This is a genomic window from Rubinisphaera margarita (assembly GCF_022267515.1).
GTDB classification, from domain to species: domain Bacteria; phylum Planctomycetota; class Planctomycetia; order Planctomycetales; family Planctomycetaceae; genus Rubinisphaera; species Rubinisphaera margarita.
This window is the reverse complement of the sequence record NZ_JAKFGB010000021.1, coordinates 288358-346028: the sequence shown is the minus strand read 5'-3', so window position 1 is coordinate 346028 and position 57671 is coordinate 288358. Positions and strand designations below refer to the sequence as shown.

The window sequence follows — 57671 nt, the reverse complement described above, 5'->3', positions numbered from 1 at the left end:
GCGTTCCATCTCCCTGAAGCACATGCACGTTGTCGTAGCCCAGTTTTTTCAACCGTCGCCGTGCTGTCTCGGCGAGCAGACCGAAGCGTTCCACGGTATATACGTTCTCGGCTAATTCGGCGAGCACGGCTGCTGCATAGCCAGAACCGGTACCGATCTCCAGCACTCTCCCATTGCCATTCAACTCCAGCGCCTCGGCCATGAGAGCGACGATCAGCGGCTGTGAGATTGTCTGCCCTTCTCCAATCGGCAGCGGAGCGTTGCGATAGGCCACGTCCTGTTGATCGGTCGGAACAAATTTTTCCCGCGGTACCGATCTCATCGCGTTCAGTACCCGTGGATCGTCAATCCCCTGAACGCGAAGTTCACTGTCGACCAGCCGCTGGCGTTTGTGGAAGAAATCGTCTGGCATCTCAGGCCCCTCCTCTCTGCGGTCCTGTCCGACTGTCCCCGCCTTTTGATCAAATCGCAGATCGCTTATCCCTAAGTATAACCGACTTCTGATCGGGATCGTTTTCTCAGATCGGACTTTTCGGATTCGAGAAATTTCGGGTAAGAACCGGCACTTACATCTTTAGAAATCTCCCTGATTCCGTTAGAACGCTTTACAAGTCTCGCCTCGCCTCTGCAGGAGATACGTGCAGAGCCCGTTCCTTCCGCGAAAAATCTCCGGATTCTGCTCTGCAACCAATGTAATTGACTGAAATAGCGATCTTCTGGCCGAGTGACGTGATGATCTCATCATTCCCGGCCGTTGCTTCCTCCCGCTCTTCTGGCGTGGAGTCCCGATAAGGATTCTGCCCGGTCTTACATGCACTCCGAGACGGGGATGGTCCGCATCGAACCACGCGGAGATTCTCGACTCGCTTCTAACTGCCTCTACGGAATACCTGATGATTGGATACTTCACGAAGCACTCCGCTTCGCTTAAAGACGATGTTCTTGCCGCTCTGACCGTGGCTCTGGCTCTTGTTCCGGAAGCTGTCGCCTTCGCATTTGTCGCAGGTGTGCCGCCCACGGTGGGGCTCTATTCCGCCTTCTTCATTGGCTTGATCACCGCGATCGCCGGCGGACGTCCCGGTATGATTTCTGGTGCCACCGGAGCCATGGCGGTCGTCGTCGTCTCACTGGTCGCCCTGCACGGCATTGAATATCTGTTTTATGCGGTGATTCTCTGCGGCCTGCTGCAGATCTTCACTGGTGTACTCAGGCTGGGGAAACTGATCCGGCTGGTGCCTCATTCGGTGATGCTCGGGTTCGTGAACGGACTGGCGATCGTCATTGGTCTGGCCCAGCTCGGCAGCTTCAAGACCTTGGGCACGAACGGCACGATGACGTATCTGCAGGGCCTGCCGCTCGCGATCATGGGGGGGCTCGTCGCCCTCACGATGGCGATCATCATCCTGTTGCCCCGGTTCACTCGCGCCATCCCGAGTTCACTGGCCGCGATCATGGTCGTTTCGGTGATCTCGATCGGAATCAACCAATACGCCCCTCAGACGTGGATTCCAGCGGGCCAGGCGAACGTCGTCCAAACCGTCGATGACCTGGTGGCCAACAATCTGCGAGCCAAAGCCGTTCAGGAAGCCGCCGCGGAAGCCCACGGGGGAATTGCCACCGCTGACGCCCATGGTCATGGCCAGGTCGACATCGCCGTCCTCGAACAAAAGCAGATCGACGAGGCGGTCGCCAGTGTGACTGCCGTTGACGAACCTCTTCCGATGCTGTTTTTCCTCGACTCCCGCTACACGCTCGCTCCGCTGACGTGGGAAACGTTCTTCATCATCCTGCCGTTCTCCCTGATTCTGGCCGGCGTCGGGCTGATCGAATCGCTGATGACGCTCTCGCTGATCGATGAGATCACCGAAACTCGCGGCAACGGAAATCGTGAATGTATCGGACAGGGGGCGGCCAATATCGTTTGCGGCCTCTTCGGCGGGATGGGAGGCTGTGCGATGATCGGTCAGTCGCTGATCAACATCAACTCCGGTGGACGCAGTCGTGTTTCGGGCGTCGTGGCCGCTGTCGGCCTGCTTGTCCTTGTCGTCGTTCTGAAGCCGGTGATTTCGATGGTGCCGATGGCCGCTCTCGTCGGTGTGATGTTCATGGTCGTGATCGGCACGTTCGAATGGAGCACGCTGCACACCTGGAACAAGGTCCCGGCAGGCGATGTGCTTGTGATGGTGCTGGTCGCCGGATACACGGTCCTGTTCCACAATCTCGCCATCGCGGTTCTGCTGGGCATCGTTGTTCAGGCACTCATTTTCGCCTGGAATCATGCCACCCACATGTTGGCCGACATCCACTTCGAAGACGACAAGAAGGTCTACCAGTTACACGGACCGCTATTTTTCGCCTCGATCAGCAGCTTTCGGGACCTGTTCGACCCCGCCAGCGATCCGCCCGTCGTGGCAATCGACTTCTACTTCTCCCGGGTTTACGACCAGTCGGCCATTGAAGCCATCAATCGACTTGCCGAGCGATACCAGCAGGAGGGAAAGACCCTGCATCTGCAGAATCTCAACCCCGATTGCCGCCGCATCTTCGAGCGAGCCGATCATCTGGCCAAGGTCGAGATCTCCTCCGGTCTCCACTACCACATTACGAAGACGATCTAGTCGAACGACGTTCGTGCAACATTGCTCCTTCAGTCGATGCCCGTCTGGGCTTCGACTGAAGTGGGAGACCGTCTGACGGTCGAAGGTGTGAAGGGACCCCGGCACGACGCACGGTGCAGGATCGTGCTTCAGCCTTTGACTGAGTCCTGCTGCTCCTTCAATTCGTTTTCCGCGTTCGCATGTTCTTCAATGGCGGTCGGGCCTGGTGTGATGCGGTCGATCAGTGTCCCGACCGGCCACATCGCGATCGATGCGATCATCCCCGGCAGCATCTTGAAAACGTCGCCGTCGTAACCCGACATATTCCAGGCCGCGACAGTGACAACGCCGGCGAACATCATCAATGTGATGGTCGATGCCGACAGAGGCACGCGGAGCAATCGCAGAATCAGAGCGGGGCCCAGGCCGGCTCCCAGCGCCGACCAGGAAATCAACACAAGTGCGAAGACTCCCTGCCCTGCGTACAACGCCACAAACAAGGCCAGTGCGGTAACGGCCAGTGTCGCGATCTTCGCCGCGATGTAGGAGTCCTTCCAGTTCGGATTGATATCCTGCGTGATCGCTCCGGAACAGACAAGAATCTGCGAATCGGCCGTCGACATCGTTGCGGCGAACAGGCCGGCCAGGACGAGTCCAAGCAGGACATCGGGCAGCAGTCGGCGGGCCATTTCCGGCATCGCCAGTTCCGTGGCCTGCGCAACGGAAAGCCCCTCGGTCAGCGGAATTGAGAGCAGGTCAGGCATGAAGGCTCTGGCATAGAGGCCGACGGCAATACTGGCGACAAAGAACGGCACGAACCACATGAAGTAAATCGTTCGAGCCCGCGAGATTTCATCGACCGACCGCAGCGCCATGAATCGGACGAGAATGTGAGGCTGGCCGACGGCACCGAAGCCGCCAAAGATCATGCCCAAAAGATACATTGTGAACCCGAATGCGAGATTCTGCGGAATCCACTGAACGAGGGTCGGATCCTGTTCGCGAAGATTCGCCCAGACATCGGCTGGAGAACCGACGTGGAAACTCGCGGCGACCAGAAGCACAATCATGGCGATGATCATGACGAACGATTGAGCCGCATCGGTCCAGATTGAGGCTCGAATTCCTCCAGAGAAACAATAGAGAACTACAATAACCGCTCCGATGATGGCACCGATCTGCGGGTCCCATCCGAACAGGGTCTGCAGAGCCGTACTGCCGGCTTTCAATTGAGCTGCTGCATAAACGCCAAGCAGAAGAAAAGTCAGAATGCCGGCCAGTACGATGACGAGCCGTTGCGAGCCCTGCCGCGATTGTCCAAGCAGCGCGGGCAAGGTCGCGACATCGGCTTCTTCCGATTGCCGACGTACACGTGGATGAACGATCATCCAGGCGACAAAGTCTCCGGCAATCCAGCCGATCATCATCCAGATTGATTCGATCCCGACGCGATACGAGTAGGCGATCTGGCCGATGAACATGAAACCGCTGTTGTTTGTCGCGACCGCCGAAAGTGCCGCCAGCCACGGCGGAACCGAACGGCTGGCCAGCAGATAATCTCCCGTGGTGTTCGATTTCTGACGAGCCGAAGCGACCCCGATCAGGACAAACACCAAGAGAAAACAGAGAAAACTAACGATGACCATGCTCATAAAATTCCCATTGATTGTTCACCTAATCCCCGTAATGAGAGGGCAATCTCGGGAAATCGGAAGTTTGCCGACAGTGGTCTGAGAAAAAGCCCTTGACGCATCTGCAGGAGCGTATATTCTTTGCTCAGCAGATAATTGCAACACTAATTATTTCTGACGCACGGAATCAAGCGGGAGCGTGTCCCCGATGTTCACGTGTGGTACATGACAAGCTCAGAATGCCTGACTCTACGGAGCCCGACACTCAGACGCTGTCGATTCGCAAGCCGACCGTCGCCGACGCCTCCCATATCTGGAAGCTCGTCAGCGACTCAGGAGTTCTCGATGAGAATTCCTGCTACCTCTACATGTTGCTTTGCCGCGACTTCGCAGACACCTGCGTCGTGGCTGAAGCGGACTCGCGAATTGTTGGCTTTGTCACCGCTTATCGCCCTCCTGCAACCCCGGATGCTCTATTCGTGTGGCAGGTTGGGGTCTGTCCTTCCATGAGGCGTCGCGGTCTGGGACTACGCATGCTGCAGGATCTCGCTGCACGCTGCCCTGTCAGCCGTCACAGCTATATCGAAGCGACTGTCGCGCCTTCAAACCTCGCCTCTCGCAAACTTTTTCAATCGCTGGCCAAGCACCTTGGTGTTCAACTCAGCGAGTGCGACGGCTTCTCCGCATCAGATTTTCTGTTCGGAGACCACGAATCCGAACCTCTGCTCCGCCTTGGACCTCTCGACGGATCGAAAGCTCCCGCGGACACTCCTTCTTAATAATGAGAATCGTTATGACCGATACATTCGAACGCCTGGAAAGCAACGTGCGCGGTTACTGCCGCATGTTCCCGACCGTATTCAAAACTGCCAGTGGCGCCATTCAAATCGATGAGAACGGAGACGAATTCATCGACTTCTTCTCCGGAGCCGGTGCGCTGAACTACGGGCACAACCCCCCTGCTCTCAAGCGATGGCTCGTCGATTACCTGATGAGCGACGGAGTCACTCACGGCCTCGACATGTCGACTCAGGCCAAGGAGCGCTTCCTGCGAACCTTCGACGAGGTGATCCTGCAGCCGCGTGGTCTTGAGTACAAGATCATGTTCCCCGGTCCCACGGGAACGAACGCGGTCGAAGCCGCGCTCAAGCTGGCTCGCAAGGTGACCGGACGGCACAACATTGTCTCCTTCACCAACGGCTTCCATGGAATGACGCTCGGTTCGCTGGCATTGACCGGCAACGGTGGCAAGCGAGCCGGTGCAGGTGTGCCGCTCGGCAACGTGACCCACATGCCATATTGCGATTATCTCGGCACTGAGGCCGATACCATCGCGGCTCTGGAGCGTTACCTTGAGGATTCCAGCAGCGGGATGGACCTGCCAGCCGCTTTCATTCTGGAGACGGTGCAGGCCGAGGGCGGCATTAATGTCGCTTCCCGAACCTGGCTCAAGGCTCTGGCCCGACTGGCCAAGCGATTCAACGTGCTGCTGATCGTCGATGACATTCAGGTCGGCTGCGGCCGAACCGGTCCGTTCTTCAGCTTCGAGCCTTTCGGCATCGAGCCAGACATCGTCTGCCTGTCGAAATCGCTTTCCGGATATGGACTGCCGCTGGCGGTCACGCTGATGAAGCCGGAACTGGATGTGTTCAATCCCGGCGAGCACAACGGCACATTCCGCGGCCACAATCCTGCATTCGTCACCGCGACGGCTGCACTGGACGAATTCTGGCGGGACGATGCTCTCACCCAGAAAGTGAACCGCGACGCCCGGACAATTCGCAATACGCTGCTCGACCTCGCCGGTCAGGCGGATGGCGAAGTTCGCGGACGTGGCCTGATTCAGGGCGTTCAGTTCGCTGATTCTTCATTGGCCAATCAGATCTCTCATGAAGCATTCAAGCGCGGTCTAATCATCGAAACAGCCGGACCGAGCGATGAAGTGCTGAAAACTTTGCCGCCGCTGACAATTCCTTCCGACGTGCTCGAGAAGGGACTGTCGATTCTGGCCGAGGCCTTCGAGGCGGCTCATACCAAAGATCTCGTTGCGTCCTGACGCAACATCGCTTAAGTACGTCTAAGCAGGCGGGTCGGGAACCTCGATCCGCCTGCTCTTCTTTCACCCCCTCATCGACCGCACTCCAGCGGTTCCAGACGACCAGGGAACCTACACATGATCGTTCGCAAACTCTCCGAAATCATTCAGACCGACCGTGAAACCCGAGCCAAGACCTGGGCCAGCCGTCGCCTTTTGCTCGCCAAGGACAAAATGGGCTTCTCGCTCCATGACACCATCATCTTCGCGGGAACCACCACCGAGATGCACTACCAGAATCACCTGGAAGCAGTCTACTGCATCGAAGGCAAAGGAATCCTCAAAGATCTGGACAACGGCGAGGAACACGAGCTCACCGCTGGCACGATGTATGCACTGGACGGTAACGAGAAGCATATTCTGATTGCCGAGCAGCAGCTGCGGATGATCTGCGTGTTCAACCCGCCTGTGACCGGAGCAGAAACACACGATGCAAACGGAGCTTATCCGTTGCTCACCGAGGCGTAAAAGCGTCGCGTTGACCGTGCCTCCTGATTCCAGACACCTCGTATCAAAAGGCAGGACAAAATGACCGCAACCATTTACAGAACCGACGACCCGTACCATTCACGGACTTCGTCACAGTGGGAACGTGTTTCCCGAATCGATCCCATTGTCAGCGAGGGCATCTCGGGCCCGCTCAGTCCTACTGAAGTTGACCAGTACAAACGAGACGGCTTCCTGTTCGAATCCGGTCTGTTCTCTCAGAACGAAGTGAACGAACTGCTGACGGAAGCCCGTTCTCTGGTCGCGAACTGGCCGGTGAATCGCTCGGGCATCGTCAAGGAGCCGGAGTCTGAGACCGTGAGATCCATCTTTCGGATGCATCGATACAGTCGCGTCTTCCAGCAACTGTTTCAGGACTCGCGTCTGCTCGATCGAGTCCGTCAATTGCTCGGCGAAGATGTTTACGTGCTGCAGTCCCGCGTCAATTACAAGCCGGCATTCGAAGGCAAGGAGTTCTACTGGCACTCCGATTTCGAGACCTGGCACGTCGAAGACGGTATGCCGCGGATGCGGGCGATTAGTGTGTCGCTTCTGTTGACTGAGAGCCACGAGTTCAACGGGCCGCTGATGCTGATTCCGGGTTCTCACAAGGATTACATTCGCTGTATCGGCGAGACTCCCGAGAACCACTACGAGAGTTCACTGCGGCGGCAGGAATACGGCGTTCCGTCGGCGGAAGCTCTTGAAGAGATGATCGCTGAGAACGGAATCGTCGCTCCCAAGGGACCGGCCGGCTCGGTGATCTTCTTCGAATGCAATACGATGCACGGCTCCGCTGGTAATCTCAGTTCCACACCACGCAACAACGTGTTCGCCGTTTACAACGCGGTAAGCAATGGTCTGGTGGATCCGTTTTGTGATTGTCCGCCGCGACCGGATTACCTGGCGGAGCGGAAGATTACGCCACTGAAATCGAATCGAGACTGATTCGTTATTCGGGATAGTTGGACGCGTCGTCATTGCCGTCGATGTCGACATCGACCTGCGGCGTGAGCAATGGCGAGGCGTCAATATCCTCGGCGTCCATCAGCTGAACGATGCGTTCCAGCGAGGTTAACAGTTGCTGAACTTCTTCTCGATCCAGATCGCGTAACCGTTCGAGAAACTGCTCCTGAAGCGGTGTTGGGAGATTCCGCAACTTCTTTCTGCCGAACTCCGTCAAAGTGAGGCAGACTTTCCGTCGATCGTCGGTGCTCCGCTCACGAAGCAGATAGCCATCACGTTCGAGCCGATCGAGAATACGCGAAACCGTCGGTGCGGAGAGTTGGACCATTTCTGCGACGCGTGCCACTGTGGCGTCGGTTGCACAAGGAAGATCCGCAATCGCTTTCAGACAGAGCATCTGAGGCACGCTGACTCCAGAGTCCCGGCCAATACTCCGGGAATGTTCCGATGTTCGGCGAAGGATACGCCGGATGGCCCGGAGAATCTCAAACCCGATCGTCTCGTTTTGGCTCACGTCTGGTCCCTGCAGGTCGTGGCCGGATCCAGCGAGCTTCCGCCCCAGCCCCTGTCGAAAATGTGTATTGACAGTGGAATTATCTCTGGTACGGCCGACTTTCTCAACTGCGTTTGAGCCGGTCAGGAGAGAATCTCCCGGATGAGATGACCGTGCACGTCGGTCAGCCTGCGATCGAGTCCATTGTGATACCAGGTGAGCTGTTCGTGGTCGAACCCGAGCAGATGCAGCACGGTCGCATAGAAATCCCAGACCGTTGTGGGGTTCATCTCTGCTCGTCGGCCAAACTCATCGGTGGCGCCGTAGCTGACGCCCCCCTGCACTCCCGCCCCCATCATCCATGCGGTGAAGCCATCCGGGTTATGATCGCGGCCCGCAGTCCCCTGCTGATGGGTAGGCATCCGTCCAAACTCCGTCGTCCAGAGAACCAGCGTGTCATCGAGCAGCCCCGATCGCTTCAAATCGGAAAGGAGTGCGGCGGTTGGCTGATCGAAGATCGGACAGTGCCGTTCGTAGTCGGACTTCAAGGTCTTATGGGCATCCCAGTTGAGCAGACCATCCACCCCGGACGCCCGGGAGGCACAGTACAGACTCACATGACGGACGTTCCGCTCGAGGAGACGCCGAGCCAGGAGACAGTTCCGCGCATACGCCGCTTTGAGGTGATTGGAATCGTCGGTCCCATACGTGCGATGGACTTCCGCCGATTCCCGCGAGAGATCAGACACTTCAGGAGCGGAGAGCTGCATCTTTGCAGCCAGTTCGTAAGCGGCGATCCGCGCCTGCAAATCGGATTCAGCGGGATGAGCGGCCGCGTACTGTTCGTTCAGCTGATCGAGCAGCCGACGCGAAGCCTCTTCTTTCCGCGGTGCGATCCCCTCTGGAGTTCTCAGATTCCGGATGGGTTGCTGATCGCTCATCATGATCGCCTGATGACGAGCCGGCAGAAATCCGTTCGTCCAGTTGGCTTTCCCGTTGGGAGGCTCGCCACGGAGATCCTGAATCGCGACATACGTCGGCAGGTTGTCATTATCGCTCCCCAGTGCATAGCTGATCCACGCCCCGGCACTCGGGAAACCTTCGGTAGCATGGCCGGTATTCATGAATACACAGCCGGGCCCGTGAGTGTTCGTTTTGCTGTGCAGTGAATGGACGAAGGCAATATCGTCGGCATGCTCCGCCATGTGCGGCAGCATCGAGCTCCACATCTTGCCGCATTCCCCGGCCGGCTTAAAGTCCCAGGGGCTTCGCATGAGATTGCCATTCTTTCCCTGGAAGGAGACCATATTCTCCTCTCCGGGAAGCGGCTTGCCGTGATATTTCTCCAGAGACGGCTTGTGCTCCCAGAGATCCATATGCGAAGCCGCTCCGGGACACATGATCTGCAGAACTCGCTTCGCTTTCGGAGCGAAGTGGGTCTGATTCCGCCCCGGTTGCCAGCCTTCCGGGGCGGCCATGGCTCGTCCGGACAACAACTGAAGCAGACTGACGCCCGTCAATCCTGTCGTCATGTCGCTGAGGAAATGTCGGCGGGTCAGGTTTCGGAGCTGTTGAAGCGGCTGAGGCATCGCGGTCTTACTCCACATAGATCATCTCGCTGGTGTTGAGCAATACGCGGCAGAAAGCCAAGAGGCCGTGCTCAGCAATGAACTCCCGGCACGAAGCGGACTCCGCATCCGACGGCGGCCGGCCGTAACAAAGTCGATACGCCCACTGCACCTGGACTGCGGGTTCATCGCCCACTTCACTCCGCAGGCGCTCCGACAAAGCGTTCGCCATATCCATTGTGAAACTGTGATTGAGCATCGTGAGTGCCTGCAGCGGCGTCGTGGTTTCGGCTCGGCTCGGCGTCGAGAAGGCGCAATCGGGCTGATCGAAATCGGTCATCAGGTCAACCACGGACGCCCGGGCATTCTGGTGATAGACGGCTCGACGATACGTTTCCGGTCCATGCTGGTCGAGAGGCACGTACGTGCAAACGTTGTCCTGCATGAAATGGTAAAGTCGAAATCCCGGACCTCCCATGCGGCGATCCAGCTTGCCGGCAATCTGCAGGATCGAATCACGAATCTCTTCGGCGGAAAGACGACGCGGAGGAAATCTCCAGAGCAACCGAGCGTCGCCATCGACTCGTGCGGATGCGGCATCAAATTCGGAGGACTGTCGGTAGGCCTCCGAAAGCATAATCATCCGATGCATCGGCTTCAGCCGCCAGCCCTGTTCGCGCAGTTGGACCGCGAGGAAGTCGAGCAACTCGGGATGACTCGGGCGTCCTCCCATGTAGCCGAAATCACTCGGGGTATCGACAATGCCGGTTCCGAAGTGATAGTGCCAGATCCGATTGGCCAGCACCCGGAGCGTGAGGGCGTTGTTGGAATCTGTAATCCACTCGGCCAGTTTCCGACGTCGGGTCGACTCGTCGCTTTCCGCGGGCAGTTCGAAGGGGGACACCGTCTGTTCCAGTGAAGTCACACTGGCCGGAACGACCTCGGGACCTTTCTTCTGGGGACTGCCGCCGAGAAAGATATGGAAAGGACCGCTGGCATCACCCGCACTTCGACGCCCAATCCAGACGGAAGGCAACGCCGGGATCGAGGCGATCTCCCGATTCACCTCATTCAACTGCCGATTGCGTTCAGCGAACTCTTTCTGTTCCTCCTCAGACGCTTCAAGCCGCCAGAGCCGGATGTCGAGATGGGCTCCTCGGTTCACAGGCTGACGGTCCCATCCACTGGAGACCACGTGCCATTGCTGGCCGTCGAGTGAGACTTCGATTCGATAGTCGGCCACGAACTCAAACTTGCGATGCTCTGGAGTAGACTCCCCTTTCGCGCTGGAAAAGACGACGCGATCGATTTCCGTCGGTTCGGCCAGTTCGATTGTCAGACTGTTTCCAGCAGAGAGAAATCGAGCCCCGGTTTTTCCGTCGATGGCCAGTTGCGGTCCGTAAGCATTCGGAAAATCTTCGATCTGCCGCGATGCTCCGAGGGCTCGGCTTCCGTTCGCTTCCAGCGCCACATTGCGAGGCTCTGTTTCTGTCGACCAGATTTCAAACTCGTCGATCCCGAAGCCGCTCGAGACAGCGGGATTCCCGTCTCGACCTTCGCAAATCAGACGCACATGCTTTGCCAGGACAGGATCGAAACGATCTTCCGTTCCCGTCCGGTCGACGGGCGGGCGAGTCCAGCGCGCTTCATGATCCGCCAGTCGCGAGCGTCCGCGTTCGAGCACTTTCGCCCGAATCTCCTTCACTTCTCGGTCGAGATCCTGTCGCCGTTTGGTCAATGGCTGCAATCGATTCTGGCGCTCAGCCCGAACTTCTGGAGTGGCCAGTTCAACGGCTCCGTGCCGAACTCCAGAGAAAGTGGCATAGAAGCCGTAATAGTCCCGCTGGGTGATCGGATCGAACTTGTGATTGTGACACCGGGCGCATCCGATCGTGAGTCCCAGAAACGCTTCGCCAGTGGCGCTGATCATCTCATCGAGCGTGTTGGCGCGGATTTGCGCCGCCTGCACGGCATCTTGATTGCCGACATCATCGTAGGGCCCGGCGACCAGAAACGCGGAGCCGACCGCCACATCGGGGTCGTCAGGAGCAAGCACATCTCCGGCGAGATGTTCCTGGATGAACTGATCGAACGGTTTGTCGTCGTTAATCGACTGGATGACATAATCGCGGAACGGCCAGAGCGTATCGATGATCACATTGCGTTCGAAGCCATTGCTCTCTCCGAAACGAACGACATCCAGCCAGTGCCGGCCCCAGCGTTCCCCGTAATGAGGCGAGGCCAGGAGCCGATCGATCAGCTTTTCATAAGCCTGCGGATCGGGATCGTTCACGAACTGCTCGACCTCGTCGGGCGTGGGTGGGAGTCCGATCAGATCGAAGGTGGCTCGACGAATGAGGGTGCCCCGGGCGGCGGGCTCATTGAGTGTTAGCTGGTTCTCGGCAAGTGTCCGGCGGACAAAGTCGTCAATCGTCATTCCGGCTTCGGCTTTGCGAAGCGGCTGAAGAGACCACCAGCTGCTGTCGGCCTTTGATTGTTCCTCGATCACAATCTCGGCTGGCCATTCCGCGCCCGTGTTGATCCACTCTTCGATGAGAGCGATGTCTGCGGCGGACATCGGCGGACTCTCCTGTGGCATCTTCGCTTCGCCGTTGTCGTCCGGCGTGATGAGCTCGATCAGATAGCTTTCGCTCGCATTGCCGGCTTCGAGATAGCCGCTCTCGGACAGATCCGAGATTGTCGCCAGCGAGATCTCCCCCTTTTCATTCCCGGGCGAGTGACAGCGAATGCAGTGCTGTTCGAGCAGAGGAACGATGTCGTGCCTGAAGTTCACCGGGGTATCCGCCGCGGAGGCTGTAGAACTCACCGCGGTAACCACGCCAACCAGGAGCACGATCGTCAGCGGAACTAAACGTCCGAGTCGACGACGGGTCTGGAACTTCGTCAATCTGCCACCTTTTCCTTCACGGGATCTAACATCCCGTGCGTGAAACCAGAACTGCTTTCCTCTCCGGAATGATCATCCGCCGAGAGGTCCAACAGATTCCAAGGTAAGCGATCACGTTTCCGCAGAAAAGCATCAGGCGGAGTTTATAGGTTCCAGGCGGCGATTATTCCCCGTCAATCAGAGAAATCAGTTCTTCAATGGACGCCTTGAGAGGCTCCAGACCGTTCTGCCGAACCATCTCCAGCAGTTCGCGGAACTGCTCTTCGTTGGGGCGAGCCGTTTTCAACGTCTCAAGCCCCATGCCGACGACAAACAGATGATTTTTGACTTCATGTCCGACCGCCCGCGCGCGGGAGAGTTTTTTCTGGTCGTCGTGCTCTTCCTGTGTCATTACGCTTCCTAAACCGCCGAGTCTCACTTGAACCTGTCGCCAATTCGTGCAAACAGATTGCGAAGCAGAGCAGGTTCGACCGGTTTCGTCAAATGTTCGTTGAACCCCGACTCTTCTGAGCGGCGGCGATCCGCATCCTGCCCCCATCCGGTGAGGGCGATGATGGTGATATCGCGGCCCCAGGGCTGCTCCCGCATCCTGCGGCAGGCGGCGTGGCCATCCATCCGCGGCATGCCGATGTCCATCAGCACGATCTGTGGCTCGAACTCAGCCGCGACTTCGAGCGCCTCGACTCCATCCTCGGCAGAGCGGACCTCGTGCCCCAGCATTTGAATCACGATCGTCAACATCATTGCAGCGGACTTGTTGTCGTCAACCACAAGCACTCGCAGTTTTACGGAGCAGTCAGACGGCTGTTCACCATGCGAAGGTACTTCTGTCTCCTCGCCCGAAGCGACTGGCAGGGAGACCCGGAACTCGGTTCCCCGATCTGCTCCAGCGCTGAACACCTCAATGAATCCGCCATGCATCTCCACCAGAGATTTGGCGAGCGTCAGGCCAATTCCCAATCCGGCGTGCAGCTCTTCCCGGGGCATCTCGTGAACCTGAGCGAACATCTCGAAGATGCGTTCCCGCATCTGCGGCTCGATGCCGATCCCGTCGTCTTTGACGGAAATCACGGCGTAGTCCTTGTCCCGGTGAGCGATCAGCGAGATGTGACCGCCGCGGGGGGTGTACTTGGCGGCATTGTTAAGGAGATTGGAAACCACCTGCGACAGGCGGTTCGCGTTGGCGTTCAGGTAAATCGAGTCTGGAGGATAGCTCAGCGTCAGTTCGTGATGCTCATCTTCAATACATGGCATTGAGGTCTCAACCGCGGCTTCCAGAATCTCATTCAGTCGAACCCGTTTTCGAGTCAGCTTCAGATTTCCCCGGGAGATACGGGACACATCGAGCAGGTCATCGACAATGGTGATTAACTGCTGGGTCTGCCGTTCCATCGTCAGTCGGGCACTCTCGACTTTGTCGGTATCGTTCCGGGCGATCTTCATGACTTCCAGACCGGTCCGGATTGGCGCCAGCGGGTTACGAAGCTCGTGCGCCAGCGTAGCCAGGAACTCGTCCTTACGCCGATTCGATTCCGCCAGGTCGGCGGCTGTTCTGCGCAGCTCTTCTTCCAGAAGTTTCTGCTCAGTTTGATCGCGCATGACTTTCATATAGCCGATCAGGCTTCCGTCGGGATCCCGCAGAGCAGTCGTCATTCCGTTGGCGTAAAACGGAGTTCCATCCTGTCGCCTCATCCAGCGATCGTTCAGTGCGCTGCCAGTCCGTCGGGCCTCTTCAAGCTCCGCTTCCGGGATGCCAAGGGCGAGATCCTCCGGCGTGAAGATTTGCTCCGTGACGTTGCACCCGATGAACTCCTTCTCCCGGAAGCCGAGCACACGTTCCACGCCGCCGTTCCAGGTTGTTCCGTTGCCTTCGGGATCCAACATAAAGATGGCATAGTCTTCCACCTGCTCGACGAGATCGCGGAAACGTTGTTCGTGTTTGCGGGCGTTTTCTTCCGCAATACGGCGGGCTGTGATATCCACGAAGTTGATGACGACCCCTTCGATGCGATCTTCTTCGCTGCGATAAGGAAGCACTCGCGTCAGATACCAGCCGCCGGCGTCGTCCTGCACTTCCCGTTCGATGGGAATCAGCTTGCTGAGGACCCGCTGCGCATCTTCCTGAAGTTCGTCGTAGCCGAGCCTGTGAGTAAAGTCGTGCAAGGCCCGACCGCGATCGGTCATCCGCACGTTGAACAACTCGGCGACCTGCGGAGTGAACCGCATGATGCGAAGTTCGCGGTCGAGGAACAGCGTCGCGATTTCCGTCGCTCCCAGCAGATTTTGCAGGTCGCTGGAGAGCTGCCCCAGTTCTTCGACTTTATGACGGTTCTCCTGATTCACCGTCTGCAGTTCCTCGTTCATGCTCTGGAGCTCTTCCTTGGAGGTCTCCAGTTCTTCGAGAGTGGACCGCAGCTCTTCATTGGCCGACTGCAGCTCTTCGTTGGAAGCGCGAAGTTCCTCCTGGCTGGTTTCGTAGTCTTCAATGATCGCCTGGAGCCGCTGTCGGGTCAGAGCCAGTTCTGATCGCAGTTCGTCGGCGAGCCGGGCGTCTTCGGCGCTCTCGACCGCTGGCGGCGGAGAAGTCGTCTCTTCGGCGGTCACTGTTTTCACGCAAAAAGAGGTATGCGTAAGCTGCCGCTCCTCGAAAATGATCAGTACGAAGCCTTCCTGCTGGGGCTCCAGGGCGGGCTGGACGTGCATCACCACGTTCACGATCTCATTGCCGATCCGCACCAGAATCGGCTTGCTGGACACGTGCAGATTCTTGTTACGAGCTTCCGGCACAGCGGCCCGCAGTTCGATTCGCAACTCTTCACGGGCCAGCTTGAAGATGCTCGATGTCAGTTCGCCCCCGGGATGGACCAGATAGCGACCTGCGTGATTCGAAAGATGAACAATCTTGTCATCGGGACTGACAAGCACACTCGGTGGCGCATAGCGTTCCACCATCCTCTGATGCAGCTTTCCGTAATGAATCGGTTCAACGGGCTCGGAGACGACTTCCTGTTCGCCGGTCGGCCGCGTTCGTGTTAGCGGGAACACAGGGAGCCGTGGCTCCGGGGCGGGAACGTTGCGCTTGCGATAGACGCAGCGATTCGAATCCTGAATCCGGAACAGATCTGAAGCATCGATCGTTTCCGACGTCCCCAGAACCAGAACACCATCGGGCTTCAGGGCGTAATGGAACAGCTCGATAACGTCCCGTTGAAGATCCCGTTCCAGATAGATAAAGACGTTCCGACAGGCAATCAGATCGAGCCGGGAAAACGGAGGATCGCCCAGCAGATTATGCGGAGCGAACACCACCAGTTCGCGAACTTCCTTGCGAATGCGGTATCCGCCATCCTCTTTCTGGAAGAACCGTCGGAGCCGTTCCTGACTGACATCGGTTTCGATATCGCCCGGATAGAAGCCTTCACGAGCCTTCTCCAGAGACCGCTCGTGCAAGTCCGATGCGAACACCTGGATTGGCAGCAGGCAGTCGTGGCGAGGGGCATGTTCCAGCAGCAGCATCGCCAGTGAGTAGGCTTCTTCACCGGTCGCACAGCCGACTGACCAGACCCGAATGGGATCGTTTGGTCCCTTGTTGGCGAACAACGCGGGAATGACATGCTCCTCCAGGGCTTTGAACACCTCGGGATCACGGAAGAAGTTGGACACCGTGATCAGCAGGTCGTCAGCCAGAACGCGCACTTCCTCGCCGTTCTTCCGCAACAGGTCGACATAGCCCGACAGCTCTTCGACACGATGAAACTGCATCCGACGGGCAATCCGCCGCAGCAGAGTCGACCGTTTGTAGTGCCGAAAATCACGACCGCTCCGGGCTCGGATCTGACTGAAAATGCTTTGCAGAAGTCGGCGTGTCTCCTCCTGAAGCTGCTCGCCATCTTCCGGCAGAAACACACGGGGGCGCACGCTGCAAAAGCTGACAATCGCATCCGGCATTTTTCGCAACGGGAGAACCAGATCGATCATCCCGGTGGCGATCGCGCTTTGCGGCATCCCATCGTACTCGGCTTCATTAGGGTCCTGCACGACCGTCAGGCCCCCCTGCATTTTGATCTCACGAAGCCCAAGCGTTCCGTCGGAGCCGGTGCCCGTGAGCACGACGCCCACGGAGTGGCCATCATGCGTACTGGCCAGCGTGCGGAAGAAGTGATCGATCGGTGCGCGTTCCTGCCGACGTTCTTCGAGATCGGTCAACCGCAGATGAGTATCGATTGCCGTGAGGTTGGCGTTCGGCGGGATGACATAGACATGATCCGGTTCCAGGGGCACCGTGCTGGTGACCTGCTGGACGGGAATCGGAACGTGAGGCTGCAACAGTTCCGCGAGATGACTCTTATGCTCGGGCGACAGATGCACGACGATGACGTAAGCCAGGCCGCTGCGCTCAGGGAGATGGGAGAAGAACTCCTTGATCGCAGCCAGTCCGCCCGCGGACGCTCCGATTCCAACGACAGACATCTCCGCTTCGCTGCTCGGCTGCGTCATCGCAGTGGTTGTCTGTTCGTTCTCTGCCCGTTCCTTGCCATTGCCATCGGCTCTTCCAACGATCTCCGTCCGGTTTTCTGCATCCGCGGATGATGTTTCTTCCGATGTCGATGAAGGCTCGGTCGTGGATTGCCCTTCGTCCCGAAGTGTGCCCCGCGCCTTCTTATTGGCCATTGTGCACCATTGTCATGAAGTCAACTGTAGTAATTCTCTCTGCGGAACGGACCTGACCGGTCGTCGCGGGCACAATTCCAACATGCTTTTTCCTCACGATGCTCAACGGGTCGGCCTGCTTGATAACCCGATCATACGTCCAACATCTTACTAAACAATAGGCAGCACGTCTCTCGTGGACACGACTGTTCATATTTCTGGCCGTCGTGGTTACTTCTGGTGAAACGGCGTGAACCTGAGCGGCTCGTTATCGTTATTCCCTTCGAATGGATGTCGAAAATCATCGGAACTCGGAATCGCATTCGAGATCACAAATGATTACAGTGCACACACCAGAGGAACATCAGGTACGGCATCAGGAGAAGACCTTTGAGTGAGCGGACAGGCCGAACATTGCAGCCGTCGGGCGATCGCTTCACGACCTGCGGATCTGCCTTGACGGTGGAAAGCGGAGCCGAATGGGTTGTCGATGCGACCGGCTGCTGCTCCGAGCGACTGGCGAGTCTCTCTGCGCTACGCACCGTCTGCGACCAGATCATTGCCGACCTCAAGCTGAAGGTCGTCGGTCAACCGCAGTGGCATCAGTTCCCCGAACCGGGCGGCGTGACCGGACTCTATCTGCTGACCGAATCGCATCTGGCCTGCCACACCTACCCCGAGTACGAACTGGCGACGCTGAATCTTTACTGTTGCCGCCCGCAGGTCCGCTGGCCCTGGCAGCAGGAACTGAAGCGGCACCTGGGAGCCACAGCAGTTCACATCCGCTGTCTGTCCCGGGGCGTCGATGCTTCCGGCCCTCATCACGATGAAGGAGGTCAGGCATGAAGGCAAAGATTGCGAGCTGTCCCTCCTGCGGCAGTCCCGTCGAGTTCCGCGTCAGTTCCTCCCTCGTGACAATCTGCGAGTTCTGCAATTGCGTCGTCGCCCGCACCGACAAAGCGATTGAAGATCACGGCAAGGTCGCCGATCTCGTGCAGACCAACTCGCCGCTGCAACTGGGCGTGACCGGAAAGTATCGCGGTCGTAAGTTCGAACTGATCGGCCGTGTGCAGTACAACCATCCTGCCGGTGGCGTCTGGGATGAATGGTATCTCGCCTTTTCGAGTGGGAAATGGGGCTGGCTGGCCGAGGCCCAGGGCAAGTTCTATCTCACATTCGAAAAGCGAATCTCGAAGTCGATCGAAATTCCTCCGCTCGACAGTCTCGTACCTGGCAAAGAAGTAAAGTTCGGCTCCAATGAACCGGCAACCGTCGCTGAAATCGGTGAAGCGACGACAGGGGCGGCAGCTGGCGAGATCCCCTGGGATTTCGAGCCCGGCATTCCGCATCGGTTCGCGGACCTGCACGGTCCGAAACAGACCTTCATCACACTCGATTACTCCGACAACGAACCGAAGTTCTTCCTCGGGAAGGAAGTCGAGCTCAAGGATCTTGAACTGGCCGAAGGCTGGGGGATGGACGTTTCAGGAACCGGACTCCCCTCCGGGCAGAAGATCAAAGCCTTGTCGCTGAACTGTCCTCAATGCGCTGGTCCACTGTCGTTGCATGCGCCCGATGAGACACAACGAGTCGCCTGTCCGAGCTGCAATTCGTTGCTCGACTGCAATCACGGCAAACTCCAGTATCTGCAGACACTGACCAAAGTCCGCCGAGTTCGACCGCTCATTCCACTCGGCACCGTCGGCAAACTCCACGACAAAGACTATACGGTGATCGGCTTCATGGAGCGTTTCGTCCGGTATCAGGGGCAGACCTATCCCTGGACCGAATATCTGCTCTATAACCCGGACGTCGGATTCCGCTGGCTGACTCACAACGATCGGCACTGGGCGTTCGTGGAACCGGTTTCGGTGGCGGAGGCGAAGAAGGAAGGCCAGTTCGTCACTTACAAAGACGAGACGTATCGGCTGTACGATAAAGCGACGGCCTTCGTTCGTTATGTGATCGGCGAGTTCTACTGGAAGGTGACGACCGGCGAGCAGGTCAACATGTCCGATTTCATCTGTCCGCCGCGGATGTTGTCGTTCGAGCGGACAGACGATGGAACCAACAAAGAAGTGAATGTCTCATTGAGCACCTACCTGACAACCGAAGAGGTTCAGGAGGCATTCAAGGTGGAGAACATCATGCGACCGTTCGGTGTCGGCATGATTCAACCTAAACCGCGACAGAAGGGTGTCTATCAACTGTGGGGACTGTTCCTGCTGGCAATGTTCCTGCTGTTTGCCATCGTTCCGGCGATCACGTCGAAATCGGTCGACGGCGGCTTCTTCGTTGTCATGCTGGTCGTGATGTCGGTGCTGCCAGTCGGGACGTTTTTCTATCAGCACAACTTCGAAGTGCAGCGATGGAGAAACAGCGACTACAGTCCGTACAGTTCTGAGTGAGCCGCGTTTTTCGGTTCCTGACAGATTTCCTTGATCAATTCGTTCGCAGTGACAGTCCAGTGAGGAGGGGGAGCGGGTGTTTCCTGATCTGACAACGTGGCTCGCCAAGTTTTACCTCGCCGTCGGCACCGGTATCTGCATCCTGTTTATCTTTGGCGCATCGTCCGGCTGGAAGCTGCCCGAATCGAGTGGTTCGAGCGCGGGTCGTTCCGGCGGGGGCTTCTGGGGAGTGGGCAAATGAGTGGTATGTGGTCTTTGATGTCTCATGGTCTCGTGCTGGCACAGGACGTCGCAGAGGTCGCCGAAGAGGGCGTGCTGTCGCACCTGCTGCGGCAGATGCTGGCCGTCTTCGTCTTCTCGGTGCTCGGCATCCTCGTGCTCTTCCTGGCCGTCTGGCTGATGGAAAAGCTGACACCGTTCTCGATGGTGAAGGAGATCGAAGAAGATCATAACACCGCCCTGGCGATTCTGGTCGGTGCCCTCGTGATCGGGATCTCGATCATCATTTCCGCCGCGATGGTCGGTTGAGAAAGTCCTGTCACGGAATATGAACCGAGCGCCTCTGTTTCTTCTCTACCTGAACGTCCTCGCGGTTGCCACGTGCGGTTTGATTTACGAGTTGCTGGCCGGAACCCTGGCCAGCTATCTGCTCGGCGATTCGGTCACGCAGTTCTCGCTGGTCATCGGCATTTATCTGTCGGCCCTCGGCGTCGGAGCCTGGCTGTCCAAATTCGTGGAAAGGAAACTGGCCCGCTGCTTCATTGAAGTGGAACTCGGCGTCGCGCTGCTGGGCGGTACCTCGGCTCCGTTTCTGTTCCTCGCGTTCGGGGCCATCGAATGGTTTCAGGTTCTGCTCTATGGCCTGGTCTTTCTGATCGGCACGCTCGTCGGCCTCGAACTGCCGCTACTGATGCGGATTCTCAAAGATCACGTCGACTTCAACGATCTGGTCTCGCGGGTCCTCACCTTCGATTACATCGGCGCCCTGCTTGCCTCGATCATGTTTCCGACGCTGCTCGTTCCTCAACTGGGGTTGCTTCGCACGTCGCTGATCTTTGGCATCCTCAATGCGCTGGTCGGGCTCTGGGGAACATTCCTGCTGCGTCCCTTGTTGACGGATCGCGAACTCGGCGGATTGCGCGGCCGGGCCGTTCTCGTCATCGGTCTGCTGGCAGCTGCCGTCATCAAAGCCGACGACCTGACCACCTATGCCGAAGAATCTCAGCTGAGCTCGGCAATCATCCATGCCGAGAGTTCACCCTATCAGCGGATCCTCATCACAAAGAACGAGACCGGTTTCCAGCTCTTTCTGAACGGCCACCTGCAGTTCAACTCGTTCGATGAATACCGCTACCACGAAGCACTCGTTCATCCGGCGATGTCCGCTCCCACGCCGCGACGGAACATTCTCGTGCTGGGCGGCGGGGATGGGCTGGCCGTCCGCGAGATCCTGCGCTATCCCGAGGTTGAACACATCACGCTGGTCGACCTCGATCCTCAGATGACATCGCTGGCGAAGCGTTTCCCCCCGCTGGCGGAGCTTTCCGAGCACTCCCTCGACGATCCCCGAGTTACCGTCATCAATCAGGATGCCTTCATCTGGATCGATCAGCAGAGCGACCAGTTCGACACCGTGATTGTCGACTTCCCCGATCCCGGGACGTTCTCCGTCGGTAAGCTATACAGCACGTTCTTTTACCGGAAACTCCAGCAGCGGCTGACGGACGATGCTCGAATTGCGATTCAATGCACCTCCCCGCTCGTTGCTCCGCAGTCGTACTGGTGCATTCTCCGGACACTCGAAGCCGCCGGCTTTCATGTGCAGCCGTATCAGGCCGCGGTTCCCACATTCGGCATCTGGGGATACGCCTTCGCCACCCGCGCTCCGGTCGATCCTCCAACTGAGATGGACGCGCAGATTGCGTCGCAGTGCCGGTTTTTGAACTCGCAGATCATGCAGGGACTCTTCGAATCCCCCGCCGATATCCAACCGGTCGAAGCGGAAGTCAATCAGCTCAACAATCAGATTCTCGTCCAGTACTACGAGCGGGAATGGAGTCGATGGGAATGAGCGATGGCTGGCCCGGCGACTGGCGAACGAACAGACGCGAGCTGCTCCACTCCGCTCTGCTGGCTGCAACGACTCCCTGGCTGTCCGGCTGTGGGGAATCGACTCCTCCGCTTGAAGGCGAGTTGCTCAGTCCATCGTTCGATCTGGGGCACCGCATCCGAGACGGTTTCCGTCCTCCTCCGCCGAATGGAGCCCCCGAAGAGGTCGAAGTGCTGATCGTCGGTGGCGGCATCGCCGGACTTTCCGCGGGCTGGCGACTCAAGCGAGCGGGCATCGAGAACTTCCGCATTCTGGAAATGGAACCGGTCCCCGGCGGCACGTCTCGATCCGGCAAGTCGCCGCTCACAGCCTATCCGTGGGGGGCCCATTACGTTCCCTTCCCGAACGAACAGAACCGGGCTCTGCTCCAGTTGCTGGAAGAAATGGGAGCGGTATCGAGACAGTCGGACGGAACCTGGCAACCGGCGGAATCGGTCGCATGCCGGACTCCACAGGAGCGCCTGTTTGCTGGCGGTCGCTGGGTCGAAGGTCTCTTCCCAGGTCAGCTCGCAACCGAAGAAGATGCCCGACAATGGGAACGGTTCGAAGCCGAGATCAATCATTGGATTGACTGGCGCGATGCCGAAGGACGCCCCGCTTTCACGATTCCGGTCGACCGCTGCTCGCCGGCTGAAGAAGTGGCTCAGCTCGATGCTCTCACGATGACCGACTGGCTGAACGGCATCGGCGTGACGTCGAATCTGATTCACTGGTACGTCGACTACTGCTGCCGCGATGACTACGGACTGAACGTCGACCAGACCAGTGCCTGGGCCGGGATCTTCTACTTCGCGTCGCGGAAAGCGAGCGCAGCCGAAGAGGAAGCCCCCCTGCTCACCTGGCCCGCCGGCAACGGAGCGATCGTCGACTTCCTGTCGAACCTCCTCGCTTCACAACTGCGAACCGGTCAGGCTGTGATCGGAATCCGGCCCGGAAACCAACGAACAAAGGTCTCGGCTTTCGATCTGCAGTCGGAAACGGTCAAAGAGTTTTCCGCCGAACGAGTCATCTTCGCCGCGCCGCAGTTCATGGCTCCCTACCTGATTCCCTCGCTGAACGAAGAACGCCGGTCTGCTATCCGCGAGTTCCAGTACGGCTCCTGGGTAGTGGCGAACCTGCATCTTTCCCAAAGGCCGTCTGAAGACAATTACCCACTTAGCTGGGACAACGTGTTATTCGAGAGTCTCTCGCTGGGTTATGTCGTGGCGACCCATCAACTCGGTTCCGACTTCGGTCCCACGGTCTGGACGTGGTATTATCCGCTCTGCGACGAAATCCCGGCTGAGGCTCGCAAGCGATTACTCAACTCAACCTGGGAGGAGTGGACGGCGATCGTGTTCAAGGATCTTGACGCCGCCCATCCGCAACTGACGAAGTATGTGACAAAGATCGACGTCATGCGATGGGGACATGCGATGGTCCAGCCTCGCCCGGGATTTCTCACCAGAGAGGCCCGAAAACAGGCCCGGCAACCACTCGGCCCCATTCACTTCGCCGGGACGGATTTGAGCGGACTGGCTCTCATGGAAGAGGCTTTCTATCACGGATTGCGAGCCGCCGAGGAAGTGCTGGCCGCTGCGAATGTGGAGTTCAACACGTACCTGTAACCATGGCTGCACCTTCTTCCCTGACTCCGACGTCTCAGGGCCAGTCCCTCCCCTGGCTGTTCTCGCCGTTGGTCGATCTCTGCACCTTCCTCGGCAGTGCCGCGATTGCTCTCGGACTGCTTGTCGTCGGTGCACAGTTCGGGTTGTTACACGACGACACGCCGGAGTGGATGTGGGTGCCGGCGATTCTGATGATCGACGTCGCTCACGTATATGCGACCGGGTTCCGCGTTTACTTCGATCGCGCGGAGCTTCGACGGAATCCGTGGCTCTACAGCCTCGCGCCGTTGCTCGGGTTTCTGATCGGGGCGGCCATCTACTCGGAGAGTTCGATCTGGTTCTGGCGGATACTCGCGTATCTGGCGGTCTTCCATTTCGTGCGGCAGCAGTACGGCTGGGTCGCCTTGTATCGAGCCCGTGGTGGCGAGACAGGCCGGGTCGGATATTGGATCGATACATCCGCAATCTATCTGGCCACCGTTTACCCGCTCGTTTACTGGCACGCCGCCTCGCCTCGAAACTTCAACTGGTTTCTTGAAGGCGATTTTCTCTCGCTTCCGGCGATCACGGCCAGTCTGTTTCAGGTCCTCTACTGGATCGCGCTGGGCAGTTACGTTTTCCGGGCGATCTATCGCGGCGTGGTGAAACGCGAATTCAACCCGGGGAAGGACATCGTCGTTGCGACGACTGCTCTATGCTGGTATCTCGGCATTGTCGCGCTCAATTCCGATTACGCCTTCACCGTGACGAACGTCATCATCCACGGCATCCCGTACCTGGTGCTCGTCTTCTGGTATCGCTGGATGAGGCAGCCGGAAGCAGGCAGCAGTCGATGGTCGGCTCTTTTCAGCTTCCTCGGCATCGTCTGGATGCTTGCGTACTTCGAAGAACTGCTCTGGGACACCGGCCTGTGGCACGAGCGTCCCTGGCTGTTCGGCACGGTGCTGAATCTCGAGGCGTGGGAACCGTTCCTGATTCCGCTCCTCGCCGTGCCGCAGATTACGCACTACATCCTCGACGGATTCATCTGGAAGCGACGATCCAACAAAGACCTCGCCAGCATGGTCGACCACTGAAACATTTTCAGGCTTCCGCTGCAGTCGGCTCTTGAATCCACTCCGCTGCGTCAGCTCACCTTGACGGTGCTCCCAGTCTCGGCGGCTTCGTAGATCATCCGCATGTACTTCACATCCTTGAGCCCCTCTTGTCCCGGTGTGCGGACTTCGCTGTTGTTCTTAATCGCCTCGGCGAAATGGTCCATCTCGGCTGCGAAGTGACTGACATGGTCGAGGAATAGCTGCTCTTCCTTCTTCCCCGAGCCGTGGAAGAAACGGTGTCCCGTGTACGTGGTGGCCGGGTCGAGCTTGATCCAGCCATCCTGGAACATCGCACAGTAGCGATTGACCTCAGCCGTACTGTAGCTGGAGGAGCAGTTGGCCATCACGCCGCTCGGGAACTGCAACTGAAACAGAATCGACTGTTCCACTTCTGAGAAGCGGGGATCGTTCTTGTTCTGACGCTTCATCGCATTAATCGCGATCGGTTCTTCCCCGGTGATGTAACGAGTCGCGTTCAAACTGTAGATGCCGATATCCATCAGCGAGCCGCCCCCGGACAGCTTCTTTGAGAGCCGCCACTGATTCGGCCCGCCGATATCGAGCACGGTATCGGAAACGATCATCTGCAGTGGACCGTACTTCTGGCTCCGGGACCACTCAATCACCTTCATGTTGTACGGCTCGTACTGGACGCGGTAAGCAATCATCAGTTTTCGATTCGCCTTCTCGGCGGCGTCAATCATCTGCTGGCAGTCTTCGACCGAGGTTGCCATCGGCTTCTCGCAGAGCACATGCTTTCCGGCCTGGTGAGCGCGGATCGTGAACTCGGCATGCATCGCGTTCGGCAGAATGATGTAGACGATATCGATCTCATCGTTGTCGGCGATGTCATCGAAGTTGTCGTAGTTGTAGATGCTCTTCGGAGAGATATCGTAATGGGCAGCGATCGCCTCGGCTTTGTCCCGATCTCCACTCACCAGAGCAACCGGTTTGGCATGCTCGGCCTGCGAGAACGAGGGGAGGATCTGCTGAACGCCGAATTTTCCAAGGCCGACGATGCAGTAGCCGAGTTTCTTCGGCGGCGGGCCGGGAACGAGTGGCTTCCCATCGCGCGCTTTGGCCGTCTGGCTGACAGGCTGGCCGACCTGCGGATTGTTCAGCTGCACCTGCCGATCGTCCGACGACTTGTCATTCGGTGCGCCGAGCGCATTGCTCGACATTCCGGCGGCGGCCAGTCCTCCCGCTGCAGAGAGGAACTTACGGCGATTCACTTGATGGGGGTCGTGACCGGTCATGGGGCGGCCTCCTGTCTGCGTCGGCCTGAGCGTGACCGACTCTGTTCCGGATCGAGAGTGCGTTTCCGGAGACAGGCCGCAAATGCTATTCCACGGACCTACGGTTTCAGATGCTTCTCGAAGAAGTCCCACATCGCCGTGATTGCTTTCACGCCCGCCTCGCCCTGAAATCCATGCCCCTGCCCTTCAAAGACAATCAATTCGTGGGTCGCGCCGACCGCTTTCATTTTCTCATCCAGCAAGCGAGCCTGTTCAACCGGAACGAGCAGATCGCTGTCCCCCTGCAGCGTGAGCACGGGCGGATCGTCGCTGCTGACATAAGTGATCGGGCTTGCTTTTGTGTAGGTTTCAGACACTTCTTCCGGAGTTCCTCCCATGAACAGACGAAAGATCCAGTCGACCGAACTGGTCTCGTAGCAGCGAGCCATCTCCGTCGGACCGTAGACATTCACCACGGCCTGCACGCGACTCGACTGCTGAGGATTCCCCCCGCTTCCTTCCAGGCCGTCTTTATCGTCGCTGAGACCAACCAGCAGCGAGAGATGTCCTCCCGCCGACCCTCCTGTGACGCCGATGCGGTCTGGATCGACCTGATACTTCTCTGCTTTCGCCCTCACCCACCGCACGGCGGCTTTGGCGTCTTCGATCTGAGCCGGGAAGATAGGGGCAGCCGTCGTCGTTTCCTTCTTCGTCTGATCGAACGTCATCAGCCGGTAAGTGATTGTGACGGCGACATAGCCGCGTCGGGCGGCTTCCTTAATGGCTGGTATGTATCCCTTTCTCGAACCGCCGTGCCAGCCGCCGCCATGGATGAAGACAATCGCTGGGAACGGGCCTTCGCCGTCTGGCCTGGCCAGATCGAGCATCAGTTCCTGACCGCCTCCGGTGCCGTAGATGATGTTCTCTTCGACCGTGATCTCAGCGAGAGTGATTGCGGGCAGGAGGCACAGAGTCAGCAGACCGGCAACAAGCGAGCGGAACGGGGTGCGAAACATGGCGACTCCCTGAACTGATGGAACGAGAAGCGGTGGATGCGGACGCGATTCTATCATGATCAGTGGCAGCGCGATAGAATCGGCAGTCTCCGATCTGATCACTCCTCGCAAAAGGACCTGCCCCATGAAGAAGATTCCACTGCTGTTCTCCACTCTACTCGGGCTGACTCTACTGCTCGCCCCTCAAAACCTGTTCGCCGCCAGGCCGAATCTCATCGTGGTGATGGTCGACGACATGGGTTATGAAGGCGTCAGCTGCTTTGGGAACCCCTACTTCGAGACTCCCGAGATCGACCGTCTGGCAGCCGAGGGCATGAAGCTGACCGACTTCCACTCGTCGGGAACGGTTTGCTCGCCCACGCGAGCCGGTCTGTTGACGGGTCGCTATCAGCAGCGGACCGGCATCGAAGCGGTCATTCATCCCGTTGCCGATCACCCGGAACATCGCAAAGGACTCCAGCTCAGCGAGACGACCTTTGCCGAGGTGCTGAAGGAACAGGGCTACTCCACGGGCCTGATAGGCAAATGGCATCAGGGTTATCCGCACAACTCTTCGGACTATCATCCGCAGCACCACGGATTCGATGAGTTCATCGGCTACCACAGCGGCAATATCGACTTCGTCAGTCACGTCGGCGATCACAACAAACACGACTGGTGGCATGGCAAAGACGAAACCCGCGAGGAAGGCTATTCGACGCATCTGATCAACAAGTACACCCTCGACTTCGTTCGCAGGCACGCCGATGAGGAAAAACCGTTCTGTCTGTACGTGGCTCATGAAGCAATCCATAACCCGGTCCAGGTTCCCGGCGACGCGGTACGCCGCACCGAAGAGCACTGGGATCGCTGGAAGTGGAAGGAAGTCAGCGAGGACGAACGAATTGCCAAGTACAAGGGCATGACGATGCCGATCGACGAAGGGATCGGTCAACTCCGGCAGACTCTGCTCGATCTGGACATCGCGGAGAACACCTTCGTCCTCTTCTTCTCCGACAACGGCCCCTCCTCCGACTTCCCCAGCGGCAGTCCTGAACTGCGTGGCGGCAAGGGGACCGTTTTCGAAGGTGGCCACAAAGTACCCGCGATCGCCTGGTGGCCGGGCACAATCGAAGCTGGGAGCGAAAGCGATCAGCCGATGATCTCCATTGATGTGATGCCGACGCTCCTGTCTCTCGCGGGCGCAGAAAGCTCCGCTCTCGATTTGGACGGCGTCGATCTCTCGCCGGTCCTTCTGCGCGACGAGCAACTGCCGGAACGACCGCTCTACTGGGCTTCGATGGGAAATAACGGGTCGCGTGCCGAAGCAATGCGATCGGGTCCCTGGAAGCTGACCGTGCATCATCCAAAAGCGACCCCGGGGACGTTCGACAATGAAGCCGTGGCTCTTTTCCATCTTGAGAACGACCCGGGCGAGAAGAACAACGTCGTTAAAGAACATCCCGAGACGGCTCGAAAACTGCTCCGCCAGCTCAAGAACTGGTACGACGAAGTCACCTTCGACGCGACGCCCCAGATCGGTGGTTGGATTGCTTCCACGAAGTCTGAGACGCCACTCATCGAGTCGACAAGCAAGGAAACGGTGTGGCGGAATCGCGATGGGAAGAGTCTGACATGGTTCCATCCCCGAGCGTGCATGGTGCCCGAGGATCAGAAGGGCGAATGGACCTGCCTGATGAACCTTCAGGAGATCAGCGGCTCGGACTACTTCGGTCAGATCCACTGGAGTGAATCGAAGGACGCGGGAAAGACCTGGAGCGATCCCGAGCCGATTGAGGCCTTCGGTCGTATCGATGTCCCCGGACATCCCGGTCTGAAAGCCGGGGTGTGCGATGTCACGCCGCAGTATCATCCGCAGACCAAGTCGGTGATTGCCCTGGGACACGTTGTCTTCTATCGCGGCCCGAGATTCGCGCGGGGAGATCAGCTCGCCCGCTATCCTGTCTATGCCGTGCGGCGTCCCGACGGCAGCTGGTCAGAACGGAAGATCCTCGAATGGGACAACCCTGCCGGTTCGACGATATACACCAACGGCTGCGGCCAGCGGATCATCATGCCGAACGGAGATGTGATGCTGACATTCAGCTACGGCGATGATCCCAGCAAGCCGCGAAAGGTCGCTGGTGTTCGCTGCTCCTTCGATGGTGAAGATCTCAAAATTCTTGAAGTCGGACCGCCGCTGGAGAACAGTGCCGGACGTGGCCTTCTCGAACCTTCGATCACTCGCTTCAACGACAAGTTCTACATGACGATTCGAGCGGAAGACGGCCATGGTTATGTCGCCGTGAGCGACGATGGAGTCAACTATCGCAAGCAGAAGGCCTGGGCGTTCGATGATGGTGAGTCGATCGGCATGTCGACGACGCAGCAGCACTGGCTGACGCACTCCGACGGGCTGTTCCTCGTCTATAACCGAGAAGACGAAACCAATAAGAACGTGATGCGGTGGCGCAGTCCACTCTGGGTGGCCCAGGTTGATCCCGAGAAGCTCTGCCTGATTCGCGAAACCGAACAGGTCGTGCTTCCGCTTGTAGGAGATGGCATCGACAACCCGGACGAAGTCGCCCTGATGGGGAACTTCGATGTGACGAACGTTTCTCCGTTTGAGTCGATTGTCACCGTCGGCGAATGGATGCCCCGCCGCAATGCCCGGGGCGATGTGCTGATCGGTCGCATCCGCTGGTCACGTCCGAACAAGTTGTTTGAGACCATGCCGTAAAAATCGATTCCGTACAGGGATCTGTGGAAAACAGAACGCCACTGCCGGAAAGCCCGCAGTGGCGTTTCTATTTTGACGTTCCCTGTTGTTCGACTACGGCTTCTCGAAGCAGAAGAGATGTTTCTCGCCGCGGACAAACATTTGGTTATCGACCGGAGCCGGGGTGGCATCGACGGTCTCGTCGACGGAGTTGGTCGCGACGATCTTCAATTCCGGGCTGTCTTCGATGACCACCGTTTTCCCATCGCGATCGGTCAGATAGATGTGCCCATTGGCCGCGACGGGCGAGGCGTAAATCGTGCCCAGGCCGATTCGTTCCGTCGAATAGTGCGGCTCGCCCGTTTTGGCATCAACGCAGGTCAGCAGACCGGACTTCGCTTTGTAGAAGTAGATCCGTCCCTCCGAGAGCAGGAACGAAGCAATATCGGGGGTGTCCCGTTCGATCGTCCAGACGACATTCGACGAGCCCGCAATATCGCCCTTTCCGTCCGGCTGGAATGCTCCGAGAAATGCGCCGCGAAAACCGCTGCCCACGTAAACAAGGCCATCCGCGGCCACGGGACAGGCGACGGGACGCATGGTCTGACCGCCGCAACGCCACAGCTCCTTGCCCGTTTTGAGGTCGTAAGACCGAGCGTAGTTCTGCCCGTTCATGATGACCTGCTCGTTGCCTGCGTGCTGAACTACAAGCGGCGTCGCCCAGCAGCTCGGTTCGTCGCGTTCGGCTTCCCAGATCGTCTCTCCGGTTCGCTTATCGAGTGCGAAGAGGAACGATTGCCCTTCGTGATCCCAGGGCACGATGATCTTGTCGCCCGCCAGCGTCGGGGAGCTTCCTTCTCCGAAGGTGCCGCGACAGGTCATGTCGCCCAGATCGCGTTTCCAGACCGGCTCCCCTTCCATGGTGTAGCAGTAGAGACCACGCGATCCGAAGTGAGCGTAGACCCGTTCGCCATCGGTACAGGGACTGGCCGATGCAAATCCGTTTGTCGAATGGGTTCCCTCGTGCGGCTGCTCGCGATTGGCCACTCGCTTCCAGTTCAGCTGGCCAGTTGCTCGATCGTAGCAGAGGAGAACGAACTCGTGCTCAGGCGAGCCGCTCGCGGCGTCTGCGTTGTCGACGGGAATGGCCGAGGTCACGAACACCTGATCCTGCCAGATGATTGGCGAGCCGGACCCAAGCCCCGGAAGTTCGACTTTCCACTTCACATTCTCAGTTGCCGACCACTGCACGGGCGGCGTTGCTTCGGGAGCAGTTCCATTGCCGGTCGGACCACGCCAGTGAGTCCAGTTACCTGCCGTGGCACTGGTGGCAGAAAGTGTCAGCATCAGGAGGAAAGGAATCGCTTTCAGCATCACGCGGTCTCCATACAACGGGGAATGGTCAGAAAACTGAGCACGGCAGCGACCTTCTGCGAGACACGAAGCGGACGCTTCCCGCGGCAGCGTGAAGATCGGGCCGCGGTGATCGTCCGGAGCCACGCCGGCGCTCTGCGCAACATGTTAGCAGATGCCGTTGGGGAACAGTACGTTCGGCCACATTCTTCACTCTTCGTCCCGGTCTGAAGCTCCGCGAATCGGGTGCGAAGCCGTCCCGTCCTGCTGGGTGCGACCATTCGCTGCACCACTTGTGCTGGTGTTCTCGACGAAGGCCTTCCATAATCAGAGAACGATGACAGCGCCGCAACTGTGAACTTCGTCTGCACGAAAGGCAATCCGATGAATGCACCCGAGCAGCCCCTTTACGAACGCCTCGGCGGTCCCGACGCGATTCAGGAAGTGGTCGACGCCCTCTATGCGCGGGTTCTGGCCGATCCTTTGCTTAAGCCTTTCTTCGAGAACATCGATCTGGTCAAACTTCGGACCATGCAGTCGGAGTTCATGTGCGCCGCGTTGGGAGGTCCCGAAAAATACAGCGGAATGGATCTGGCCTACGCGCATGCGGGACGAGGGATCAAAGCGATCCATTTCAGTGCCTTCGTCGGTCACCTGCTGGATGTGCTCGAGGACCGAGGTTGCTCCGAAGCGGACATCCAAGACGTTGTCCATCGCATGAATATGTACTCGACCGAAATCACCGGGGCGGTCTCTACAGACGGCTGACCAACGACAGTGGGACATCGATCGAATATGCAGCTCAAACTTACTCCTCTTGCCGCCGTAGCCGTGATCGTTCTGTCCGCTCAGGGAATGCGAGCCGCCCCACCTGAAAGCCCGGCCGATCACGCTCAATCCAACATCACCCGCGTACCCGACTTCGAGGAAGACTGGTCGAGCGGTCAGATCGATCCACAGAAGTGGTATCTCCTTCGCAAGAAATGGGGCCACGGAAACAACGGCGTCGTTCCCGAGAACGTGCGGATTGAGCAGGACCTGGTCGCCGGGGAGTCGCAGAATGTGCTGGTCTGCGAGGGGCACGGCGATCACTACTCGGGCGATGTGATTGGATTCCAGGGGCGTCGCGAGCGGGTCGGCGGAGTGATCGTATCCAAACGGTTCTTCGCTTCAGGCCGGTTCGAAGTCGTGATGAAAGTGGGCGACAGTAAGAGTTTTCGCGGCGGACCACAGAACCCCGCCCATCCTCAGGGAGCCATCCCGGCGATCTGGACGTTCGCCTATCGCTGGGTCGAAGGCGATCCGAACCTCAAGAATGAGTTTATCGCCGGCACGCCGCTTTATAACCCGCACATGCCGGCCTATGGGATCGCCGCCAATGAGTACTGGTCGGAGATCGACTTCCCGGAGTTTGGAAAGGGTGGTGATTTCACCCGGGGCCTCTACAACACGTTCTGCAACAGCAAACACGACCCGAATCTCTTCGACGTCTCAGAGGCCACCGACGGTCAGTATCATGTCTTCACAACGGAGTGGACGACTCAGCTGAACCCCCTCCCCGACCTCACCGACAGACAGGTCGTCGAGCATGAGGGCTATTGGTGGATCCGCGACAAGTCAGTTCCCTTCGAGACCTACCTTGGCAATCCGTTGAAGAAGCTGGGCCCTGACAACTACGCCCTCTACTGTGGAGACAAGGTGTCGCATTGGATCGACGGCCGGTACGTCGCCACGCACACCAGGTACGTTCCCGCGATGGCGGCTCAGCTCAATCTGGGAATTTGGCTTCCCGAATGGGCCGGCCCCGCTCCGTGGGAAACGGCAACTGTTTCCGTGGCCTCGGTCCGCATCTGGCAGTTTGAAAACTCCGGCGATGTGCACGGAGTTCTCGTCGACGACATCGCCAACAACTTCAGGGAAGATGGAAGCCCGCTTCCAAACCCCTGAAATCGGCCATCCAGTTCTGAAGGGCCCCTGCGATTTTCCAGAAACGCACAAACTCGTGTTAGTGCAGTTCACTTAATGGTGTAGCCGTTCCGTCCGCATAAGTTGCCGCGTTTCAGGCGAAAACTCGGTTCTATGCGGACAAACGGTAGAGCGATCCGCTCTACCGTCGCAGAGACTGCCCCGAAGATTCGTCCGGCGATCCCGTGATCGGAATGGGAACGATCTGCAAATTGATCTCGCTATCGTCGGCAATCTTCAGCACATCCCGACAATGCTCGTGGCAGCTGATACAGACATTAAGCATATGCATGTATGTGAAGGCGGCTCCTTCAAGGTTGCGAGTCTCGGCTGTCCGCGCGATCTTCTGCGTCAGACGATGCATTTCCGTCCGATGGTGGGCGTAGACCTGATCGTCGGTCTCAATCCAATGGAGCGTCTGACAGATCCGGTCGAGGTCTTCGGCTCCCTCAGCGATTTTCCCAAAGTCCCGCGAAACCAGGCCTTCGAGCACGGCCTGAGAACTGGCCAGCTTGGCCCGCATTAGCGGGCCTTGACTTTCCTCGCTCCGGGAACTCGACACCTGCTCGATAGGTTCAGAAGAATGGACGACGATCGCCGAAAGCACGGCGAGAAGAATTGAGCAGCTGAACGTCAGACGTTTCATAACAGATCTCCGATCCCGAACCTGCGAACTCCTTCCTGAATTCGCCCTCTGAACTCCGGCCGCGGAAATAGGCGGCCTGTTGAGTGAGATCGGCTGACTTTGACGCGAGAGATCTGCTTGAATACGAAACCTCAGGAATTCTACCTACGAGCCCGTCAATCTGTAACGGTTAGGGCCTTTTCATGCTTCTCCTGCAGGCGCATGGGCGACAATCCCCCGCCATGCTGAGTTTGCTCCTGCAAACGCGTATCGTCGAATTTTGAATTTGCCCCGGGCAGCCTGAACGCACGAGGCTACATCGCGAGATGTGGCAAGTCCGCAGAGTTCTCTCCAGTTGATCAGCTCAGGATGTCTGAGATCACATGTCCGTGAACGTCGGTAAGCCGGCGATCGATTCCGTCATGACGAACGGTCAGCCGGGTGTGATCAATCCCGAGTAGATGCAGCATCGTGGCGTGAATGTCGTACACCTGCGTGGGATGATTGCGATCGAGCGGTTTGTATCCCCACTCGTCGGAAGGACCATGGCTGATGCCGCCCTGAATGCCGCCTCCACAGAGCCAGTTGGTGAAGACGTACGGATTGTGATCGCGTCCCCGCCCTCCCTGACTGCTTGGCATGCGACCGAATTCGGTTGTCCAATGCACGATCGTATCTTCGAGCAGCCCCCGTTCCTTCAGATCCTTGATCAGAGCGGCCGCTCCCCGAGCCATCCCGCGCGCAAGCGGATCATGGTCTCGCTGCACATCTTCGTGGCTGTCCCAATTTCGCCGGGGAAAGCCGTTGTCATTCCCCGACCAGATCTGCACGAAACGGACGCCGCGTTCCAGCAACCGTCGGGCGATGAGACATTTTCGGCCGAAGTACTCCTCTTCTTCGGGGGCATTGATCTGATCCGGATACGTCGCTCCGGCTCGATCGAGTCCGTAGGCCTTCAGCACATGCAATGGCTCGTCGGAAAGGTCGAGGGCTTCCGGTGCACTCAACTGCATAGCTGCGGCAAGTTCGTACGACCGGATCCGGGCTTCCAGTCGTGAGTCGCCTGGACGCTCTTCTTCAAACCGATGATTCAACTCGCGGAGCAGTGCCAGTCCGTCCCGGTCCCCTTTCGCGGTCACGAACTCGGCCTTCGCATTCAGATCCTCAATCGGATTTTCCCGCTGAGGAAAGATCACCGTTCCCTGAGAACTGGCCGGTAGAAACGCCGCTCCCCAGTTCTTCGGGCCGTTGCTGGCATAACCACGATGATCTGGAAGCACGACGAACGTGGGCAGATTTTCGTTCTCTGAACCGAGTCCATAACTGACCCAGGATCCCATGCCGGGAAAGCCGGGACGCTGAAACCCGGTTGCCTGCAGGTAAGTCGCCTGCGAATGGACCCCCGTTTTTCCAACCATGTTGTGCACGAAGGCGATGTCGTCGACACAGTCGCCTAACGGCTGCACGACTTCACTAAGCCGCTTACCATTTTCGCCATAGGGTGCGAATGCAAACGGCGACTTCATCCATGGCCCCAGCCCATTCTGAAATGCTTCCACGTGCTCGCCGAAATCAGACGGCTCTCCGTGATGGCGATCGAGCATCGGCTTGTGATCAAACAAGTCGATGTGACTGGCCGCCCCGGCCATGAACAGCTGCACGACCCGCCTGGCTTTCGGCGGATGATGCAGAGTCTGGAGAACGCCATTCGTCGCTGCCCGAGTCTCGTCGTGCAGCATTGTGGCCAGTGCCATCGCTCCGAAGCCCTGTCCGGACTGGCTGAGAAATGTTCGGCGGTTGAGCATGGCGTTTCCCGTCAGTCGACGTACATGAATTCGCTGAGATTGAACATCACACGGCACAGATTGGCCAGGCCGTGGTCAGTTCCGTATCGTTCGAGAGCTTTCTGTTCCGCCGCGTTCGGCTCCCGCTGCGCAATCAACTGGAATGCCAGCACCACCTGGTCCGAAAGTTCGGACGACTCAGTCCTCAATCGGTCGGCAAACCGCTCGGACATCGCCAGATTGAAGGGGTTATTGAGCAGAGAAAGAGCCTGAAGAGCCGTCAGCGTCTCGTTGCGTTTCGGCGTGCTTTGCGAGGAATCCGCACAGTCGAGCGTTGTCATCCAGGGGTCGGGCTGCGACCGGACTACGAACCGATAAATACTGCGGCGATGCGACACCGGATCGGTTGGATCGAACAGATGATACTCGTAGTGAGGCGAGTGGTCCGCCTTCTCCAACTCGAACAGATAATAGCCCGGTCCGCCCATGGTGAAGTCCATCGCTCCACTGACAACCAGGATCGCATCCCGGATTTCTTCTGCCGTCAGTCGGCGACGATTTATTCTCCACAGCAGTTGATTTCCGGCATCAGCAGTCGCGTGCCCCTCATGATGAGCGGATGACTGCCGGTACACACTACTCGTGACGATCAGACGATGCAGATGCTTGAACGAGCCTCCCGAGTCGCGGAACTCGCAGGCCAGCCAGTCGAGCAAATCTGGGTGGGTCGGTTCCGCTCCCATCCGTCCGAAATCATTCGGCGTCGCCACCAGCCCCTGATCGAAGTGGTACTGCCAGACGCGGTTCACAATCGAACGCCAGAGCATCGGATGGTGAGGCGACGTGACCCATTCCGCCAGTCTGGCTCGACGCTCCGCTTCGCTCAGTCCCGGTTCCATTCGAGAGACTTCGTCGGCCGCCAGAGGCAGCACACACGGATCAGCCTTTTCCTTCGGGTGCTGAACGTCTCCTCGATGAAGCACCTGCACCTGACGCGGTTTCCCTTCAGTCGGTTTGAAGTTCCCCTGAGCCGGGAAATGCGTGGTGGCCGCGTAGACCGTTGAACCAGCGGGAAGATTCTCGAGTTGCTTTCGGCTCGCAGTCAGCCGCGACTGGAGTTGCTTCCGACGTTCGATCCGGGCCGGAGTTTCGATCTGTGTTCGGAGGACGTTCCTCTCCTCTTCCAGATCAGCAAGTTGCTCAGCCTCGACCGGGTTCGCATACCGCGCCCAGCTTCCATCGATCAAATTGTCGCGCGACCAACGGACGGGAGCCTCAATGGAATCGAGACTTGTCACTACCGCACCGTCGAGTGGACGTTCTCCCTTCTCCGTTCCACGGCTGTGGATCTCGAGTTCAGCCAACGCGAAGATGAAGTCACTCTTTCGCGGCGCCAGTCTCGTCGCCGTGATCCGAATCCGCTCTACGGCGGTCAGATCCTGAACAACGTCGAAGCTGCGCAATCCCGGGTTCGGGAAGTCCGCTTCGGTTTGATCAACTACCGTTTGCCATTTCCCGTCGATACCGGCGACTTCGATGCGAAAGCGAACCGGGAAGCCGAACCCCGCTCCGATGCCCGCATAGTCATCGTGACAGGGATGCAGCGAAAGCCCGGTGAGGTCGGTCGGCTTCGCCAGCCGGACCTCGACCCATCGGGCGGTGTCGGCTGAGGTGGCGATGGCGCTGTGATAGCCGAACTCGGGTTGCTTCAGAACGGTCTGAGCATCCTGCAATCTGGCAATCTGACTTTCGAGTTCCCTCAGTCGCTCGCCGCCAGCCTGTTCGATTTCTGTCTCCAGAGCCGTCAGTTCCGCATTCGTCTCACGGATCACACCGGCCAGTTCCTGCTTTCGAGCTTCCACCTCAGGATCTAGATCATACACCCGCTCTGCTCGATCGACCGCCGCAAAGACCGCCTGCAGTCCGTAGTAGTGCTCCTGAGTGATCGGATCGAACTTGTGGTTGTGGCAGCGGGCGCATTGGACCGTCAGGCTGCAGAACGTGTTGATCACGTTCGACACCATATCGTCGCGATCGAGGTTGCGGGCCACCTTGCCGTCGATCTTCGATTCCGGGACTTCGACATGACCGATGAAATCCCACGGCCCGGCAGCGATGAAGCCCAGCCCGAGGATGCCGTCCCGATCCCCTGGAAAAAGAACGTCTCCCGCAATCTGCTCCTGTACGAAGCGTGCGTACGGCTTGTCCTCATTGAACGAACGAATGACGTAGTCGCGATACGGCCAGGCGTTCGGTCGCAGCTTGTCCTTATCGTAGCCGCAGGTATCGGCGTACTTCGCGACATCGAGCCAATGCCGCGCCCAGCGTTCTCCATAACGAGGAGACGCCAGCAACCGATCGACCAGCTTGTCATACGCTTGCGGATCGGGATCCGCAAGAAAGGCCGCTGTCTCCTCCGGCGAAGGCGGCAGTCCTGTCAGGTCGAACGTGACGCGACGGATGAGCGTTCGACGATCGGCTTCTGGTGAGTGGGTTACCCCTGCCTGTTGATGCCGAGCCGCGATGAAGGCATCGATGGGGGTCCGCCCCCAGTCGCTCTGGCTTTCCCGAATGTCCGGACGTTCAAGCGGCTGGAACGACCACCAGTCGAAGTTGTCGACCAGATGCTCCGCAAGCACGAGGCCCTCGGGCCAGACGGCTCCGTCCGCGATCCACGATTCAATCGCCGCGATCTCTTTGGAGGACAGCGGATCGGCGTCTCGCGGCATGCGGGCTTTGCCATCGACCGGCCTGATCACATCGAGCAGATGACTTGCCGACGGTTCACCGGGTTCGAGATACCCCGATTCGAGCACGGCTTCGGCGGAATGCAGAGAGAAGTCCCCCTGCATCCGCTCCTGGTTATGACAGCTCAAACAGCGGCGCTGCAGGATCGAGGCGATCTCCGCACGAAACCGATCCTCTTCACGGCCGGCTTCCGCTAAAAGGGGAGCCGTTGAAAGAAGCAGTGTCAGCATGCCGGTCGTGAGTACCCGGCGGAATCGACGTTGCAATATTCCAGTCTCCAATGACCGAACTGGTGAACAATCAGCGGCCTGATGTGCGACCACTCCAGTGAAGTGATAACACATCAGGCTTCAATGATGCAAAACAATTCAAGACGGAGAAGACGTGGCTTCCTATTCGAAGGGCGACTTGACTTCGATCCCGGTTAAACGCAGGTAGGTCACCAGAATGGCGCGGTGGTGGACCACATGATTGAACAGCCATGTCCGCAGGCACTCTTCTTTCGAGAGAGTGAAGAAGATCTCACCGGCTGCCTTCAGAGACCAGTCCTCCGTCAGCACCTCGTCGGACGCCTCTTTCAATGCCTCCCTGGCGGCAACGCCATTCTCGTCAAACTGCAAGAGCAGTTCCTGAGGATCCTTGATCGAAGAAGGCGGAATCGGCCCCTGCCCGACGGGAGCCATGTCCCATTCGGAATCGCGTACGATGGTTGGCGTCCAGCTGACAATGTCGACCAGATGATTCGCATTCCAGCCGATCGTCTGCAGCCCCTCCAGCGGCTTCCAGTCCATTCTGTCCGCCGGAACCAACTCCAGGACCGCTCGCGTTCGCGGCATCTCCCGATCAAATTCCTGGATCATCATTTCACCGATCTTCATCTGTGTTCCCTTAGCGAAGTCCCTGTGTTTGCTGTTCAGTGCCGCGATTCTAATCGGAGGAGATCGAGCCTGCCTCTCTCACTGGCCTGGATCCCGTACTTCCAAATGCGACCCTGAATACTTCGGGGCGACGCAGTCCCAAAGCGATCCACGCCACGACTCCAATGATGATTGGCATAAAGAACGGATCTTCCACACGAACATGCGTGACTGTCGCGCCCCCGAGATATCCGGTGAGCAAGACCGTCGCGATGAAGTCGACGCGAGGCACAAGGTACAGCACGGCAATTGCGACTTCGACGTAGCCGATCTGAACCATCTGTTCTTCGGTGAAACCAAACTTGGCGAACATCTCGTCTTTGCCTTCCCAGTCCGTGAACTTTCCGCCTGCGCTGGCAAAGATCAAAAATGCACTGAGCAGTCCGCTCAGCACCCATCCCGCGATCTGCCCCTTTGACATTCTCTGTCTCCCATTGTGAGTACGTGGTTGTTAACGAGTTTTGTGAACAATTCAGGAACGTCAGTCGAAGGAGGCCGGTGGCTCTTCCAGAAGTGCGACCATCCATCCTATGCCGAATTTGTCAGTCACCATGCCGAAGTGAGACGACCAGAATGTCTTGCCCAGAGGCATTGTCACCTGCCCGCCTTCGGAGAGTCCAGCGAACGCACGATCGACCTCAGCCTTTGTCGGCAAAGCCAGCGACAGCGAGAAGCCGGCGAATCCGGAACTGGCTTCGCAGCCATCGGACGCCATGATCCGATTCTTCCCCACCCGGAAGGAGGCATGCATCACTTTCTCCTCAAACCCCGGCTGCAATGTTCCTTCGGGAGGCGACTCCGGACTCTCGTTGAACCGCAGCAGCATTTCTATCTCGGCTTCGATCGCCTGTTTGTAGAACTCCAAAGCTTCTTCACAACGGCCGCCGAAGAAGAGATAAGGCTGAATCAACGTCTGAGACATGAGGAATTCTTTCAGTGAATGGATTGAGAGGCCTGTTGAACCACGGTTTACTGTCCCCGACTGGGAGCAGCCTCCGTGACAACAATCAGTCGAACGAGCAGCTCTCGCGTCGACAGGAAACTTCTCGTTTTTTCACGGGAAGTTCTCATCGTAGCTCGAAAGCATCGTAATTTGTTGAGAAAGGAATTGATCAAACCGCCCTTGATCGCTCAGAATTCAGAGTGGTTCGCACTCCGCGAGTTTTCTAATCGATCATCGTACTGGTCGGGAATGTCCCATGAGATCGCGATATCAACACATCCTCGTTCCAGTCGATTTCGGCCCTCGCAGTCAGTGGGCGGTCGATGTGGCGATTGAAGTCGCTCAGGTTAACTCCTCGCGCGTGACGCTGCTGCACGTCGTTGAATCGATCGATTCCGCAGGCGAAGACGCCGAGATTCAGGACTTCCTGCAGCGGTGTGCCCAGCGGGCAGAAGTCGATCTCGAACGATATGCCCAGCCTTTTGCTGATATCGGTCTGACCGTCGATTTCCACGTCGTCACCGGACGACGCGTCCCCGAAGTTATCGGCTGGACCGTTGCCCACTCCGTTGATCTGATCGTTCTCAGTTCGCATCCGGTCGATCCGCAACATCCGGCGCAAAGCCTGGCGACGCTCAGTTATCAGGTCGCTCTCGGAGCCCCCTGTTCCGTGTTTTTGGTGAAGACGCCTGCTTCTGAACAGGAGACTTGAGCGCGGTCCACTTTCAGCGACTGCCCAACGAAAAAGGCGGCGAGCCCGTCTTTCGACGAACTCACCGCCATGGAAAAACCCTGACTGTCTCAGGGGCTGAAGTTATTCGGCGAAGCGGATACGTTCCCGATCACGTAAGGAACGCTTCTTTCGACGGTCCGCTTTCTGACTCAGGACATAACTGGCACGATTGGCCACCCGGTAGATCAGGCTGGACAGACTTTCGTCCTTGTCCTGAATCACGATGGGCGGCATCCGCGTCAGATGAAGGACACAGCGGCATTGCTTGTCGACGCCTCCCCGCGGCCCGTTCGTATCTTCCAGATACAGACTGACCCGACGGAGCCGGTGTTGAAACCGTTCCAGCGATGAAAGCAGAATTTCGCGATAGGCATCTCTGCGATGTCCGGCGAGATCCACACCACTGCATCGAAGCGTCATTTGCATGTTCTTCTCCAGGTAAAAGGAGTCACGAAAGGAAACTCACGCTCTTCATTGACTATACGCCGCAGCCGCCCTTAGGATAATTTAAATCCATAAGCACAACGCTTTAGTTTTAATTAGGTGTTGCGAACCCCATGGACTGGCTCAATTATCATCATCTCCTGAACTTCTGGCTGGTCGCCCGTGAAGGGAGCGTGCAGAAAGCGAGCGAGGCGCTGTACGTGACACCGGCCAGTGTCAGCCAACAGGTCCGGGAGCTGGAGCGGGAGCTCGGCGTCAAACTTCTGAAGAAGCGCGGCCGCGGCCTGGTCCTGACCGAAATGGGCGAGCAGGTTGCCGAGTACGCCTCCGAGATTTTCGCAACCGGCCGCGAGCTGCTGGAGGTTGTGAAGGGACGCCCGACGGGAAGGCCACTGGAGTTTCGCGTCGGGATTCGAGATGTGATGCCGAAATTGCTGGCCTATCAACTGCTGCAACCTGCGCTCGATCTGAAACCACCGGTGAAACTTGTTTGTCACGAAGGAGACACGCCAGCGCTGGTCGCCGATCTTTCCGTTTATCGCCTCGACGTCGTTCTCTCCGACACGGCGCTCGATCCTTACTACCGGGTGCGGGCCTATTCACATCTGCTGGCCGAATCGGAGGTCCTCATCGTGGCGGCGGCGAAGCTGGCTCGTAAGTACCGTCGCACTTTTCCCGAATCGCTCGATCGGGCCCCCTTCCTGCTGCCCACCGAAGACAGTTCGCTCCGGCGTTCGCTCGACCTCTGGTTCCATGAACGTGGGCTGACGCCGTTCATTCAGGGAGAGTTCGCCGACAGTGCGATGCTCAAAATCGCAGGCAACCGGGGCACGGGACTGCTCGCCATACCGGCCATCATTGAAGAGGAAGTCAAATCAATGTACGGGCTCCACCGTGTTGGACTGGTGGAAGGGATCACCGAGCGTTTCTACGCGATCTCAATCGAACGCAAACTGAAACACCCAGGCGTCGCTGCGATTCAGGAAGGTGCGGCGAGTACGACAGCCACGACCTGAGCGCGGACGTTCCGGAACTCTCAGCCGAACAGATCCGCGATCGCATTGCCCTGATCCGTGATCGGGACCGGCCGGTCGCCGTCGTAGAGATACTTGTGATAGTCGACGCCGACAGCCGCGAAAATGGTCGCGAAGAAATCCGGGAGGGGAACGGGATTGGAGACGATCGTCTTCGACAGTTCATCGGTCTCGCCGTAAGCGCCGCGGTGAGCCAGACCACCGCCGGCCAGCACGCACGTGAAAGCCGTTCCCTGATGGCCCCGACCGCCGCCACTGTCAAACTCGGGCGGTCGTCCGAACTCTGAAGTCACAACGATCAAGGTCTTGTCGAGCAGCTTCTTTTCCTCAAGATCGCTGATCAACGTCGCCATCGCCGTATCCAGCTCCTGGATCAGTTTGTGCTGATCGAGAATGCCGTCGTTGTGCACATCCCACCCTGCTCCGTTCAGGAAATTCAGATTGTGGGAGACCTCGATGAAACGAACGCCCCGTTCGACCAGGCGGCGGCTCAAAAGACATCGCTGGCCAAACTCGCCGCCGTAGCGGTTCCGCAATTCGGAAGGCTCCCGGTCCAGTTCGAACACCTGATTGAACTCCGGTCCGCTGAGCTTGAGGCTCTGTTCGATGGCGGCATCGTAATCGAGTAGACGCTTGTCGCTCGTCGGGTCGGCATTCTGCTTAAGCACCTTCAGAAGCGATTCCCGGCGGCTTTGCCGTTCCATGGTGATTCCACCTGGACGAGACAGCCCCGCTGGCCCCTGACTGGTATCGGTCAGATACAGATAACTGTGCTGGGCCCCCAGGAATCCCGGGCCGCGCGTCACGTTGGGATAGCCAATCAACACATACGGAGGAGCACCGTCGTTCGCCGAGCCTCTCTCATGAGTGATGATCGAACCGAGCGACGGATACGTGACGGTCCCGCTGACCGGCCGGCCAGTATGCATGCGATTTGTCGCAGCCGCATGTTCGTCGATCGCTTCGTGGTTAACCGTACGAACAGCCGTCACCCGGTCCATCAGCGGAGCCAGCGTCTTGAGATGCTCGCAGAGCTGGACGCCCGGCACCGCAGTGTCGATCGATTCGTAATAGGACCCCGGCGTCCTCTTCTTCGGATCTCCTTTTCGTTTCGGATCGAACGTATCGATCTGCCCCATTCCGCCGCCGAGCCAGATCGAGATGACATGTTCCGCCTTCCCCTTGATCAGCGGAGTCGCAGAATCGGCCGCTCCGATTTTCGGCAGCAGCAGCCCCCCCGCGACAGCCGCGCCTGTGGCCAGGCAGTCCCTGCGATTCAGAACCATCGACTCGTCCATCGAGTAGCGGACAGAACTCTGTGAGGAATGCGACATGAATGTTTCTCGAACGGTGATACGAATTGAAGATGCAGCGCCTGCCCGGTCAGGGAACCCAGACGAACTCCCGGTGATTCATCAGACTCCAGACGGCGTCTTCGTACACAACCCGCCATTCCGGTTGCAGACGAGGATCGGCGGGCGGTCCCTGTTGAACACGCCGTTCATGTTCCTGTTGAATCGAGTTGGCATCGGGTCGCAGGTGATTGAACCACGTGACCTGCCGCAGACGTGGTGGGTCTGCAGGCCAATGCACGTCAGCCTCAGGAACTCGACGTTGATCGAAACCGTCGGCCAACGCGGCAGAAAAAGCGTCCTTCTCATCGGCTGTGGGATAACGGGTGAGAATCCGCAGGAACAGCGTGTCGACTAACTGGCCCGGCGACTCGGCGTCGAGTGCGAGTTCAGCCAGTTCGGAGCGGCAGGCGGCCCGGGTCAACGAAACACTCAGAGCACTGTTCGCCAACACGCCGGGCTGCAGCACGTTGGGATCGAGTTCCCGTTCATGGATCGGCTTCTGGCGGGATCCCTGCCAGCCGAATGCTTCAAGCACATCTGTGACCGCCCGCGCTTTGGGCAGATTCAGACTCGGTCGATCGCGTTCGTTCTTCAGGTCGGCCAGCATCCACGCCCGGGTCGGCTTTCCGAGCGTGACATGACCACTCCGGCCATCGTGCACGAATGTCAGCACTTCGACATCGAATGGGCGACCTGTCGCAGCGTGCAGGGAATCGACAACCTGTTCCGCGGTCATCCGCCGTCGATCCGGAGCGGCAAAGAAACGAACGTCGGCTTCGGCAGCGTGATTACGCCCCACCGCTTCTCGCTGGTAAACCTCTGAAGTGACGATCAGCCGGATCAATGAGCGGACATCATCGCCGCTTTCCAAAAACTGATGAGCCAGCCAGGTCAGCAATTCGGGATGGCTGGGAGTGCGCCCCTCCCAGTCGTAAGCCGGTTCCACAAACCCGGTGCCGATCAACCGTTTCCAGAGATGATTGACGATAACCTGACGATACCGTTCATTCTGCGGAGCCGTAATGATAGCCGCAAGCCGTTCGCGGGAATCCGATGGCTGCTCGATCAGCGGATCGAGGGAGGCGTCGTCTCTGACGCCGGTCACGTCCGCGAATGGCCACTCGGCAGCAATCACTTCGTCCGGTTGCAGGGTCACCTGAATGAGTGAGGCTCGCGTCTGCTTCTCAAAAAACGCGGCCGGGACCCGGCTCGTCGCCGGAACGGTCAGAGCTTTTCGGTTCAGCATGGCTGCGAGTGCATAGAGATCTCGCTGCGTCGTTGTGTGATAGGGCGAGTCGTGACAGCGGGCACATTGCATTTCAATGCCTAAAAAGGCCGATGCGATGATGTGGGCCTTGGCCGCGAAGGGCGAGTCGTTCTCTCCAGCGATGGCAAAGCCAGCGCTGCCGCCCTCCGAAGAGTTCCCCCGCATCTGCAACAGTTCCGTCAGCATTCGATCGAGCGGCTTATTGTCGCGGAGAGAGTCGTGCAGGAAGAAGCGAAACGGGCCCGTGCTGTTCAGAGACGCGTTCAAGAGCGAAGGATTCTCGGCGAGCTGATCCTGCCAGAAACTCATCCAGTGGTCCGCACACCGCTCATCGGCCAGCAATCGGTCGATTAAACGGGTCCGCTTGTCATCCCGCGTGTCCGAGAGGAAGCTCTCAGCTTCCTCCTGCGTCGGGAGCATGCCGATGATGTCGAGATAGATTCTTCGAAGGAATTTCTCATCGTTGACCACGGCAGCCGGTGTAATGGCGGCTTCGTCCAACGGCGGCGCGGGCCACGCGGCTCCATCGCGGATCCATTGTTCGAGAATCAGAATCTGTTCTTCTGGAAGCCCTTCCTCCGTCGGCGGCATATCCCCGGCTCGGACGCGAGCAATCAGCTCACTTTCTTCCGGATTTCCGGCAACGACTGCCGGAGTTTCGGAATCGCCAGCCGAGAGAATGGAGTCGCGCGAGTTGACCTTGAGTCCCCCATTGTCTTTCTCGCCATGACAGCGAAAACATTGCTCACGAAGAATCGGGAGCACTTTGCCGTGAAAATACTCGGTCTGCTCGGGATCCGATGTCGCTGCCTCTATGCGCGCCCGCTCCATCCTGGCGAGCAGAAATGCATCGATGGGATGCCTTTCAGGACTACTTTCCGGACGTGGCACAGGCGGAGCCGGATTTGTCTTCCCCCACGCCGCGGCCCGTTCGTGTCGCTTTTTCCAGAACGGTTCCCGCGAGGCGGCCGCCGTCCGTCGTGTGAGGTCGTCGTAGTCAGCCAGAGAATCTTCAATTCTTCGGAGAGCTGGCTTCACGGCGGCGTCTGTCAGAGGCAACATGTCGTTCACATCGGCCTTTGCCGGCTGGAGCACCACTAGACTCGGATCTTCTCCAATCTGGATCGCGACACAGCATTCGCCGGTCTCGGTCCGCAAACTCTTTCCCCCTGTCACCATTTCGAGCACGACCCGGCAGCGACGTGGCTTTCCATCTTCAGTCGGAGCCACCTGCACCATGCCGAACACTTCCTGCTGGCGGTAGCCCCGAATGCGATGTCCCGGCAACGGCGGATCCACGAGCGGCGTCATCCGTTCTTCGCCGTTTGGAGGACGGTTATCAATCGTCTCCGTCTTCACGATCAGTTGACCATCGACCCACAACCGACTCAGAGCCCGCGTCCACAGCATCATCCGATGCTCGCCGGGCGGGAGTTCCACATCGCCAGCCATACGTACGAGCACGGGGGCTTTCCAGTTTGTGCGAATCCCCCAGGCATCGTACCGAAGCGGAATCCGAGGCAGTAAGAAATCATTCCCCATCCACCGGGCGGTCTCAGCGGGCCAGGTCTCGCCGGTGTAGAGCCAGCGCTCGTGTGTCGGCAGTCCCTCGCTCAACTGGAGTAGAACGTTGCCAGACGGGATCTCGCCGAGTTCAGGCATGACCTCGGGCTGCAGTTCAACAACACGCGTCTCTCCCACTCGGTTGAAGCGAGCGGCGAGAGTCTTTTCATCCAGGATCTCGCGATGAATGGCAATCTCGTCGAGACCGCCCGAGAACCCGTTGCCGATCCTCACTTCATCGTTATCAACAACTGGAGGGGCCTTCGTCGGTCCGCCCATGTCCCATGTGCCATCGGTGGGCTTGCCGTTCACCCAGCCGCGAATCGAATCGGGGTCTCCAAACCGATAGGCCACGGCGATGTGATGCCAACCGGTCGCGACAGGAAATCCTTTCTTCGATGTCCAGCGATGCCAGTGTTTCCCATCGGAGGAGAGTTTTGTCGCGAACAGAAAATTGACGCGAGCCTCACCTTTCTCGCCCGTGATGCGGAATGCCCAGTTCTGGTTATCCCTAGCGAATTTCGGATTGCCAGTCCGTCCCTTACCAATCACATAGCCATGCTGACCATCTCGCAGTTCGCTCGGGTTGACCCAGGCTTCGAACGTAACGCTGTCTCCGTTGTCGAAGTCCAGCGGACTTCCCGGACCGGGATCAGCCACAGCCAGGTAAGCGCCAGAATCGACCTGAACCGCGGTGTTGCCGGCGGGCATTTCCGGGAACTCAGGCGGACGCGGCCCGGCTTGATCGCGGCTGACATTGCCCTTCGCCGTCCACGGCATCGCCCCTTCTTCAGAGCTGAATTCCCAGTGAATCGAAGTCGGGGTGTCGGAATTCTGAGCGACTGTCGAAGCGGTCCCCACGAGAAAGAGCGTTAGAATCAGTGCGGTCAGCCGCTTCACGATGCGATTTCCTTGTAGGCGTGTCCTTCGTTCTGATCGATCCGCTCCGGGCGTCCCTTGTGAAGGTACACCAGCTTACGGTGGTCGATTCCCATGAGATGCAGCACGGTCGAGTGGATATCGTGGACGTGAAGTCGATCTTCCACGGCATGCAGACCGACTTCATCGGTCGTGCCGTAAGCCTGGCCGGAACGAACCCCGCCGCCTGCCATCCACATTGTGAATCCGGTCGGGTTATGATCGCGGCCATCGCCCTTCTCGCTTTGCGGCGTGCGCCCAAACTCGCCTCCCCAGACAACCAGAGTCTGATCGAGCAGTCCGCGCTGACGCAGATCTTTGATCAGGCCAGCCACTGGTTTGTCCATGCCGCCACACATCCGGGTATGGTTGTCTTCAATCTTGCTGTGGGCATCCCACTTACTGCCCGCACCGTGGTAGCACTGAACGAACCGGACTCCACGTTCCACAAGCCGGCGGGCCAGCAGGCAGTGGCGGCCATAGGCTTCGGTCTTTGGATCATCAAGACCGTAAAGGTTCTGCGTTTCCGCTGTTTCCCGGCTCAGATCGACGGCTTCCGGCGCGTGCGACTGCATCTGAAAAGCCAGTTCATAACTGCGGATACGGGCTTCCAGATCGGAATTGTCCTGACGTTCCGCGGCATGCCGCTGGTTGAGCTGAGCAAGAAAGTCGAGTTCCGTCCGCTGTTGAACTTCCTGAATTTCAGAGGGGGGACTGAGGTTCGCGAACGGCTCCCCCTGTTTCTCCAGTTTCGTTCCCTGATAAACCGCGGGCATGAAACCGGCGCCCCAGTTCCGGGCTCCGTTGATCACGTTGCCGGTCCCTTCCTGCATCACCACATAAGCCGGCAGATTCTCGTTCTCGGTGCCGAGTCCGTAAGTGACCCAGCTGCCCAGAGAAGGCCGCCCGGCGAACTGACTGCCGGTATTCATCTGGCAGATGCCCCCGGAGTGGTTGATGCCGTTCGTCCAGCAGGATCGAATTACGGCCAGTTCATCAGCCACTTCAGCCGTATGCGGCAACCAGTCCGATACCCACAGACCACTCTCGCCGTGCTGCTTCCACTTCCGCTTAGAGGGAAGAATCGGCGAATCGAACTCTCCCATGGCGGTAATAACGCGGCCGAAGCTTTCCGGAATTGGTTTGCCAGCGAGCTTGTCGAGAGCCGGCTTGGGATCGAAGGTGTCCAGATGGCTCGGCCCGCCGTCCATGAACAGGAAGATGACACTCTTCGCGCGAGCCGCGTGATGCGTCAGCTTCGAAGTCAAAGGTGAGGGCGCAGCGCTGGCCGCGTCAGTGGAACCAGTCTGACCGAGCAGACTGGCCAGGGCGAGAGCGCCGAAGCCTCCCCCGCTCTTGACCAGCATCTCGCGACGCGACAGATTCGAATGGACGTTTGTCTGATGAGAATTAGTCGACATAGATCATCTCGCTGGAATTCAAGAGTGCATGGAGTACGGCGATGTCAGCGCGTTGAGCCGGAGAGGCCAGCGGTCCACTCGGAAGCTGAACCACGGCGTCGCGTCGTGCTGGCGAGGCGTCTCGGCCGATCTGTTTGCGATCGGCGAACTGAATATCGAAGAGCAGGTCTGAGGTGGCTGTTCCGTCGAGTTGATCGTCGGCCAGTGCGGCGTCATGCATCCGAACCTGATGGATCAGCCCGTCCCACAGCTGACGTTTCGCTCGCCCGCCAAACTCAATCGGACGCTGCGTTTGAGCATCCTGTTTTGCCTGGTGCGGAACATGAGCGATCTGCGGCTCCGCATCAGCCTGCGACAGGTCCTTCATCACAAACGTAATCCCCTGCTCGGAGGTATCATCGAGATCGACGCTGACCGCCACATAATAGGGGCGATTCAACTCGAGATGCAGATTGGAAGGGATCACTTCGTATTCGGGCGAGCCGGTACCGCGATCGCCGACAAGCTGCAGAATTAGATTGCGAGGCTTGTAACCGCTCTTGGTCGATGTAACGCCCAGGGCCCAGCCCGCTTCTTTCTGACTTCCCGTCCAGCTGGTCGCGATCGTCCGCACGGAAGCATCGGGATAAAGTGACCGCAGCAGAACGACGGCTTCAACCGTGAAGTCCCCCTGAGGCAACGCTTCGAACGCCGGCACCTCCGCCGTCGTTGGCTTCTCGGGGTTCATGTCGATCCCGAGGAGTCCTTCTTTCAACGGCTCCAGACAATCCGGAGCTTCCACATCGGGAGTTACCGACCGGTACGACGAATGGAACTCAGCCGCCATGGCGAGCTCTTCATCGGTCGGATCGCGGAAGTACAAACGCTGGTAAACCGTTCGCAGCATGTCATCGAGCTCAACGCCTCGCATGCGGGTCGAGAGTGACGTCGCCCGTTCGTAGAGCCAGGAACTGTTCATCAACATGAGGGCTTGCGGAGAGGTCGTCGTCTGGTGCCGCTTACACTCACTCTCCACGCGATCTGGGAAGTCGAACGAAGCGAGCAGCGGATCGAGGCGGTTCCGTTTCACAGTTTTGTAAATAGCCCGATCTTTCTCGCCGAGTTCTTCGCAGGCCGTGAGAATCACATCGTGAATCTCTTCGCCGGAAAGACGCCGCGGATTCATCCGCCACAGCAGCAGATTCGCAGGATCCGTCTTGCGGAGATAATCGTCCATCTGTCGTTGCGAAGACTGACGGTACGCCGCCGACGTGAGGATCAGGCGGTGCAGCTTTTTCAGACTCCAGCCTTCCGCCATGAATCGAGTCGCCAGCCAGTCGAGAAGTTCTGGATGAGAAGGAGGAGTACCGAGCCGACCGAAGTCACTGGACGTTTCCACCAGTCCCCGCCCGAAGTGCTGAAGCCAGACGCGATTCACTATGACACGAGCCGTGAGCGGGTTCTGAGGATCGACCAGCCATTTCGCCAGCGCCGTCCGCCGACCAGTTGACTGCAGTGCCCTGGGGGGCGCGATCACTTCGACGGGCTCTTCATGCAGAATCGTCGGGAAGCCGGGAGCAATGTCTTTGGGTTCGGCCACGTCCGGAATGTAGGTGGGCGGGGAAACCGGACCGACATCGCTGGCAACGAACTTGAGGGTCGGCAGCGGCTCAGGCTTGAGCGAGTCGAACTCGGCCAGCTCGGCCAGCAATTTCTTCCGCTCGGCTTTCTGCTCGTCGGTCAGCCATTCATCCAGCTTTTCCGGGTGCAGATCGAACTGACGCGAAGCCAGCGAAGCAATCTGCTGCTCATACGGCCCACGCTTGTCCTCGCGGGTGCCAATCATTTCCTGGATCTCTTTGACGAACTTGTCGACCCCTTCGCGGGTGGCGTGCTTCATCAGCACCGGCATTTCGATTTCATGCAGCCGGGCCCGGATTTCGTCGGTGGCCGCTTCCCACTTCTTCTGCTGTTCAAGATGCTTTGCCCGCGTTTCGGCATCGGCAATCGGCAGATCCTCACGCGGCTGGATCGGCGTGAAGAAGGCCTGCATGCGGAAGTAATCCTTCTGCAGCAGCGGATCGAATTTGTGATCATGACAGCGGGCACACTTCAGTCCCTGCGCGATGAACACATCCGATGTCGTCTCGGTGATGTCGCTCAGAATTTCTTCCCACTGACCTTCGACATCCCGCTGATTCCACTCGTAAATCCAATGACGGAGGTACATCGTGGCGATGAGAGCGTCGCGGTTTCCCGGATCGATCTCATCTCCGGCAATCTGTTCGGTCACAAAGCGATTATACGGCTTGTCTTCATTGAAGGACCGGATGACATAGTCGCGGTACTGATAGGCATCGGGACGGGAATGATCGGCGTTGTATCCATCGGAATCGGCGTAGCGGACCAGATCGAGCCAGTACCGGGCCTGGTTCTCTCCGTAAGCGGAATCATTCAACAGCCGATCGACCAGCGTCTCATATTCAATTCCCTGTTCGATTTCGGCGGATAACTCCGGCGAGGGCGGGAGACCGGTCAACGCGAAGTGAACGCGACGGGCCAGCTGTGTGGGATCGGCCTCTTCCGAAGGAGCGATTCCGGCGTCGTTCAGTTTAGCCAGGATAAAATGATCGATCTCGTTGCGGCACCAGCCACGATCTTCGACCTGGGGAACCGGGGGATTGCTGATCGGTTGATAGCACCACCATTCACGATCTTCGCTCGAAATTTTCGGCGTTGGTTTCAGCACCAGATCCTGCGGCCAGTAAGCTCCGGCCCGAATCCAGGCTTCAATACCGTCCGTCACTGAGCTCTCGAGCTCGCCCGCGGGAGGCATCTCGAACGATTCGTAACGCATCGCTTCCAGCAGCAGACTCTCTTCCGGCTTGCCGGGAACGATGGCCGCCCCGGAATCGCCTCCCTGAAGAAGATCCTGCAGCGTTGTCAGCCGCAATCCGCTTTCCTGTTTGGACTCGCCATGACACTGAATACAGTGAGCGACCAGCGTCGGGCGGACATGGATCTCGAACAGATCTTCCGGGCGGGCGGAGGGCTCGCTGGCGTCGACTGTCTCAATCGAAAACAGTACCACTGCAAGTGCAGTGAGAACGAACCTGTTGAAGGGCCGATATTCTCTGAGCATGATGGGAAAGTGCCTTTGAGTGATCGGGAGCGATCGGTGTGATTACCGGGAAGGTCGAAAGTCGTTTCCGCCCTCGTGCGGGGCGAATGATAACCGTGTCAGTGATCGTCGAGTGGAGGCAGGCCTCCAATGAAGACCGGATCAATCGTGTGCTTATCGTCGAGCGCATCCTGAAAGAACAGGCCGTTCACCCGTTCCCCCGGAGCATATCCGAGATCAGAAAGATCGATCCCGACCGCCAGCGCCCGGAACTTGAGGGCCTGCAGTACGGGAGAACATTCAATCGTCTCCAGCTCTTCGAGATTCGACGGCGGCTCGCTGAACATGTGCACGTAAAAATCGGCCAGCTCCAGCGCATGCGGTGATTCCATCGTCAGATCGAAGCTCTCGATCGTGTGCGATTTCAACCCCTGTCTGAACTCGAGTGGACTCACGTGAAAGCGGTCCCCGGTTGTCGGATTGACCGGGCCCTGCAGTTCAAAAAAGACCACATCGGGACCGGGGCCGTTAATCACAGGCTGGTCAAAGCGAATCGCCATGCCCGGCGTTCCTGCTTCACCCGAGAGAATCGGACTGCTCTGAAGCGGATCCACACTTCCACCCGGGTTGATCGCCCCGGTGATCAAACTGCGATCGCTCGCCGAATCGCGTCGGAACCGCGGAAGCTGCTCCTCTCCGGCAAAATTCCCCATGCCGGACGGCGCTTTGAACCAGGTTAACTTAGCGGGCACTAATTCGCCGACCGGAAGTTCGATCTGTCGGCCCCCCCGCTGCACGGTGACACTGACCAGGTCGCGCGCCCCCTGCCCTTCCTTTTCCGTAGCCGTATAGGACACAACTCGATCCGGAAGAGCATATTGATAGCTGGCCGAATTGAAGGGAATCACCTCGCCGGGCGCTTCCGCCGCGTAACTGTATCGATGAGCTTCATTGCGGAGCAGCCGGGCCTGAAAGTTCTTCTCACTGGGGCGGGTCGCTTCGCCCGTTCGACGATAAACGTCCGCGGCCCCTTCAATGACCTGGACTTCGGTCGCATTCGTCTCCGAAACGCTCACCGAGAATCGTGTTCCTCGATCCACAACGCACGTCGCCGGCGTTTCGACGTGGAAACCTTCTGCCCCTTCGGGAGCGTGCACACTGCAGTTGCCGACATGCAGAGCGAGATGCTCGTCGGATTTCACCCGGAAGACCGCAGGGGCTTCGATGATCGCGGTTGCCCCCTTGGGAAAGGCGAGTTCCACCATGCCCGCCTGCAACACATAGTCGCGATCGAGGATCGGTGCCGATCGAATGGAAGGCGTCAGCTCGCCGAAGAACCGGGCCTGAGCCAGATTCGCAAAATGAACCTGCGACGTCGATACGCGAACATGCGGGGGGACGTCATCCCGGAAGCCAGGCGTCCAGTTCAGGAGAACGCCCATCAGCAACAGAGCAGCGATGGCCGATCCTGACCAGAATGCCGCCCGATAAGAACGGGTCCGGGATGATTCGCGGCGTTCCCCTTCAGGCCGCGATACCGGAGTAAGACCCGCCGGTTCCTCCAGAGCATCGTCATTGCTCAACGAAACGACCATCTCCGGCAGTTCGTCGTGAATCTCAATATAATCGAGATACCTCTGCCGCGCAGCCGGCTCGTGACGAAGTCGCTCGTCAAGCCGTTCGAATTGCTCATCGGACAAATTGTCTTCGAGCAGACCGGCCAGCAGCTCGGAAAGTTCGCGGTCGTATCCACTCGTGTGGAGTTCACTCATTGCTGCCCCTCCACGGCGAGTTTCTGACGGACGCAGTTCGCCAGAAGATTGCGGATCCGCGCCAGCGAACGATAAAGCCTGGCGACAGGCTCGTTGATTCGAGCAGCCAGATTGTCGATCGTGTCCGTGCTTCCATATCTCAGTTCAATCAGTCGCCGGTCCTGTTCTTCGAGTTGCCGCATACAATCGGCCAGGGCCTGACGGCGGCGATCGGCCGACTGCTGATGCTGCTGATACTCTTCAGCAATCGCTTCCAGCACTTCGTCACTGAAGTGACGCTTCCGGGTTCGATGTCGCTTACGGTGCTGCAGAACTTCGAACATTGCGAATCGACAGGCCCAGTTAAAAAAGGGCTGGTCGCGGTCGTACTGATCGAATTTCCGCATCAGGGCGACCGCGGTGTCCTGCAGAATGTCATCCACATCGGAGGCAACGGGAACCATCGCCAAAACGTATCGCCGCAGCCGTCCTTCATGACGGGCATACAGCCTGACGAATTCCTCGTTTTCCCGCGTAAATTCCATGCTGTCGATCTCGATGCGGATTTGCTTTCAAGGCCCGGTGCAACAACAGTCGTTTATATAAGGAGTCATCTCTCCATGACGCAATTCTCGCCGAAAAATCGCCGGACTTTCAAAAAAAGCCCCGTTTTCTCCGTCACGACCACCGCCGCTAGATCCGTAACAGTATCACGCATCGAGACTTATACCAAAACCACCGCCTATCTTCCGTATTTTGTACATCACGGGGTTGAGGGCATCATTCCCGACTGATAAGCTCATGTTGATAAGAAGTGCGCCCTCCAAAGTTTCATCCCACCTGAAACAGCAGTCGTGATTTCAAAACGCCCTCCACTTCACCCTGGCCTGGTATTGCTCATCATCGTCTTGAGCGGCGCTCCCCTTCCGGCTGATGATCTATCGCCCGAAGACGTGACGTTCTTCGAGAACCGGATTCGGCCTGCTCTCGTTAAGCATTGTTACTCCTGCCATTCAGCCGATGCTGAAGATCTCGGCGGAGGACTCCGACTCGATACACATGCCGGGGTCCGCACGGGGGGAGTCTCAGGACCAGCTCTTATTCCTGGTGATCCCGACAAGAGCCTCATTGTCCGGGCTCTCCGGTACGATGGCACCGAAATGCCGCCGGAGGAGCCGCTGCCCGAGCCGGTCATCAAGGATTTCGCGGAGTGGATTCGTCGAAATGCTCCGGACCCGCGCGTTGAATCGCCCGAACAGGCCACAGCTCCGCCGATCGAGTCCGATCTCTGGTCGCTGCAACCTGTCGTTGAACCTCCGGTTCCCGACGTTGCAGCCGCCGACTGGCCGCGAAACGAGATCGATCAGTTCATTCTGGCTCGGATCGAGCAGGAAGGACTCGCCCCGACTCAGGACGCGGAACCACGCGTTCTGGCTCGCCGGCTTTACTTCGATCTCGTCGGTCTGCCTCCGACCATGGAGCAGATTGACGGCTTCGTCACCCAATTCTCCGAACACGGGCCATCGGCCGTGGCCGATCTCGTCGATGAGCTTCTGGCAAGTCCGCAATACGGAGAACGCTGGGGACGACACTGGCTGGACGTCGCCCGCTACGGCGAGTCGAACGGAAACGACGGTCTTGGCCGCAATCCGACGTTTCCACACGCCTGGCGATATCGCGACTATGTGATTGAATCGTTCAACAACGACGTCCCTTACAACCAGTTCGTGAAAGAGCAACTGGCTGGCGATTTACTGCCGGCCGAGTCGCCGGACGAACGGGACCGCTATCTCATCGCGACCGGCCTGCTGGCGATGTCGGCCAAACCGGCCAAGGCGATGAACAACAATTTCGCGATGGATGTCGTCGCCGATCAGATCGATGTCGTCGGTCGGGGACTGATGGGGATCAGCATCGCCTGTGCCCGCTGTCACGACCACAAATTCGATCCCATCCCGACTCGCGATTACTACGCGATGGCGGGCCTCTTCACCAGCAGCGAAACGATGTGGGGAGTCGCGGGGCACGAGAAGCTCACTGCTCCCCCCACCGATCTGCACGTGCTCAAAGCCGCTCCGAACGCCCTGCCCCCGGAGGACTTCGTCGAGACGGTTGTTCTCCTCGAATCGAACACAGGCAAGCCGAAGGAGATTCCAAAATCCAAGTGGGAGCCCGGTACGCCACTGGCGATGGGGCTCAAGGATCAGAAGGAGCCCGCGGACTGCAAGATCAACATCAACGGGGAGTCCAATAAACTCGGCGAAGCGGTTCCCCGAGGCTTTCTCTCGGTCTGCGACTTCGGAGAGCCCGAAGAATTCACTATCGCCCCAGACACCAGCGGCCGACTGCAACTGGCCGAGTGGGTTACAGATCCTCGGAACCCGCTCACGGCTCGGGTGATCGTCAATCGGGTCTGGCAGCATCTGTTTGGCGAAGGAATCGTTCGCACGCCCGATGATTTCGGCACCTATGGAGAACGGCCCACTCACCCCGAGTTGCTCGACCATCTGGCCATTCACCTGATGAAAAACGGCTGGTCGATGAAGTCCCTCATTCGACAGATTGTTCTCACCCGCACCTATCAGCTGAGCAGTCTGGCGGAATCGCAGTTCATCAAGGCCGATGAGGAAAACAAACTTCTTGCGCGACACAACCGGCGTCGTCTCAATGCGGAGGCGTTGCGGGACAGCATGCTGCTGGCCAGCGGACAGATTGATCTTACGCCCCCGGAAGGCTCCCTGATCCGGCATCGCGACATCCTCGTGAATCTGGCAGGGAATCTCCACGAGCCGAGTGACCATCGCAGCATTTACCTGTGCTATCTCCGTAATTCGCCGCCCCCGGAACTTGCAGCCTTCAATCTGCCGGAGTTTATCGCCGTCACCGGCAAACGGGATCGCAGCACGGTGCCGGGGCAGTCGCTGTTCCTGTTCAACAGTCCCTTCGTCATCGAACAGTCCGAGCATCTGGCCGCGACTGTCCTGAAGGACAACTCCCAGTCCGATGCTCGCGTTCGGCAGATCTTCCGTCGCATCCTGAGCCGCGAACCCACGTCGAAGGAACATTCCCAGGCGCTGGAGCTGGTACGCTTCTCGGAGTCCGAAGAAAACAACGAGAGCAAGGCCTGGGCGACGCTCTGTCAGGCTCTGCTCATGACGAACGAGTTCCGCTACGTCGACTGACCCCCCAGTAAAGAGGTCCTCTCCATGTTTCCCACGCGTCGCGACATGCTTCAAACCGTTTCCTGCGGCTTCGGGTATCTGGCACTGCAGGCCCTTTGCGGCCAGCCTGGGACGGCACTGGGTGCGGAAGATCTGACGCAGAAAGTTCCAGCCCACCCGGCTCGAGCCAAACGGGTCATCTTCCTCTGTATGAGTGGCGGCCCGGCTCACATGGATACGTTCGACTACAAACCACAGACCGGGAAGGAGCCGCATCCGGGATCGGCTTTCGAGTTCGCCCAGCATGGGGAGAGCGGGCTCTGGATCTCAGAACTGCTTCCGGAGACGGCCCGGCACGCCGATGAACTGTGCGTCATCAACGGGATGCACGCCGATACCACCATCCACGCTCAGTCGTTTCTACAGTTACATACCGGGGATCGTCTCCGGGAACGTCCGAGCCTTGGCTCCTGGATCACTTATGGACTCGGCACCGAGAACCAGAACCTGCCAGGGTTCGTCAGTTTCAATACATCCAAAAGTTCGATCTATTCCAGTGCATTCCTTCCCTCGATCTATAACGGAACGCCGATCGGCGTGAATGGCGAAGATATGTCGCAAGCGACGATCAGTAATATCGCCAGCGACCATCTTTCTTATTCAACCCGCAGAAGACAGCTGGAACTTACCCAGTTTATGAATCGGAATCACCTGGAAAGTCGACAGGGCGACCAGACGCTCGAAAGCGTGATCGAGTCGATGGAACTTGGTTTCCGCATGCAGATGTCGGCTCCGGAACTGCTCGATCTCAGTAGCGAAAGCAAAGAAACGCTCGAACGATACCGCGTCGGCGAGAACAACGAGCAGATCGGAACATGCAAACCCAGTGATTTCGGACGGCAATGTTTGCTGGCTCGCCGGTTTGCTGAAGCGGGGGTTCGCTTCATCGAGGTCAACCACGGGAGCTGGGACCAGCATAAAAACCATCGCCGCGACCTGACGGCCAACTGCCAGGCGACAGATG

The 57671-nt window shown here is 58.4% G+C and carries 42 protein-coding genes (2 of these 42 only partly in view); 19 read left to right on the top strand and 23 right to left on the bottom strand.

Translation table 11 applies throughout. The annotated features are described in order from the left end of the window. A protein-coding gene (locus tag L1A08_RS21090; protein WP_238758547.1) for a protein-L-isoaspartate(D-aspartate) O-methyltransferase crosses the window boundary here: on the bottom strand, positions 1-412 show its 5' end (the start). Its footprint begins 1601 nt before the window's first position; only the first 412 of its 2013 coding nucleotides appear in the window; the start codon lies at positions 410-412; its stop codon lies off the left edge, out of view. A gap of 481 nt (positions 413-893) precedes the next feature. Between L1A08_RS21090 and L1A08_RS21085 the strand changes: the two genes are divergently transcribed. Further along, positions 894-2618 carry a SulP family inorganic anion transporter gene (locus L1A08_RS21085; protein ID WP_238758546.1) on the top strand — a complete coding sequence of 575 codons (1725 nt, stop codon included), beginning with the start codon at positions 894-896 and terminating at the stop codon, positions 2616-2618. Positions 2619-2746: 128 nt separating this feature from the next. Here the strand turns inward: L1A08_RS21085 and L1A08_RS21080 are convergent, their stop codons facing one another. After that, positions 2747-4243, bottom strand: coding sequence for a sodium/proline symporter (locus tag L1A08_RS21080; RefSeq protein WP_238758544.1), 1497 nt, complete (start codon positions 4241-4243; stop codon positions 2747-2749). 224 nt (positions 4244-4467) lie between these two features. Here L1A08_RS21080 and ectA point away from each other — a divergent pair, with 224 nt between their 5' ends. The 4 genes from ectA (at position 4468) to thpD (ending at position 7757) form a co-directional block, all read left to right on the top strand. Beyond that, positions 4468-5007: a diaminobutyrate acetyltransferase gene (gene ectA / locus L1A08_RS21075; RefSeq protein ID WP_238758543.1), complete on the top strand. Its 540-nt coding sequence runs from the start codon at positions 4468-4470 to the stop codon at positions 5005-5007. A gap of 14 nt (positions 5008-5021) precedes the next feature. Then, a complete protein-coding gene (ectB, locus tag L1A08_RS21070) occupies positions 5022-6284 on the top strand; it encodes a diaminobutyrate--2-oxoglutarate transaminase (protein WP_238758542.1) in 1263 nt (420 codons plus the stop codon). Positions 6285-6401: 117 nt separating this feature from the next. Further along, positions 6402-6791 (top strand): ectoine synthase, encoded by a 390-nt coding sequence (locus L1A08_RS21065; protein ID WP_238758541.1) that lies wholly within the window; start codon positions 6402-6404, stop codon positions 6789-6791. A gap of 60 nt (positions 6792-6851) precedes the next feature. Next, the gene (gene thpD / locus L1A08_RS21060) at positions 6852-7757 is read left to right on the top strand and encodes an ectoine hydroxylase (RefSeq protein WP_238758539.1); all 906 of its coding nucleotides are present in this window, start codon (positions 6852-6854) and stop codon (positions 7755-7757) included. A gap of 4 nt (positions 7758-7761) precedes the next feature. On the opposite strand, the gene L1A08_RS21055 is transcribed toward thpD, so the two are convergent. From L1A08_RS21055 to L1A08_RS21035, 5 genes are all read right to left on the bottom strand, one after another. Next, positions 7762-8181: a MarR family winged helix-turn-helix transcriptional regulator gene (locus tag L1A08_RS21055; RefSeq protein ID WP_315860613.1), complete on the bottom strand. Its 420-nt coding sequence runs from the start codon at positions 8179-8181 to the stop codon at positions 7762-7764. A 230-nt stretch (positions 8182-8411) separates the two neighbouring features. Further along, positions 8412-9875, bottom strand: a complete 1464-nt coding sequence (locus L1A08_RS21050) for a DUF1501 domain-containing protein (RefSeq protein ID WP_238758537.1) — start codon at positions 9873-9875, stop codon at positions 8412-8414. Next, complete coding sequence (locus L1A08_RS21045) at positions 9865-12744, bottom strand: DUF1553 domain-containing protein (protein ID WP_238758536.1); 2880 nt, start codon at positions 12742-12744, stop codon at positions 9865-9867. Before L1A08_RS21045 ends, L1A08_RS21050 begins: the two co-directional genes overlap by 11 nt. Positions 12745-12907: 163 nt before the next feature. Then, positions 12908-13135 carry a hypothetical protein gene (locus L1A08_RS21040; protein ID WP_238758535.1) on the bottom strand — a complete coding sequence of 76 codons (228 nt, stop codon included), beginning with the start codon at positions 13133-13135 and terminating at the stop codon, positions 12908-12910. A 23-nt stretch (positions 13136-13158) separates the two neighbouring features. Beyond that, positions 13159-17415: a chemotaxis protein CheB gene (locus L1A08_RS21035; RefSeq protein WP_238758534.1), complete on the bottom strand. Its 4257-nt coding sequence runs from the start codon at positions 17413-17415 to the stop codon at positions 13159-13161. Between the two features lie 369 nt (positions 17416-17784). Here L1A08_RS21035 and speD point away from each other — a divergent pair, with 369 nt between their 5' ends. From speD to L1A08_RS21000, 7 genes are all read left to right on the top strand, one after another. Beyond that, positions 17785-18240, top strand: a complete 456-nt coding sequence (gene speD / locus L1A08_RS21030) for an S-adenosylmethionine decarboxylase (RefSeq protein WP_238758533.1) — start codon at positions 17785-17787, stop codon at positions 18238-18240. Then, positions 18237-19802 (top strand): DUF4178 domain-containing protein, encoded by a 1566-nt coding sequence (locus tag L1A08_RS21025; protein ID WP_238758531.1) that lies wholly within the window; start codon positions 18237-18239, stop codon positions 19800-19802. The genes speD and L1A08_RS21025 overlap by 4 nt, the downstream gene beginning before the upstream one ends. A 76-nt stretch (positions 19803-19878) precedes the next feature. Further along, positions 19879-20043, top strand: coding sequence for a hypothetical protein (locus L1A08_RS21020; RefSeq protein ID WP_238758529.1), 165 nt, complete (start codon positions 19879-19881; stop codon positions 20041-20043). Further along, a complete protein-coding gene (locus L1A08_RS21015; RefSeq protein ID WP_238758528.1) occupies positions 20040-20330 on the top strand; it encodes a DUF350 domain-containing protein in 291 nt (96 codons plus the stop codon). The genes L1A08_RS21020 and L1A08_RS21015 overlap by 4 nt, the downstream gene beginning before the upstream one ends. A 19-nt stretch (positions 20331-20349) precedes the next feature. Beyond that, positions 20350-21873 (top strand): polyamine aminopropyltransferase, encoded by a 1524-nt coding sequence (locus tag L1A08_RS21010; protein WP_238758526.1) that lies wholly within the window; start codon positions 20350-20352, stop codon positions 21871-21873. After that, positions 21870-23519 (top strand): flavin monoamine oxidase family protein, encoded by a 1650-nt coding sequence (locus L1A08_RS21005; protein ID WP_238758524.1) that lies wholly within the window; start codon positions 21870-21872, stop codon positions 23517-23519. Before L1A08_RS21010 ends, L1A08_RS21005 begins: the two co-directional genes overlap by 4 nt. Before the next feature lie 2 nt (positions 23520-23521). Then, positions 23522-24595 carry a hypothetical protein gene (locus L1A08_RS21000; RefSeq protein WP_238758523.1) on the top strand — a complete coding sequence of 358 codons (1074 nt, stop codon included), beginning with the start codon at positions 23522-23524 and terminating at the stop codon, positions 24593-24595. A gap of 50 nt (positions 24596-24645) precedes the next feature. On the opposite strand, the gene L1A08_RS20995 is transcribed toward L1A08_RS21000, so the two are convergent. Both L1A08_RS20995 and L1A08_RS20990 read right to left on the bottom strand, forming a co-directional pair. Continuing rightward, positions 24646-25872 (bottom strand): Gfo/Idh/MocA family protein, encoded by a 1227-nt coding sequence (locus tag L1A08_RS20995; RefSeq protein WP_238758522.1) that lies wholly within the window; start codon positions 25870-25872, stop codon positions 24646-24648. 98 nt (positions 25873-25970) lie between these two features. Further along, positions 25971-26867 carry an alpha/beta hydrolase gene (locus tag L1A08_RS20990; RefSeq protein WP_238758520.1) on the bottom strand — a complete coding sequence of 299 codons (897 nt, stop codon included), beginning with the start codon at positions 26865-26867 and terminating at the stop codon, positions 25971-25973. A gap of 124 nt (positions 26868-26991) precedes the next feature. On the opposite strand from L1A08_RS20990, the gene L1A08_RS20985 reads away from it, so the two are divergent. Next, entirely contained in the window at positions 26992-29586 is a 2595-nt protein-coding gene (locus tag L1A08_RS20985; RefSeq protein ID WP_238758519.1) for a sulfatase-like hydrolase/transferase, read from the top strand. A 93-nt stretch (positions 29587-29679) separates the two neighbouring features. Here the strand turns inward: L1A08_RS20985 and L1A08_RS20980 are convergent, their stop codons facing one another. Next, positions 29680-31065: an outer membrane protein assembly factor BamB family protein gene (locus L1A08_RS20980; protein WP_238758518.1), complete on the bottom strand. Its 1386-nt coding sequence runs from the start codon at positions 31063-31065 to the stop codon at positions 29680-29682. A 237-nt stretch (positions 31066-31302) separates the two neighbouring features. Here L1A08_RS20980 and L1A08_RS20975 point away from each other — a divergent pair, with 237 nt between their 5' ends. Together L1A08_RS20975 and L1A08_RS20970 are read left to right on the top strand one after the other, a co-directional pair. Further along, positions 31303-31686, top strand: coding sequence for a group I truncated hemoglobin (locus tag L1A08_RS20975; protein WP_238758516.1), 384 nt, complete (start codon positions 31303-31305; stop codon positions 31684-31686). 27 nt (positions 31687-31713) lie between these two features. Further along, positions 31714-32865: a glycoside hydrolase family 16 protein gene (locus L1A08_RS20970; RefSeq protein WP_238758515.1), complete on the top strand. Its 1152-nt coding sequence runs from the start codon at positions 31714-31716 to the stop codon at positions 32863-32865. A gap of 160 nt (positions 32866-33025) precedes the next feature. Here L1A08_RS20970 and L1A08_RS20965 read toward each other — a convergent pair whose 3' ends face one another. From L1A08_RS20965 to L1A08_RS20940, 6 genes are all read right to left on the bottom strand, one after another. Beyond that, complete coding sequence (locus tag L1A08_RS20965; RefSeq protein ID WP_238758514.1) at positions 33026-33529, bottom strand: hypothetical protein; 504 nt, start codon at positions 33527-33529, stop codon at positions 33026-33028. 338 nt (positions 33530-33867) lie between these two features. Further along, positions 33868-35313: a DUF1501 domain-containing protein gene (locus L1A08_RS20960; RefSeq protein ID WP_238758513.1), complete on the bottom strand. Its 1446-nt coding sequence runs from the start codon at positions 35311-35313 to the stop codon at positions 33868-33870. Positions 35314-35324: 11 nt separating this feature from the next. Then, entirely contained in the window at positions 35325-38306 is a 2982-nt protein-coding gene (locus L1A08_RS20955; protein WP_238758512.1) for a PSD1 and planctomycete cytochrome C domain-containing protein, read from the bottom strand. A gap of 126 nt (positions 38307-38432) precedes the next feature. Continuing rightward, positions 38433-38918 (bottom strand): DinB family protein, encoded by a 486-nt coding sequence (locus L1A08_RS20950; protein WP_238758510.1) that lies wholly within the window; start codon positions 38916-38918, stop codon positions 38433-38435. A 49-nt stretch (positions 38919-38967) separates the two neighbouring features. Then, entirely contained in the window at positions 38968-39378 is a 411-nt protein-coding gene (locus L1A08_RS20945; RefSeq protein WP_238758509.1) for a DoxX family protein, read from the bottom strand. Between the two features lie 60 nt (positions 39379-39438). Next, entirely contained in the window at positions 39439-39879 is a 441-nt protein-coding gene (locus tag L1A08_RS20940) for a VOC family protein (protein ID WP_238758507.1), read from the bottom strand. Positions 39880-40156: 277 nt separating this feature from the next. Here L1A08_RS20940 and L1A08_RS20935 point away from each other — a divergent pair, with 277 nt between their 5' ends. Further along, entirely contained in the window at positions 40157-40612 is a 456-nt protein-coding gene (locus tag L1A08_RS20935) for a universal stress protein (RefSeq protein WP_238758506.1), read from the top strand. 102 nt (positions 40613-40714) lie between these two features. On the opposite strand, the gene L1A08_RS20930 is transcribed toward L1A08_RS20935, so the two are convergent. Further along, on the bottom strand, positions 40715-41059 hold the full coding sequence (locus tag L1A08_RS20930; RefSeq protein WP_238758504.1) for a hypothetical protein: 345 nt from the start codon (positions 41057-41059) through the stop codon (positions 40715-40717). 131 nt (positions 41060-41190) lie between these two features. On the opposite strand from L1A08_RS20930, the gene L1A08_RS20925 reads away from it, so the two are divergent. Continuing rightward, complete coding sequence (locus L1A08_RS20925; protein WP_238758503.1) at positions 41191-42093, top strand: LysR family transcriptional regulator; 903 nt, start codon at positions 41191-41193, stop codon at positions 42091-42093. A 20-nt stretch (positions 42094-42113) separates the two neighbouring features. Here L1A08_RS20925 and L1A08_RS20920 read toward each other — a convergent pair whose 3' ends face one another. The 6 genes from L1A08_RS20920 to L1A08_RS23075 form a co-directional block, all read right to left on the bottom strand. Continuing rightward, positions 42114-43397 carry a DUF1501 domain-containing protein gene (locus L1A08_RS20920; RefSeq protein WP_390896946.1) on the bottom strand — a complete coding sequence of 428 codons (1284 nt, stop codon included), beginning with the start codon at positions 43395-43397 and terminating at the stop codon, positions 42114-42116. A 97-nt stretch (positions 43398-43494) separates the two neighbouring features. Continuing rightward, entirely contained in the window at positions 43495-47196 is a 3702-nt protein-coding gene (locus L1A08_RS20915) for a DUF1553 domain-containing protein (protein WP_238758501.1), read from the bottom strand. After that, positions 47193-48635, bottom strand: coding sequence for a DUF1501 domain-containing protein (locus tag L1A08_RS20910; protein ID WP_238758500.1), 1443 nt, complete (start codon positions 48633-48635; stop codon positions 47193-47195). The genes L1A08_RS20915 and L1A08_RS20910 overlap by 4 nt, the downstream gene beginning before the upstream one ends. Further along, positions 48625-51705 (bottom strand): PSD1 and planctomycete cytochrome C domain-containing protein, encoded by a 3081-nt coding sequence (locus L1A08_RS20905; protein ID WP_238758499.1) that lies wholly within the window; start codon positions 51703-51705, stop codon positions 48625-48627. The genes L1A08_RS20910 and L1A08_RS20905 overlap by 11 nt, the downstream gene beginning before the upstream one ends. A gap of 149 nt (positions 51706-51854) precedes the next feature. After that, the gene (locus tag L1A08_RS20900) at positions 51855-53507 is read right to left on the bottom strand and encodes a FecR domain-containing protein (protein ID WP_238758497.1); all 1653 of its coding nucleotides are present in this window, start codon (positions 53505-53507) and stop codon (positions 51855-51857) included. Next, positions 53504-53950, bottom strand: a complete 447-nt coding sequence (locus L1A08_RS23075) for a sigma-70 family RNA polymerase sigma factor (protein WP_390896945.1) — start codon at positions 53948-53950, stop codon at positions 53504-53506. The genes L1A08_RS20900 and L1A08_RS23075 overlap by 4 nt, the downstream gene beginning before the upstream one ends. A 390-nt stretch (positions 53951-54340) precedes the next feature. Here L1A08_RS23075 and L1A08_RS20890 point away from each other — a divergent pair, with 390 nt between their 5' ends. Both L1A08_RS20890 and L1A08_RS20885 read left to right on the top strand, forming a co-directional pair. Next, entirely contained in the window at positions 54341-56668 is a 2328-nt protein-coding gene (locus L1A08_RS20890) for a PSD1 and planctomycete cytochrome C domain-containing protein (RefSeq protein WP_238758494.1), read from the top strand. Between the two features lie 24 nt (positions 56669-56692). Further along, a protein-coding gene (locus tag L1A08_RS20885) for a DUF1501 domain-containing protein (RefSeq protein ID WP_238758493.1) crosses the window boundary here: on the top strand, positions 56693-57671 show its 5' portion. The gene runs 371 nt beyond the window's last position; only the first 979 of its 1350 coding nucleotides appear in the window; it begins with the start codon at positions 56693-56695; its stop codon lies beyond the right edge, outside the window.

What these genes read in the sequence shown, in the direction of transcription:
- L1A08_RS21085 (WP_238758546.1), top strand. Translation starts at nt 894, where the DNA reads ATGATTGGATACTTCACGAAGCACTCCGCTTCGCTTAAAGACGATGTT.
- L1A08_RS21080 (WP_238758544.1), bottom strand. Translation starts at nt 4,243, where the DNA reads ATGGTCATCGTTAGTTTTCTCTGTTTTCTCTTGGTGTTTGTCCTGATC.
- ectA (WP_238758543.1), top strand. Translation starts at nt 4,468, where the DNA reads ATGCCTGACTCTACGGAGCCCGACACTCAGACGCTGTCGATTCGCAAG.
- ectB (WP_238758542.1), top strand. Translation starts at nt 5,022, where the DNA reads ATGACCGATACATTCGAACGCCTGGAAAGCAACGTGCGCGGTTACTGC.
- L1A08_RS21065 (WP_238758541.1), top strand. Translation starts at nt 6,402, where the DNA reads ATGATCGTTCGCAAACTCTCCGAAATCATTCAGACCGACCGTGAAACC.
- thpD (WP_238758539.1), top strand. Translation starts at nt 6,852, where the DNA reads ATGACCGCAACCATTTACAGAACCGACGACCCGTACCATTCACGGACT.
- L1A08_RS21050 (WP_238758537.1), bottom strand. Translation starts at nt 9,875, where the DNA reads ATGTGGAGTAAGACCGCGATGCCTCAGCCGCTTCAACAGCTCCGAAAC.
- L1A08_RS21040 (WP_238758535.1), bottom strand. Translation starts at nt 13,135, where the DNA reads ATGACACAGGAAGAGCACGACGACCAGAAAAAACTCTCCCGCGCGCGG.
- L1A08_RS21035 (WP_238758534.1), bottom strand. Translation starts at nt 17,415, where the DNA reads ATGGCCAATAAGAAGGCGCGGGGCACACTTCGGGACGAAGGGCAATCC.
- L1A08_RS21025 (WP_238758531.1), top strand. Translation starts at nt 18,237, where the DNA reads ATGAAGGCAAAGATTGCGAGCTGTCCCTCCTGCGGCAGTCCCGTCGAG.
- L1A08_RS21015 (WP_238758528.1), top strand. Translation starts at nt 20,040, where the DNA reads ATGAGTGGTATGTGGTCTTTGATGTCTCATGGTCTCGTGCTGGCACAG.
- L1A08_RS21010 (WP_238758526.1), top strand. Translation starts at nt 20,350, where the DNA reads ATGAACCGAGCGCCTCTGTTTCTTCTCTACCTGAACGTCCTCGCGGTT.
- L1A08_RS21005 (WP_238758524.1), top strand. Translation starts at nt 21,870, where the DNA reads ATGAGCGATGGCTGGCCCGGCGACTGGCGAACGAACAGACGCGAGCTG.
- L1A08_RS21000 (WP_238758523.1), top strand. Translation starts at nt 23,522, where the DNA reads ATGGCTGCACCTTCTTCCCTGACTCCGACGTCTCAGGGCCAGTCCCTC.
- L1A08_RS20995 (WP_238758522.1), bottom strand. Translation starts at nt 25,872, where the DNA reads ATGACCGGTCACGACCCCCATCAAGTGAATCGCCGTAAGTTCCTCTCT.
- L1A08_RS20990 (WP_238758520.1), bottom strand. Translation starts at nt 26,867, where the DNA reads ATGTTTCGCACCCCGTTCCGCTCGCTTGTTGCCGGTCTGCTGACTCTG.
- L1A08_RS20985 (WP_238758519.1), top strand. Translation starts at nt 26,992, where the DNA reads ATGAAGAAGATTCCACTGCTGTTCTCCACTCTACTCGGGCTGACTCTA.
- L1A08_RS20975 (WP_238758516.1), top strand. Translation starts at nt 31,303, where the DNA reads ATGAATGCACCCGAGCAGCCCCTTTACGAACGCCTCGGCGGTCCCGAC.
- L1A08_RS20970 (WP_238758515.1), top strand. Translation starts at nt 31,714, where the DNA reads ATGCAGCTCAAACTTACTCCTCTTGCCGCCGTAGCCGTGATCGTTCTG.
- L1A08_RS20965 (WP_238758514.1), bottom strand. Translation starts at nt 33,529, where the DNA reads ATGAAACGTCTGACGTTCAGCTGCTCAATTCTTCTCGCCGTGCTTTCG.
- L1A08_RS20960 (WP_238758513.1), bottom strand. Translation starts at nt 35,313, where the DNA reads ATGCTCAACCGCCGAACATTTCTCAGCCAGTCCGGACAGGGCTTCGGA.
- L1A08_RS20950 (WP_238758510.1), bottom strand. Translation starts at nt 38,918, where the DNA reads ATGAAGATCGGTGAAATGATGATCCAGGAATTTGATCGGGAGATGCCG.
- L1A08_RS20945 (WP_238758509.1), bottom strand. Translation starts at nt 39,378, where the DNA reads ATGTCAAAGGGGCAGATCGCGGGATGGGTGCTGAGCGGACTGCTCAGT.
- L1A08_RS20940 (WP_238758507.1), bottom strand. Translation starts at nt 39,879, where the DNA reads ATGTCTCAGACGTTGATTCAGCCTTATCTCTTCTTCGGCGGCCGTTGT.
- L1A08_RS20935 (WP_238758506.1), top strand. Translation starts at nt 40,157, where the DNA reads ATGAGATCGCGATATCAACACATCCTCGTTCCAGTCGATTTCGGCCCT.
- L1A08_RS20930 (WP_238758504.1), bottom strand. Translation starts at nt 41,059, where the DNA reads ATGCAAATGACGCTTCGATGCAGTGGTGTGGATCTCGCCGGACATCGC.
- L1A08_RS20925 (WP_238758503.1), top strand. Translation starts at nt 41,191, where the DNA reads ATGGACTGGCTCAATTATCATCATCTCCTGAACTTCTGGCTGGTCGCC.
- L1A08_RS20920 (WP_390896946.1), bottom strand. Translation starts at nt 43,397, where the DNA reads ATGGTTCTGAATCGCAGGGACTGCCTGGCCACAGGCGCGGCTGTCGCG.
- L1A08_RS20910 (WP_238758500.1), bottom strand. Translation starts at nt 48,635, where the DNA reads ATGTCGACTAATTCTCATCAGACAAACGTCCATTCGAATCTGTCGCGT.
- L1A08_RS20900 (WP_238758497.1), bottom strand. Translation starts at nt 53,507, where the DNA reads ATGAGTGAACTCCACACGAGTGGATACGACCGCGAACTTTCCGAGCTG.
- L1A08_RS23075 (WP_390896945.1), bottom strand. Translation starts at nt 53,950, where the DNA reads ATGGTTCCCGTTGCCTCCGATGTGGATGACATTCTGCAGGACACCGCG.